The sequence below is a fragment of the Desulfosporosinus hippei DSM 8344 genome (assembly GCF_900100785.1).
In the GTDB taxonomy this organism is placed as follows: domain Bacteria; phylum Bacillota; class Desulfitobacteriia; order Desulfitobacteriales; family Desulfitobacteriaceae; genus Desulfosporosinus; species Desulfosporosinus hippei.
On record NZ_FNCP01000001.1, the window covers coordinates 346,028 to 395,168 of the forward strand.

At 44.5% G+C, this 49,141-nt stretch carries 48 protein-coding genes, 1 pseudogene and 1 other annotated feature (1 of these 50 only partly in view); of the genes and pseudogenes, 2 read left to right on the forward strand and 47 right to left on the reverse strand.

Annotated elements, in window-relative coordinates; genetic code table 11:
* The 17 genes from BLS16_RS01680 to BLS16_RS01760 all read right to left on the reverse strand — a co-directional run.
* Positions 1 to 763, reverse strand: partial view of a homocitrate synthase/isopropylmalate synthase family protein gene (locus BLS16_RS01680; RefSeq protein WP_092329042.1) — the 5' portion only. Its footprint begins 353 nt before the window's first position; 763 of the gene's 1,116 nt are visible here — the first part of the coding sequence; it begins with the start codon at positions 761 to 763; its stop codon lies off the left edge, out of view.
* A gap of 23 nt (positions 764 to 786) precedes the next feature.
* Positions 787 to 1,623, reverse strand: coding sequence for a radical SAM protein (locus tag BLS16_RS01685; RefSeq protein ID WP_092329044.1), 837 nt, complete (start codon positions 1,621 to 1,623; stop codon positions 787 to 789).
* 116 nt (positions 1,624 to 1,739) lie between these two features.
* Complete coding sequence (locus BLS16_RS01690) at positions 1,740 to 2,009, reverse strand: 4Fe-4S dicluster domain-containing protein (RefSeq protein WP_176786032.1); 270 nt, start codon at positions 2,007 to 2,009, stop codon at positions 1,740 to 1,742.
* 96 nt (positions 2,010 to 2,105) lie between these two features.
* Positions 2,106 to 2,477 carry a NifB/NifX family molybdenum-iron cluster-binding protein gene (locus BLS16_RS01695; RefSeq protein ID WP_092329159.1) on the reverse strand — a complete coding sequence of 124 codons (372 nt, stop codon included), beginning with the start codon at positions 2,475 to 2,477 and terminating at the stop codon, positions 2,106 to 2,108.
* A gap of 126 nt (positions 2,478 to 2,603) precedes the next feature.
* Positions 2,604 to 3,911 (reverse strand): nitrogenase iron-molybdenum cofactor biosynthesis protein NifN, encoded by a 1,308-nt coding sequence (gene nifN / locus BLS16_RS01700; protein WP_092329046.1) that lies wholly within the window; start codon positions 3,909 to 3,911, stop codon positions 2,604 to 2,606.
* A complete protein-coding gene (nifE, locus tag BLS16_RS01705; protein ID WP_092329048.1) occupies positions 3,889 to 5,274 on the reverse strand; it encodes a nitrogenase iron-molybdenum cofactor biosynthesis protein NifE in 1,386 nt (461 codons plus the stop codon). The genes nifN and nifE overlap by 23 nt, the downstream gene beginning before the upstream one ends.
* A gap of 17 nt (positions 5,275 to 5,291) precedes the next feature.
* Complete coding sequence (nifK, locus tag BLS16_RS01710) at positions 5,292 to 6,710, reverse strand: nitrogenase molybdenum-iron protein subunit beta (RefSeq protein ID WP_092329050.1); 1,419 nt, start codon at positions 6,708 to 6,710, stop codon at positions 5,292 to 5,294.
* A gap of 25 nt (positions 6,711 to 6,735) precedes the next feature.
* The gene (gene nifD, locus BLS16_RS01715) at positions 6,736 to 8,169 is read right to left on the reverse strand and encodes a nitrogenase molybdenum-iron protein alpha chain (RefSeq protein WP_092329052.1); all 1,434 of its coding nucleotides are present in this window, start codon (positions 8,167 to 8,169) and stop codon (positions 6,736 to 6,738) included.
* A 50-nt stretch (positions 8,170 to 8,219) separates the two neighbouring features.
* On the reverse strand, positions 8,220 to 9,047 hold the full coding sequence (gene nifH, locus BLS16_RS01720) for a nitrogenase iron protein (RefSeq protein WP_014904758.1): 828 nt from the start codon (positions 9,045 to 9,047) through the stop codon (positions 8,220 to 8,222).
* A gap of 228 nt (positions 9,048 to 9,275) precedes the next feature.
* Positions 9,276 to 9,659 (reverse strand): P-II family nitrogen regulator, encoded by a 384-nt coding sequence (locus tag BLS16_RS01725; protein WP_092329054.1) that lies wholly within the window; start codon positions 9,657 to 9,659, stop codon positions 9,276 to 9,278.
* 3 nt (positions 9,660 to 9,662) lie between these two features.
* Positions 9,663 to 9,980: a P-II family nitrogen regulator gene (locus BLS16_RS01730; protein ID WP_092329056.1), complete on the reverse strand. Its 318-nt coding sequence runs from the start codon at positions 9,978 to 9,980 to the stop codon at positions 9,663 to 9,665.
* A gap of 538 nt (positions 9,981 to 10,518) precedes the next feature.
* Positions 10,519 to 10,962, reverse strand: coding sequence for a HutP family protein (locus BLS16_RS01735; protein WP_034602005.1), 444 nt, complete (start codon positions 10,960 to 10,962; stop codon positions 10,519 to 10,521).
* Between the two features lie 274 nt (positions 10,963 to 11,236).
* Positions 11,237 to 12,811: a murein biosynthesis integral membrane protein MurJ gene (gene murJ, locus BLS16_RS01740; protein ID WP_092329058.1), complete on the reverse strand. Its 1,575-nt coding sequence runs from the start codon at positions 12,809 to 12,811 to the stop codon at positions 11,237 to 11,239.
* Between the two features lie 417 nt (positions 12,812 to 13,228).
* The gene (locus BLS16_RS01745) at positions 13,229 to 13,540 is read right to left on the reverse strand and encodes a HEPN domain-containing protein (protein WP_242876141.1); all 312 of its coding nucleotides are present in this window, start codon (positions 13,538 to 13,540) and stop codon (positions 13,229 to 13,231) included.
* Positions 13,537 to 13,863 (reverse strand): nucleotidyltransferase family protein, encoded by a 327-nt coding sequence (locus BLS16_RS01750; protein ID WP_092329060.1) that lies wholly within the window; start codon positions 13,861 to 13,863, stop codon positions 13,537 to 13,539. Before BLS16_RS01750 ends, BLS16_RS01745 begins: the two co-directional genes overlap by 4 nt.
* Positions 13,864 to 14,688: 825 nt before the next feature.
* On the reverse strand, positions 14,689 to 15,780 hold the full coding sequence (gene spoIIP, locus BLS16_RS01755; RefSeq protein ID WP_092329062.1) for a stage II sporulation protein P: 1,092 nt from the start codon (positions 15,778 to 15,780) through the stop codon (positions 14,689 to 14,691).
* Positions 15,781 to 15,877: 97 nt separating this feature from the next.
* The gene (locus BLS16_RS01760) at positions 15,878 to 16,207 is read right to left on the reverse strand and encodes a phage holin family protein (protein WP_092329064.1); all 330 of its coding nucleotides are present in this window, start codon (positions 16,205 to 16,207) and stop codon (positions 15,878 to 15,880) included.
* Between the two features lie 189 nt (positions 16,208 to 16,396).
* Between BLS16_RS01760 and rpsT the strand changes: the two genes are divergently transcribed.
* Complete coding sequence (gene rpsT, locus BLS16_RS01765; protein WP_014904765.1) at positions 16,397 to 16,669, forward strand: 30S ribosomal protein S20; 273 nt, start codon at positions 16,397 to 16,399, stop codon at positions 16,667 to 16,669.
* Positions 16,670 to 16,907: 238 nt separating this feature from the next.
* On the opposite strand, the gene holA is transcribed toward rpsT, so the two are convergent.
* The 26 genes from holA to hutU form a co-directional block, all read right to left on the reverse strand.
* Positions 16,908 to 17,918 (reverse strand): DNA polymerase III subunit delta, encoded by a 1,011-nt coding sequence (gene holA, locus BLS16_RS01770; protein ID WP_092329162.1) that lies wholly within the window; start codon positions 17,916 to 17,918, stop codon positions 16,908 to 16,910.
* A gap of 248 nt (positions 17,919 to 18,166) precedes the next feature.
* A complete protein-coding gene (locus BLS16_RS01775; RefSeq protein ID WP_092329066.1) occupies positions 18,167 to 20,638 on the reverse strand; it encodes a DNA internalization-related competence protein ComEC/Rec2 in 2,472 nt (823 codons plus the stop codon).
* Positions 20,635 to 21,273, reverse strand: a complete 639-nt coding sequence (locus BLS16_RS01780) for a ComEA family DNA-binding protein (RefSeq protein ID WP_092329068.1) — start codon at positions 21,271 to 21,273, stop codon at positions 20,635 to 20,637. Before BLS16_RS01780 ends, BLS16_RS01775 begins: the two co-directional genes overlap by 4 nt.
* 320 nt (positions 21,274 to 21,593) lie before the next feature.
* On the reverse strand, positions 21,594 to 21,857 hold the full coding sequence (locus BLS16_RS01785) for a type II toxin-antitoxin system RelE family toxin (RefSeq protein WP_092329070.1): 264 nt from the start codon (positions 21,855 to 21,857) through the stop codon (positions 21,594 to 21,596).
* On the reverse strand, positions 21,826 to 22,083 hold the full coding sequence (locus tag BLS16_RS01790; protein WP_092329072.1) for a hypothetical protein: 258 nt from the start codon (positions 22,081 to 22,083) through the stop codon (positions 21,826 to 21,828). The genes BLS16_RS01785 and BLS16_RS01790 overlap by 32 nt, the downstream gene beginning before the upstream one ends.
* Positions 22,084 to 22,285: 202 nt before the next feature.
* Positions 22,286 to 23,611 carry a PhoH family protein gene (locus tag BLS16_RS01795; protein ID WP_092329074.1) on the reverse strand — a complete coding sequence of 442 codons (1,326 nt, stop codon included), beginning with the start codon at positions 23,609 to 23,611 and terminating at the stop codon, positions 22,286 to 22,288.
* Positions 23,612 to 23,655: 44 nt separating this feature from the next.
* Entirely contained in the window at positions 23,656 to 23,853 is a 198-nt protein-coding gene (locus BLS16_RS01800) for a hypothetical protein (protein WP_092329076.1), read from the reverse strand.
* A 217-nt stretch (positions 23,854 to 24,070) separates the two neighbouring features.
* Positions 24,071 to 26,194 carry a cell wall-binding repeat-containing protein gene (locus tag BLS16_RS01805; protein ID WP_092329078.1) on the reverse strand — a complete coding sequence of 708 codons (2,124 nt, stop codon included), beginning with the start codon at positions 26,192 to 26,194 and terminating at the stop codon, positions 24,071 to 24,073.
* A gap of 131 nt (positions 26,195 to 26,325) precedes the next feature.
* Positions 26,326 to 26,451: a hypothetical protein gene (locus BLS16_RS24510; RefSeq protein ID WP_282433691.1), complete on the reverse strand. Its 126-nt coding sequence runs from the start codon at positions 26,449 to 26,451 to the stop codon at positions 26,326 to 26,328.
* A gap of 118 nt (positions 26,452 to 26,569) precedes the next feature.
* Complete coding sequence (gene leuS / locus BLS16_RS01810) at positions 26,570 to 29,074, reverse strand: leucine--tRNA ligase (protein WP_092329080.1); 2,505 nt, start codon at positions 29,072 to 29,074, stop codon at positions 26,570 to 26,572.
* Between the two features lie 120 nt (positions 29,075 to 29,194).
* Positions 29,195 to 29,393 (reverse strand) — a binding site (T-box leader).
* A 15-nt stretch (positions 29,394 to 29,408) separates the two neighbouring features.
* Positions 29,409 to 29,768 (reverse strand): ribosome silencing factor, encoded by a 360-nt coding sequence (gene rsfS / locus BLS16_RS01815; RefSeq protein WP_242876142.1) that lies wholly within the window; start codon positions 29,766 to 29,768, stop codon positions 29,409 to 29,411.
* Positions 29,743 to 30,339, reverse strand: coding sequence for a bis(5'-nucleosyl)-tetraphosphatase (symmetrical) YqeK (yqeK, locus tag BLS16_RS01820; RefSeq protein ID WP_092329082.1), 597 nt, complete (start codon positions 30,337 to 30,339; stop codon positions 29,743 to 29,745). The genes rsfS and yqeK overlap by 26 nt, the downstream gene beginning before the upstream one ends.
* A 138-nt stretch (positions 30,340 to 30,477) precedes the next feature.
* Positions 30,478 to 30,729, reverse strand: coding sequence for an RNA-binding regulator (locus tag BLS16_RS01825; RefSeq protein WP_014904776.1), 252 nt, complete (start codon positions 30,727 to 30,729; stop codon positions 30,478 to 30,480).
* Between the two features lie 164 nt (positions 30,730 to 30,893).
* Positions 30,894 to 31,526 (reverse strand): nicotinate-nucleotide adenylyltransferase, encoded by a 633-nt coding sequence (gene nadD / locus BLS16_RS01830; RefSeq protein WP_092329084.1) that lies wholly within the window; start codon positions 31,524 to 31,526, stop codon positions 30,894 to 30,896.
* Between the two features lie 249 nt (positions 31,527 to 31,775).
* Positions 31,776 to 31,859 carry a putative holin-like toxin gene (locus BLS16_RS24810; RefSeq protein WP_427846363.1) on the reverse strand — a complete coding sequence of 28 codons (84 nt, stop codon included), beginning with the start codon at positions 31,857 to 31,859 and terminating at the stop codon, positions 31,776 to 31,778.
* A gap of 121 nt (positions 31,860 to 31,980) precedes the next feature.
* The gene (locus tag BLS16_RS01835; RefSeq protein ID WP_092329086.1) at positions 31,981 to 33,537 is read right to left on the reverse strand and encodes an ABC-F family ATP-binding cassette domain-containing protein; all 1,557 of its coding nucleotides are present in this window, start codon (positions 33,535 to 33,537) and stop codon (positions 31,981 to 31,983) included.
* A gap of 88 nt (positions 33,538 to 33,625) precedes the next feature.
* Positions 33,626 to 33,781 (reverse strand): hypothetical protein, encoded by a 156-nt coding sequence (locus BLS16_RS23375; protein WP_092329088.1) that lies wholly within the window; start codon positions 33,779 to 33,781, stop codon positions 33,626 to 33,628.
* A gap of 137 nt (positions 33,782 to 33,918) precedes the next feature.
* Positions 33,919 to 35,865, reverse strand: coding sequence for an ABC-F family ATP-binding cassette domain-containing protein (locus BLS16_RS01845; protein WP_092329090.1), 1,947 nt, complete (start codon positions 35,863 to 35,865; stop codon positions 33,919 to 33,921).
* A gap of 420 nt (positions 35,866 to 36,285) precedes the next feature.
* Positions 36,286 to 36,501: a hypothetical protein gene (locus BLS16_RS23060; RefSeq protein ID WP_143015489.1), complete on the reverse strand. Its 216-nt coding sequence runs from the start codon at positions 36,499 to 36,501 to the stop codon at positions 36,286 to 36,288.
* Positions 36,502 to 36,657: 156 nt separating this feature from the next.
* On the reverse strand, positions 36,658 to 36,786 hold the full coding sequence (locus BLS16_RS24515; protein WP_282433693.1) for a hypothetical protein: 129 nt from the start codon (positions 36,784 to 36,786) through the stop codon (positions 36,658 to 36,660).
* Positions 36,787 to 37,178: 392 nt separating this feature from the next.
* Positions 37,179 to 38,477 carry an L-cysteine desulfidase family protein gene (locus tag BLS16_RS01850; protein ID WP_092329092.1) on the reverse strand — a complete coding sequence of 433 codons (1,299 nt, stop codon included), beginning with the start codon at positions 38,475 to 38,477 and terminating at the stop codon, positions 37,179 to 37,181.
* Positions 38,478 to 38,696: 219 nt separating this feature from the next.
* A complete protein-coding gene (locus tag BLS16_RS01855) occupies positions 38,697 to 38,876 on the reverse strand; it encodes an aspartyl-phosphate phosphatase Spo0E family protein (RefSeq protein ID WP_092329095.1) in 180 nt (59 codons plus the stop codon).
* 237 nt (positions 38,877 to 39,113) lie between these two features.
* Positions 39,114 to 40,370: an imidazolonepropionase gene (gene hutI / locus BLS16_RS01860; RefSeq protein ID WP_092329097.1), complete on the reverse strand. Its 1,257-nt coding sequence runs from the start codon at positions 40,368 to 40,370 to the stop codon at positions 39,114 to 39,116.
* Between the two features lie 126 nt (positions 40,371 to 40,496).
* On the reverse strand, positions 40,497 to 41,213 hold the full coding sequence (locus tag BLS16_RS01865; protein ID WP_092329099.1) for a vitamin B12 dependent methionine synthase: 717 nt from the start codon (positions 41,211 to 41,213) through the stop codon (positions 40,497 to 40,499).
* Between the two features lie 340 nt (positions 41,214 to 41,553).
* Positions 41,554 to 41,763: a hypothetical protein gene (locus BLS16_RS23385; protein WP_176786034.1), complete on the reverse strand. Its 210-nt coding sequence runs from the start codon at positions 41,761 to 41,763 to the stop codon at positions 41,554 to 41,556.
* The gene (gene hutU, locus BLS16_RS01870) at positions 41,750 to 43,771 is read right to left on the reverse strand and encodes a urocanate hydratase (protein ID WP_092329101.1); all 2,022 of its coding nucleotides are present in this window, start codon (positions 43,769 to 43,771) and stop codon (positions 41,750 to 41,752) included. The genes BLS16_RS23385 and hutU overlap by 14 nt, the downstream gene beginning before the upstream one ends.
* A 607-nt stretch (positions 43,772 to 44,378) precedes the next feature.
* Between hutU and BLS16_RS24520 the strand changes: the two genes are divergently transcribed.
* Positions 44,379 to 44,513 (forward strand): hypothetical protein, encoded by a 135-nt coding sequence (locus tag BLS16_RS24520; protein ID WP_282433694.1) that lies wholly within the window; start codon positions 44,379 to 44,381, stop codon positions 44,511 to 44,513.
* A gap of 63 nt (positions 44,514 to 44,576) precedes the next feature.
* On the opposite strand, the gene BLS16_RS01875 is transcribed toward BLS16_RS24520, so the two are convergent.
* The 4 genes and pseudogenes from BLS16_RS01875 to BLS16_RS24135 all read right to left on the reverse strand — a co-directional run.
* Positions 44,577 to 45,209, reverse strand: coding sequence for a corrinoid protein (locus BLS16_RS01875; protein ID WP_092329104.1), 633 nt, complete (start codon positions 45,207 to 45,209; stop codon positions 44,577 to 44,579).
* Positions 45,210 to 45,406: 197 nt separating this feature from the next.
* Positions 45,407 to 46,864, reverse strand: a complete 1,458-nt coding sequence (locus BLS16_RS01880; RefSeq protein ID WP_092329107.1) for a trimethylamine methyltransferase family protein — start codon at positions 46,862 to 46,864, stop codon at positions 45,407 to 45,409.
* Positions 46,865 to 46,917: 53 nt separating this feature from the next.
* Positions 46,918 to 48,402: a trimethylamine methyltransferase family protein gene (locus tag BLS16_RS01885; protein ID WP_092329109.1), complete on the reverse strand. Its 1,485-nt coding sequence runs from the start codon at positions 48,400 to 48,402 to the stop codon at positions 46,918 to 46,920.
* Positions 48,403 to 48,851: 449 nt separating this feature from the next.
* Positions 48,852 to 48,974: pseudogene (locus BLS16_RS24135) on the reverse strand (DUF5412 family protein); the annotation flags it as partial.
* Between the last annotated feature and the right edge of the window lie 167 nt (positions 48,975 to 49,141).

Here is a 49,141-nt window from a genome sequence, read left to right on the forward strand (position 1 = left end):
ACCGTTTTAGATCTAGCTTCACCTCTTGCTTGAGACTATATTTCAGGGCAACAGCAACCTCCTCAAGGGCTGAATTTCCCGCTCTCTCCCCTAATCCTCCCACTGTGACACTGACTGCTTTAAAGCCTGCCTGGACTGCGGCCAGAGAATTTGCCGTGGCCATCCCTAAATCGTTATGGGCGTGGAATTCTAAAGGAATCTTCGAGGATCTGGCTAAATCTTGCAGCTTGAAGAAAACATTCAAAGGTTCCATGACCCCCAAGGTATCTGCAAATCGAATTCGATCAACTCCTAACTTCTCAGCCTCCGAAATGATCTCTTTTAAAAAATCCAAATCTGCTCGACTGGCATCTTCCAGTCCCAGCACAATATAACCGACTTCTTTTTTAGCTTCACTGACACATTGACCCATTTGCTCAAGAAGCCAAGCCCGATCCTTTCTTAGTTTATGCTTAATTTGCTGTTCTGAGGTAGGAAGGGAAATCGCAACTCCCTCAACCCCCGTTCGATAACTGGCCAGGAGATCTGCTTGAACAACTCGATTCCAAGTAATTAAACGCACCGGCAAATTCAAAGCTACCAGCTGAGAAATTTTCTTAGCTTCTGAACTGCCCATGGCTGGAACTCCTACTTCCAACTCATCGATGCCGGCATCCGCCAAAGCCCGGGCAATCATTTCTTTCTCCGGCCCATTAAATGAAACTCCCGGAGCCTGCTCACCATCTCTTAAGGTTGTATCACATAATAATACCCGCTGCTCCATCTTAAATAACTCCTTTTTAGTTTTTAGACTAAGCCGATGGCATCTGCCCGGCATTGTTGACAATGCATCATTTGCGGGAGAATAGAAGACAGAACGCTGCGATAATTCTTAATCAATTCAATCGGGGGGGCTGCTTTGTGAGCAAGTTTTCCTTGAGGGATCAAGGGCAGTAAATTATGGATATGGGCTCCTCTCTTTTTAACATCTAAAGCCAAACTATATAATAAATGCTCATTGATACCCGGCATAACCACCGTATTAACTTTTATAGTCATTCCGGCTTTGGCTGCCAGCTCCAGTCCAAGTAATTGATTATGGATCAGCACTCTGGCCCCACTGGGTCCAATCATAGTTTTCCCTTGCCAACGGACATGGCTGTATATCTTAGACCCCACCTGCTCATCCAGTGTATTAATCGTCACAGTAACATGAGAAACCCCAATATCCACTAATTCAGCTATTTTTTCCGGTAAGAGAAGCCCATTGGAACTCAAACAAAGAATCATATCCGGGAAGTTCTCTTTCACCTTCCTCAAAGTTTTAAAGGTTTCCTCATTAGCTAAGGGTTCTCCCGGTCCGGCAATCCCTACAACCGTTAATTGCGATCCAATGGCAGAGGATTTTGCCTTAAGGACTGTTTCAATGGCTTCATCTGAATTAATAACCTTACTGGTTACTCCTGGGCGGGACTCATTAGCACAATCAAATTTACGCACACAATAATTGCAGGAAATATTACACTCCGGGGCCACTGCTAAGTGTATTCGACCGGTTTTCCCGTGCCCTGAAGGTGAGAAACAAGGATGTCCTTGATTTAAATTTGAGCCGGCCATGTTTGCATGATTGCATTCTCTATGCATATTAATCTCTCCCATCGTTCATTTATTTTGTAATCTAACTCTCTCTTCAATAGTTATTTGTTTGTCATCATGCACACCTGGCCATTTATAGGCGAACCTTTGCACGTCACTTCCAATTAAGCAGTTTTCGGTTTAAATGAGTACGCTCGGCGAACGCAAACCCTGCCGCAAGCTTGACAACCAATACATTGATCCTTGTTAACAATCTTCGCAACATAGCGCTCCGTCCCCTCATCATCTTCAAAGCTTTCTATCCCTAAGCATTCTTGCCCACAAAGTTTTACACATCGCCCACATCCTAAACAGACATCTTTGTTGATTTCTTCCACATATTGGGGTGTCCAGGGCATTTCCCCAAAGGTTCTATACGTCAAAACCTCGCTCAAATTCTGCTCATCTCCTTTTAGTAATTAGAATATTTATGCTTGTAAGGCAACCTCCAAATTTGGGAAACTCCAATCTTAAAGGGCTTGCTAAGACTCCTAACTTTGGCTGTGTCCTAATTTCTTTTGCAGCCAAGGCGGCAGTCTCTTGGATTGCAGTAATTTATTGACCTTGATTAATTCCTCTTCAATAGGAGTTCCTTCCGTCACTTTTAACGGATGAATCCCACTTTGAACCAGCCGGGCCGCTGCCGGACCACCAATCTGAGTGCAATACACGATTGCACAGCGGTTAAGCATTTTGATCCGAACGTCAACCTTATCTTCGGATTCTTCCATATCCTCAGCCTTAAGAGATGTATGGATAATTCCTTGCGGGCTGTCTGTGAATTTATACATTTCAAAGGCTGGGGATGAAGCAAAATGCGAGTCAATTGTTTTTCCGTCGCTGCTGGCAAAGGCTATTAACATACCTTGACCCTCCTCGAAAACCATATTGTCTCCTTCTACCTTCTTGATTACTGGTGTCATATCAGCAATTTGTCCTTCATTTAAATGGCTTTTCATCCTATTTATACCTTTAACCTTAGGCCCTTTCTAACTTAATGAATTTAAAGTGTCAAAAAGAAATAACTGAGTTCCCTGATATCCGATCCAACATTTTTGCGGATAACCGGCTCGATCAAAGACCGGCAGCCCTGCTCTGAGGTGAGGAATCTTAAGGGCCCCTGCCGCTTGACGACCGTTGGAATTGGCGATTATCAGATTACTCTGCCCAGCCCTTTCCTCAAGGGTTTCCAGATCCCCCACTTCAATGGGGATTGGCAGAGCCGGAGTGTTACCCGCTCCCAATGATGCCGCTAAAGCTACAGAAATTTCCGAACCCACCTCCACTAAACAGGAACCCAAACTATACAAAAGATCCATTTCTAAAGCTATGGCCACCTTTTGCCCTCCCAAGGCGTCATGATAATCTGCCAGGGTATCCAGCAAGCGGCTTCTTTGCCGGAGAAGCTTCTCCGGAATTTCCTTACCCGAAATTTCCGCCAGTGTCAGGATAAATTTATCAGTTGCTGTTAAGCCCGTTAAGGATGGGAAATTAACATGAGGAACTCCAAAGGTGTTCTTCAGAAACTCGCCGGACTTCCCCATACTTAAGCCGAAGGAAAAACAAGCCTTACATTCCGGTAAACGTTGGAACTCTTCCAGCAGCGTTCCGCCTTGAACCACCGGAGCCGCCTCCAGTTCCGCATGCCCATCCAAAGAAATCGAAAGATCCGGAACTGTAATCACCTTATACCCAAAACTGCTTACAATTTCTTTAAGTTCATCAACATCCCCTGGAGTGAGATGACAACCGGGCAAAAGTATTACTGAAGGGATTTCAGCTCCATCCGCCGTCCGAATACCCTTAAACTTACCTGGCCCATAATTGGACTGTCCCGCTAAGGTCATAAGCAAGGCTTCCACTGTTCGCTGATACCCCTCTTGCATAGACCCGATATAGTCAGGTGTCCCGGCTAAAACCACCGGCAAATCCTGCAAATCCGGTCGTTCCGTGCGCAAACTCGCCAGAGCACTTACCATGTCATCCCCATAGGTTTCAGTGAGCCCGGAACTCATAACTCCGATGATTTGGGGCTTATATTTATCAGCAGCCACAGCAATTCCCTTTTTCAGATGATCCCAACCGCCGAAGATTACCGACTCTTCCAAAAGAGCTGTTGAATTAAGAGGAATGGGTTCTTTATAGTGTCTGGAAAGCTGCAAGCGAATAAAGGAAGAGCATCCTTGAGAGCCATGCAATAAAGCAAGTAGCCCGTTGACGCCCAGGTAAGCCAAAGTGGCACCTAAAGCAGGACTGTTTTTTTGTGGGTTGCCATTATAATGTCTGAGCTTTGTCATCTTGCAGTTCACCCTCTCTTGGCGGAAAATCCCCTTTTAAATGTCCCCAAACCGGACTGAGCACTGTGCGTGTTAAGGCTTCCGCAAAGGTAATCATCCCCTGATAACCGGCATAAGAAAGTTTTCGGCCATGGTTAATATCCAGAAAAGGAGTTCTTGTCTTATGAGCCAGATATTTGGTCTTCCCTCCGGCAACGATGAGATCCGGTTTCTTCTCTGCAATGATTTTGAGAAAACCTGCCGAACTTGTGTCTTCAATGATCTGCGCCGTGGGATCCATTAATTCTTTCATCCGTTGAAAATCTTCAGGAGTTGAGTTTTGAGTCCCCCCAGCTAAAATATTAATCCCTAATTCGGCCAAAGTAGACACCATAGACCAGGTCTTAACTCCTCCCGTGAATAGAATTGCCCGTTTATTCTCAAGCAGCTTTTTATATCCGGCAATAACTTGGCGAGTTTCCTCCTCTTTCTTTTGGACATAGACTAAGGTTCTTTCCAATAAATCCGGATCATTAAGGGCCTTGGCAATACTAATCAGGGTTTGGGAGGTATCGTGGATCCCGTAAAACGACCCTTCTATAAAAGGAATACCGTAACGAATTTCCATCTTCCGCACTAGGTTGGTCAAACTTTTGGAACAGATTAAGACATTAAGACTTGCCCTATGAGCAGACCGGATATCATCAAATTTGGCATCCCCGGTAATCGCTGTTTGCAGTTTTATCCCCAAGTTTTTTAAATCCGGCAACACCCCCCAAAGATCTCCGGCGATGTTGTACTCTCCAATCAGGTTAATAGAGAGGGGAATTTTCTCTTCCGTTCCTTCCGCTGTCCCGATAACCCGATCAAATAAAACCTCCCCGGCAATGCGATTGCCTATGTTTTTATCTCCCAAAAAACCCGGACAATTCACGGAAATCACCGGCATGGTCAGTTCAGCTGCCACGTCCCGGCATACCTTGTCGACATCATCCCCAATTAAGGAGGAGACACAAGTCGCGTAGACAAAGATTGCCTTGGGATTATGCTTAGCTGCCACTTCCAGGATTGACTCTTTAAGCTTAAGCTCACCTCCATAAATTACATCGTTTTCCATAATATCTGTGGTCAGTCCCCGTCTGAACAGTTGGGAACCGGAGGAGCGGGCTCCTCGGTTATCCCAAGAGTTTCCGGCACAAGCAATCGGTCCATGAACTAGATGAGCTACATCCGTGATGGGCATGAGCACAACTCGCGCCCCGTCATAAGCGCAGCTTCTCTCTGCGCCTTCGCCGGGTAGGGCCTTCATGCATAGCTTCGGGGAGCCGGCATCTGACATGCATTGCTTATCTTTGAGATCCAATTTAGTAAGATTGGTAAACACAAAGACCCCTCCGTTCCTTAACGCATTAATTCAAAGTAAGTGTCTGTTGAAGCCCTGTCTTTTTCCTCCAAAAAGGTATTGGCGATCATAGTTATCATATTGATAACTCCGGAATACCCTACGATGGGATAACGATGGAGATTCACTCGATCCGTAATCGGGAAGCCAATTCTGACCAGGGGGATGTCGGCATCACGAGCAGCATATTTGCCGTGAGCATCACCGATTAACATGTCAACAGGTTCGGTTACCAGCAGGGAGCGGAGATGCCAGAGGTCTTTGCCTGCATAAAGGGTGGCTTCTTTACCGTAAGGGCTTGAGGTCAGCAGTTTTTCCATGGCCTTTTTAAATAAGGGGGTAGAATTTGTACAAACGATGTGAACGGGCATTCCCCCCATTTCCAGCAGGAAGCTGACAAGTCCGATGAGGATATCAGGATCACCAAATAAGGCAAACCTCTTACCATGAATATATTGATGAGCATCCGTCATGGCATCAATGGCGCGGCCCCGTTCATTGGTAATTTCTTCAGGCACCTCTTTGCCTGTAAATTTAGCCACGGATTCGATGAATTTGTCTGTTCCGGCGATTCCCATGGGCATAGCCAGGGTTTCCACAGGCACTCCCTGACCGGCCAGGTATTTACCGGTTGTTGGGGTAGTATAAGTCTGTAGGAATAAGAAACCTGCTGCATTTAGAGCCTCATTCATTTCTGAAATAGGTGTCCCCCCGGGGTACAATTCATAGGTGCCCAAATTCGGTGTATCCACTACATCACTGGAGTCCGGTAAAAGAGTATAGGGTGCGTCCATGGTCTTGAGAAGCCGTTTGTATTCACGGAGATTGGCGGGGTAAGTGTCAAAACCGGGAACCACATAAAGTCTGTCGTTGATGGTTTCTTCTTGTCTGGGCTTGGCCAGACATTCAATCAGACCCTTGAGCATTGTGTCATAGCCGGTAATATGGGATCCCTTAAAGCTGGGAGTATTGGCTAAAGCCACCGGCAACTCTTGAGGAATCGCTCCTTGATCCTTAGCGTTACCCAAATAAGACTTGATATCGTCTCCAATAACTTCTGCCATACAACTGGTGAAGACGGCGATGACGTTAGGTTTATAAACTGTATAAGCATTCTTTAAACCTTCAATCATGTTTCCCTGTCCGCCGAAGACCGCAGAATCCTCAGTCATCGAATCAGAGACTGCAGCGACAGGCTCTCGGAAGTGACGGGATAAGGTGCTGCGAAAATAGGCTGTGCAGCCTTGGGAACCATGGGTAAAAGGCAGGCATCCTTCAATTCCTAAGGCACAAAGCAAGGCGCCCAGGGGCTGGCAGGCTTTGGCTGGATTAATAACTAACTTTTCACGGGCAAAGTTCTTTTCTCGGTATTCTACAGAATTCAGCCAACTTTTTGTTGCCTTAGTACAAGCTTCCATTGTCTAACATCCTTTCTGCCCTGTTTTATTTAGCCCAGGGAGCTTTAATAGATTTCCAAGTAGGGCTGTTAATTGCCATATCCATATCCCGAGCAAAAATCGGGAAGCCTTCATAACCATGATAAGGACCGGAATAATCCCAGGAATGCATTTGACGGAAAGGCAGCCCCATTTTCTCAAAAACATATTTTTCTTTAATTCCCGATCCGACCAAATCAGGCTTTAACTTCATGACAAACTCTTCAAGTTCGAAAGCCGTCACATCGTCATAAATTAGGGTGCCCTCTTTTAAAGCCGGCAGGGTCTTCTCGTAATCTTCACTATGAGCAAACTCGTAGCCCGTTCCCGTAACCTCCATACCTAAATCTTCGTAGGCCCCCACTATGTGTCGTGGGCGGAGTCCGCCTACATAGAGCATCACGCTTTTGCCATCCAGATTCGGGCGGTAGGTCTCTATGACTTTTTGCATCTGAGGTTCATATTTTGCTAAGACTTGCTGAGCTTTTTCCATAATATAATCATCAAACTGAGCGGCAATTTTCAGGATGGATTCTCGGATTTTAGTGGGACCAAAGAAGTTGAATTCCATCCAAGGAGTGCCATAGGTGTCTTCCATATGTCTGGCGATATAATTCATACTTCTGTAGCAGTGAATCAGGTTCAGCTTGACCAGATGGCCGTTCTGCAGCATTTCCAGGGTAGAATCCCCAGTCCAGATATTAACAACATTCAGGCCCATTTCTTCCAAAATCTTTTTACTGGCCCAGGCATCTCCGCCGATATTATAGTCCCCGATAATCCCAACATCGTATTTGCCGACTTCTCGAGCAGGCCCTTTACCCAAAAGATGATCGCGAATAGCGTCATTGGCAATATGGTGGCCTAAGGATTGACTGATCCCTCTAAATCCTTCACAACGAACAGGAATTACCGGCAATTTAAGTTTTTCACTCATACGGCGGGAGACACTTTCAATATCGTCCCCGATCAGTCCGACAGGGCACTCAGACAGAATTGACACTCCATTGGCATTGGGGAAAAGATCTACAGCTTCTTGAATAATCGTCTCCAGCTTTTTGTCCCCGCCATAAATGATATCGCTTTCCTGAAAGTCCGAGGTGAAGAGAAAGGGTACAAAATTATCAACCCCGATTTCTCCCTCCGCTAAGTTCCGGCGATTACCCCAGGAATAATAACCACACCCGACAGGTCCATGGGAGATATGCACCACATCTTTCACCGGACCCCAGACAACCCCTTTAGCTCCTGCATAGGCACAGCCTCGGGCGGTCATCAGTCCCGGCACTGTTTTGGAATTGGATTTGACTGCGCAGCTGGCGCACCCTTCATCCTTAACGGCAATGTGTTGTCTTCGATTCTTTCTTGCTTTCTCCGGATAAACCTCCAGCACATCTTCCACGACTTGCTTTCTAAATTCCGTGGTCTCTTTTATGCTCATTACGCTGTCCTCCCTCGTTTCTGATTCTCTCACCCTTGTTTAGAAAAAGATTACATTTCCATGATTCCAAACTCCATCATTAAGGCCTCTAACTCATCCATCGAAAGTGGGGTTGGGATGGTCATTTTAGTGTTGTTTTCAATTTTACTGGCTAAGGCTCTGTACTCATCCGCTTGTTTGTGAGTTGAGTTATATTCGATAACCGTCTGTTTACGCACCTCAGCACGCTGTACTTCATTATCCCGAGGCATAAAGTGGATCATTTGGGTGTTGAGGGATTTAGCTAAAGCCTCAATCAATTCGCTTTCTCTATCCGTCTGCCGACTGTTACAGATCAAGCCTCCCAGGCGAACTGTGCCGGTTTGAGCGTATTTCAAGATCCCTCTTGAGATATTGTTGGCTGCATACATAGCCATCATTTCACCCGAAGTTACAATGTAAATCTCCTTAGCTTTATTTTCCCGAATCGGCATTGCAAATCCGCCGCACACAACGTCTCCCAGAACATCATAGAAAACATAGTCTGTATCCGCTGTATAAGCACCGTTTTCTTCTAAAAAGTTAATAGCGGTAATAACTCCCCGGCCTGCGCAGCCTACCCCCGGTTCCGGACCGCCGGATTCAGCACAGCGTACGCCCAAATATCCTTCAACCAAGACATCCTCCAACTCTAAGTCCTCTACAGTCCCTCTTTCACGGGCTAAGTCCATAACCGTGGTTTGGGCTTTGCTATGCAAAATCAAGCGGGTAGAATCAGCTTTCGGATCACAACCCACAATCGTAACTTTTCTGCCCATTTCAGCCAATGCAACCACCGTATTTTGGGTTGTCGTTGATTTTCCGATACCGCCTTTGCCGTAAATTGCAATTTGTCTCATATCAATACATCTCCTTACCTTAACACCTCATAAAATTTTTGCGTTTGCAAGCTACGTTTATCGAACCTTCTAGATTTGAAGAACACATTCCATTCAAAATTCATTAAGCTCAACTATTCTACTCTCATCCTCCTGCTGCTTTAGTGCTCAACTCTTAACTCTTAACTCTTAACTCTTAACTCTTGTACTAGTTCCTTAATGGTTTTGGCATATAGGTTTCAAACACTTCTAAACGACTGCTTCTTTACCAACTTCGCCGGTTCGAACCCGGACTACCTCTTTCAGCGGACAAACGAAGATTTTACCATCCCCCATATGTCCCGTCTGATTAGCTTTGATAATCACATCCACAACTTCATCTACTTGATCATCCTGAACCACGATGGTTAACAGCCGTTTGGGGATCCAGTGAAATGCTGACTCATCTTTATACCCGTTGCCCATGACAGAGTTTAATTCCGGATCAACCTCCGCAGCCCAACCACCTATACCCCCCTGCTTGCCCCGACCCTCAACGCTTTGAATCGTCAAAGCCGGAAAGCCGGCATCCTCAAAAGCCTTTTTTGTTGCGGGTACTTGATGACGTCGAATCATCATCATAATTTCTTTCATCGCTTACAACCCCTTTGTTCCTTTACTTACGGTATAAGCTTCTTCCACTTCAGTAACAAAGACTTTACCATCCCCCATGGTACCTGTTTTGGCACTCTCAAGGATGACATTGATGGCTGCGTCCAGCTTTTCATCTTCAACCACCATCAACAGCATGGTTTTAGGAAATTCATCATAAACAACATCACCGATGCGAATACCTTTTGTTCTGCCTCGGCCAAAGACATGCATTTTTGTCAGAGAGGGCATTCCGGCATTTGCTAAAGCCTCAGCTACAGCCTCAGTTTTATCGGGTCTTACGATGGCTCTAATCATCTTCATATAAGTTCATCCTCCTCAAATTTAAACTCTTGTCGGTTCTTGGGATTAGATAGATCGAAAATTAACAATTCAGTGCATCACCTCCTTTAATAATTTTTCATTTAATTACGAAAAACTTGTATTCATCAAAACAGATCATTTGTCGTAAAAGTTAGTTTGATAAAAAGACAAAGAGAGCCCTTAATTGCAATAATTAAGGGCTCTCTTAAACACTCTTCCGCTCCAAATCCTCACCTGATTTGGTGCCCGGTTATGAAATTGTACTACAGGTAATTTTATATCCTAGTCTGTTAAAGACTTCACTCAATCACTTAGTTTGACTCTCACTTAATCACTAAAATCTAACCTATAATCTAAGTTTGACCAACTTTTCCCTCTCTGGGTACTCACTAATCTCTGCTCTCTATTCACTACGTGTCTCTCTACTTCAAAAATACTCTGCGACCTCTAGAAGTCAATTACACTAATCGTCTAAATTTGCCACTATTTGGTTCAGATCTTGCCCGCTTATTAAATACAACTTGTGGCCTTCCCTACATTAAAGATGCATAACCCCTAATCCAACTCTGGCATGTTCCAGAAGAGGGTGTAAGGAAGAGCGGCCATAGATCGCCACCGCAATCCATTCTGTATCTGTTGTTAACCCAATCTTTAAGGCAAAGCTGGCATTACTATTGGTATGAATAAATATGCTGTTGCTGGCTTCTAAGGTGGCATGGATAAGAGCGTGAATTTTACGATCTTCTTTGGGAATAACTCCGGTATTAAACGCTGTAGCCATCACTGAATTGGTAAGCTTTCCGGTATGTTGAAGATTGGCAACAGTTCCTCCGAGTTCCGTCACACCACAACGCAGATTAAATGATTCAAATAATGACCTCTTTAGTTTCTCCTCTTCTTCCCTCGTCTGAGTCATAGCTAACAGCAAAGCCGATCGCTCTAAAGAAGGTTTAGATTTTTCTGTAGGTACTGTTGCTTTCAAAGTCTCTCCCCCCTAAAAACCAAGTTAGAACAATTTCATTGAATCAATGCGATTCTCAAAACCACCGGGGAGTCTGACTTAAAACAGAAAAAGCCGTCAGATATTATTAATATCATGACGGCTCCATTGCCGAATCTCTATAAACTATATTCAATATAGTACTTGAAATGCTCCTCATTGTCACTAAGTAAAAAATACCATATTTGTTCTAATACCAGTAAATATTTCGCTTTTCAACTCTATATCAGGCTATTACGCCGTTTTGCTAAATAATTTAAATTCTTTTGCTTCCAATCTTCCGTTGTACGAGCCCCATGACCTGCGTGAATTCACTCATTTTCAAAAGCTTTGCCATTCCTGCAAATACTATCATTCCCACTGCCGTTCCGGTGATTAATATTAGCAGAGAGCCAAATGTACTGACTCCCGTCAGGGGAGTAAACCATTCACTCCACCCCCAGATTACCGTAGCCATAATAAGCGAAGCCACTAATGCTTTCACACACGTTCCAAAAATTACCCAACCATCCATTTTCCCTAACCTCTTGCGCAGCAGATAAAACAACAGCAGCATATTCACGAAGGCAGCAATTGTTGTGGCAAAAGCTAAACCTCCATGGGCCAGCGGGCCAATCAATAAATACATGGCTAAAATGTTAACCGCCATAGAAATAATGCCCAGAACAACCGGAGTCCAAGTATCTTGCAGAGCATAAAAAGCCCGCGGCAAAATCTGAATGACCGCCTGTGAAGATATCCCTATGGAAAAATAAAACAGGGGAATTGCCATGGTCAATGTGTCATCTGCAGTGAACTGTCCATGCTGAAACAGAACTCGAATCAACGGAAATCGCAATACAATCATGCCTACAGAAATCGGCAGGGTTATAAAGATAACCATGCGAATTGCATTGGAAAGCGTCATCCGAAAATCATCCCAACGCTTCAGAGCCGCTTGCTCTGTCATCGTCGGAAAGGTGGCCACGGCAATCGCTAAAGCAAAGATACCTACAGGCAGCTGGAAAAGCCGGTAAGAATACCAGACTGAGGTAATGCTTCCGGGGAACAACATGGACCCGAAGTTGTTGTTAACTACCACCTGAATTTGGTTTAGAGAATAACTCAGAATAATCGGCACAGCTAAAGCTCCAATCAAGCGAACACCTGAATGACTCAAATCAATCACAGGATAATAGCGCACCCCAACCCGACGTAAAGCAGGAATCTGAACTGCAAAGCTTACTAAAGCACCAAAAACTACTCCAAATGCAAATCCCGAAACACTCTCTGGTTTATCTGGATTCGCCAAAATCGTCCCAAAAAAAATGACAGAGGCATTATAGAGTACCGTCCCCAATGCCGACGGCCAAAAGATTTTATAAGAATTTAAAACCCCCATCGTCAAACCACTTAAAGCCATAAATAAAGGCTGTATTAACAGAATTCGAGTTAATTTAATGGCTAAAGCCATATTCTCCGGTGCAAACCCCGGTACCACTAGACGAATAAACTGAGGCGTAAAGAATAATCCGAGTAGAACAAGCACTCCCAAAGTAAGGAAGATTATATTGATTACCGAGCTAACTACCCGCCATCCCTCATCCTCATTACCCTTGGCAATATATTCAGAAAAGACAGGAATAAAGGCGGCGCTTAAAACCCCGCCCACTAAAAGCCAATATAATAAATCCGGAAGAACAAAAGCAGTATTATAAGCGTCCGTGACCCCACTCTGACCAAAAAAACCCGCCATCAAGGATTCTCGCAAAAAACCTAAAATACGCGAAACCAATTGAGCAGCCATCAAAAACCCAGCTGCTTTCATAACTGTCCTGTTAGTCGATGACATACAAAATTAACCTCTTCTTCCCATCACTACTTGCCATCCGAATTATAGCATTTTTCTTCCTGCTAAAAAAGGTGGGGAGCAAGAATAGTCCGTTATTCCATGCAAGTGAAAAAACTTCCTCACTTGCCCCAAATTACAGCAAAGCCGCAAACACTCCCACTTGATCCACGCCTTTGCATCAACGATGCAAACAGCCTCCCCACCGCGTCCTCCCACCTTCTCCTCGAAACCCGAGGAAGGTTCGTAACATCCTTAAGACAAATGATTGTTTGTATTCAACAACATTACGTTTATAACTACGAAACCGTCTGCAAATTAATGCAAACGGATTTATCAACTACTACATTTCTTTAATTCAGGATAGCTCTTATTTCTAAGATGATCTCTCTAGCTTGTTTTTTAGCTATAGTGCAATCTTCATAGGTAAAAAGTTCTGAAGTCATCATAGTCAGCATTAGATCGCAGTCGAAATAAATCGGATAAAGCCTTACTCGCAGATTTAGTTACCAAACCAGCCTTCACGAACTCTTTGTTAAAAAATGAAATCACTCCTGAATGCTTAGGCGAATCAAATCCCTTAATAGCTAATAAAGCTCGGACAGCATGAAATGCTGCATAGTAGTAACGATTTATTGCACTATGATAAGAACCCAGCTTTTCTAATTCTTCACCATCACGAAACGTTTCCTCAGCTTTTTCAAGTCTCCAATCACTTAATTCTTTACTCATATCGAAACCCCTTCCTGAGCAAGAGCTTGGAAAAATCCAGTCTCTCTAAACAGGGGGTTAGAGTAGTATGAGTCTGTCATAATTATAGGAGAAATGACAACATCGTAATCGAGATTAATATCCACGGTCACATCCATAATGATATCAACGATTTTTCTATCGTCATTTTCCACTAAAACCAAAATATCAATATCTGATTCAGCAGTATCTGTACCCTTAACAACAGATCCAAATAGTCGCACATCTTTTACTTTAGTTGATAGTTTGTCCTTTACACTTTGGCTAAATTGCTCAATAGCTTCTTGCCATTCGGGATTAGCCATAAGAAAAAGCCCCTTTCAACCATACTTTAATCACTTTGCATAAGTCCACTTGGACGCACCAATCATATACCAATATTTTACACAAATTATAATCTGTTATCAATCTTGATTTAACTTTACATCATTAGTGGATATTACTCAATCTTATTCCGTGACTAAATAGAAGGAGCACTTTAGTGCAGTAGTACCAATGAGTGCAATCGATAAGGCCTGAAGAAATGCATCAGGCTTTTTATGAGCCAAATTCGTTTACTGCGCGCCTTTGCATCACCGATGCAAACAGACTACCTCAAACCTCGTTCCCACCCCCGTCCACCCCTAAGCCAGGAGGAAGCTTCTTAGCTGAGGGAGCACTTTAGTGGAATCGCGTCAATGAGCGCAGTCGATACGGCGTGAAGAAAGCTAACCTCAATTCACTTATTACCGCACCTTTGCATCACCGATGCAAACAGCCTACCTCAACCTCGTTCCAACTCCCCGTCGACCCCTAAGCCAGGAGGAAGCTTCTTAGCTGAGGGAGCACTTTAGTGGAATCGCGTCAATGAGCGCAGTCGATACGGCGTGAAGAAAGCTAACCCCAATTCACTTATTACCGCGCCTTTGCATCAACGATGCAAACAGCCTCCCCCAACCTCGTTCCCATCCCCCGTCGACCCCTAAGCCAGGAGGAAGCTTCTTAGCTGAGGGAGCACTTTAGTGGAATCGCGTCAATGAGCGCAGGCGATAAGGCGTGAAGAAACGCAACGGTTCACATGCAGAAAGCCCAGTGGTTTTGCGTTTTAGCCTTATCGACAAGGGAATAGCGATGAAACGTGTGCGACTGGGCTAAGACGCTTCCTCCCCTATCCACTGAGCCAAAACCTCAGCAAAGGCCTCGGCCGCCCTATTCGATTCATCTAAAGTATTATATTGATCCCCAAATTCCAGCAACAACCCGCCCTCCGAGAGATGTTGGTTGTACCTGGCATCTGCCGCATAACTAATCTTGGAAACAAAAAGCCCGGGATGTTTTTTCTCGGCAATTGCCATTAATTCCTTTGCCAAAGCCTCATTCTTTTGCCAGTGGGGATTTTTCTTTCCGATAACAACCAAAATCTTGCTAGCTTCTTTCCCATTGACTTTGACCGTTGATTTTTTGAAACCCGGTGGTAAGCCATCTCGGTGAATATCGAGTAGTACTTTTATTGAAGGATGATCCTTAAGTAATTGAGTAGCTGTTTTTACAGACTCACTATAGGCTTTCATAAAGTCCACCGCATCATGAATCGTTAGATCATGAACGGCACCAACTCCCTTTTTCTCAAGGGCATTTTTTAAGGTTTCTCCAACAGTGACAATATCTCCGTTTTTCCCAGGTAAGCGATCGGGACCGCCATTCCCCCCATAGCTTTCACTATTATGTGTATTATAAATACCGACAACGACTCCGGACTCCCCAGGTTTAACAGGCAAAGACGGGGCGGGCAGCCCATTCTGATTAGGAGTCAGGCTTTCTATTGGTTCTAATATCGGACCCTCAAACTCAGGGTCATCAGGGTTATAGGCCCATCCCAGCCAAACAGGCCCTTGCGGAGGATGAGAGAAAAATCCTAAAAAAAATGTCCGCGGATCTGAAATATTTACACCAGTTAATAAAAACATACTTACTGCCAAACCCTGCTGTCTCGCTAAATTCACTCGAGCACGTTCGGGTTGAGAATACCCCGGAGCACCTTCTAGCAGAATAGCTTCAAAGGGAAAGGACTGTTGAGTGAGAAACTGAACAAATTGATAGGAACCCCCGCTCCGAAGGGCATAGGCGAGCCCTAAAACAATTACTAAACTAACAACTCCCAAAAAGAACCCGCGCACCCATTCTTTAAAAGACCAAATCTTAAAGTTTTTTTTCTGACGGTGGTAAAAATCTTCCCGTAGCAAAGGACTTGTCCTCCTTCCTCTTATAGAAGAAGTATGAAGAACAAGTCCAATCTAGAACTAAAAACTTATTTTGTTAAATTTAATGCTCTTCTATGTTTTAACGAAGCGTTGTAGGAACAAAGCTGTCTACTATTCCAATAACTAAAGAAGCAAGTAACGCTCCAATAATTGATACTGAAATATAGCCTGGAACGAGAAACTGGCTGAAGTAAATAACCACAGCGGCTGTAAGAAATCCAATAGAGCCCCGTCCGACGCGAGAAATTCTATCACCGAATAATTTTTCAGCTGCATAGCCAAGTATAGCAATTACTGCAGCAGCAACGAGCGCGCCCGTAAATCCATTTACGCGAAGTCCGGGAACAATCCAACTTACCAACATCAGAACCAAAGCCGATACAATAAACCTTACGATCATTCCTATCATTACAGACCCTCCTTTAATTACTAACAATTTTGTGTCGATCTAATACAAGGTTTAGTTTAAACAAAACAAACACTTTTTATTTATGATCTATTAATTTCCTGTTTTTCCTTGATAAATTTACAACCTAATGTTAGAATATAGTTTGTGCAACAAAACGAAGAATACCATAACCAAAGGGGGTGACTATAAGTGCCAAACATTAAATCCGCAATCAAAAGAGTTGAGTTGGAAAAAGCTCGCACGATTAAAAATGCTGCTGCAAAATCTACATTACGGACAACAATTCGCCGTTTTGAAGAAGCAATCAGCACGGATTCCGAGACTGCAGCACTCGCTTTGAAAAGGGCTGCTCGTGCTTTGGATAAAGCCTCCTCCAAGGGTTTGATTCATAAAAACTTAGCTGCTCGCAAGAAGTCCCGTCTCACGAGAAGATTCAGCAAGCATTTTGCTCAAGTAGGCTAAACAAGCCCATGACTAAGAGGGTATCGCAAACTATTTTAAAAAGTAGTTTGCGATACCCTCTAGTTTGTTTTCTACGATTAACGATTAAAACTCAAGCAAAAGTGCGTTGAGTTTCTTTTTTTATATTTAAAAGGATAAATCTTAACTATACTCATAAACATTATGATTATCTCATGCCGCAGTAAATATAGGCGAGAAAATGTAGCCCTTTACCCGTTTTGCGAAGAGAAGACTGCATTCAAGCTAATTCTCCCTCACAAAACCTAATGATCATCATTTCCAACAACAACCCCGGATCACCGCCTCCAGTTTTCAGGGCTACATCCGTATTCAAACACTCAACTAAACTTTGGGACAACTGCTTGGTTGATAGTTTTAAAGATTGTTGCCATATTTTTTGAGCTTCATAGGGTTTAATCCCTAACATAGCAGGAACCTCGTTGACGTTCCCTCCTCGCTTACGAAGTGCGTCACAGCCAAGCAGAAGCCTAACCTGTCTAACCATTAAGGTCAGAACTTTTAAAGGATGTTCTTCCCGCAACACATCCCGCAAGGTCTTAATAGCCTTTTCAGAGGATCGCGCCGCTATTGCATCCAAAAGACTGAAAATGCTCGCTTCAATCGTTCGAGTGGAAATAGCTTGCACATCTTCCATCGATATTTTGGTACGATCTCCCACGAAAACTACCAGCTTATCTAACTCTTGACTTAAAACTCCCGTGTGATGCCCTACCCATTCAATGAATCCCGATAAAACTTGAGTATCCATTGCTTTTCCCCGGACCTTTAACTCGGACTGAACCCAGGCCATCCATTCCTGAGGACGTTTTGGCGCACAGAATTCCAAGACTTCACCAACACGATCTAAAGCTTTATAAAATTTTCTTCCTCTATGAACACTTTCAGCAATAAAAAGCAGACAGGTCGAAGGATTTGGATCTGAAAAGTACTCCATAAACGGCTCTAGATCTGCTGTTTGTCCATCTTGAAAGTAGGTTGCCTCTTCAACCACAACTAACCGCCCTGCAAAAAAAGACATCGTATTAGCACGCTCAACAATTTCCGCCGGAGACAATACTTTAGGGTCTAAGACCTCAATCCCGCCACCGGAAGGATCCATCGTTAAATAGAACGACTTAAGGACTTGAAACCCTTCCTGAATTAAAAACCGATCCTCACCATACCAAAGATAAATTGACGGAACCCGCCCCGTCTTTATGCTTTCCTTAATTTGTTCTATCTCACGCAATTCATCCACCTCTACTCCTATTATAAGTGGTACGTATCCAAGAGTCCAAGGCAGAATCTTCTTCCGCTATAATTGTGCGTAAGAATTTGTATACGGCAAGTTCAGATTTGGGATAGTACAAAAAAAGTCCTCCACGGTAGTGGAGGAGCAAAAGAAAGAGGAGGAGAAAAGAGATGTTCCTTACTATTGTTACCCTGTATTACCTTTTTATACATTAAATACTAAAATATAAAAGAATTTATTTAGAGTTAGCTTCCCAGATATCGGCCAGGCAGGATTTCAACTCCCTGCTCCCCTATCAATACCCGGATTGTCCCATGCTCATCTGTTCGAAAGACCGGAACATGACGCTCCTCCCAATATTTCAATACGTCTTTCGCAGGATGTCCGAAAGTATTTTTGCCAACAGAGATTAAAGCAGCTTCGGGATCCATGCTTTCTAACCAGGGAGTATATAAAGAGAAACGACTTCCATGATGGGGTACTTTAAAAATATCTGTTTCCAAATTTGCGCCTGACTCAAAAATGTCCTGCATTTCCTCTTCTTCCATATCGGCTGTTAGCATAAAGCTTTGCTCTAGGTAATTAAGCTTAAGCACCAACGAGTTATTATTGGGATCTGAATTAGTTCCCTCCAGAAGTCGATAGGGGCCCAAAACATCCAACCATGCCCCAGACCCTAAATTAATTTGATCCCCGGCTTGCAGCACACGCAGCTTCTCTGACTGTCGGGTTAGTCCCATGGGAAGACCTTCTTGCCATTCTTTATTTTCCAGGCGCTCACCCACAGCAGGCACCCCAACCCAACCAGTTGGAATATTAGCAAGCACTGCACGTGCTCCGCCAATATGATCTGCATCTTCATGAGTTATTAAGAAGGCATCCAAAGCTCCTATCCCTCTATGCAGTAAATAGGGAAGAACTATTCGTTCACCGGCATCGAAGGTCTCACTTCGAGGTCCGGCATCTAACAAAATGGCATGACCCTCCGGACTAAGAATTAACAGAGCATCTCCTTGACCAACATCAATCATGGCCACTTCCAACTCTTGTTGGGCATTCCAAGGGCTCCACAACAATAATAAGATCAACAGAGTTCCGCCCCAACTAACCATCCACCGCTTTACATGCATAGGACTAAAGGACAGACTGACCAGCCTCCGTTGTACCTCTAAGCAAAATTCCCAAGGACATCTCTGGACCAGTTTGCCTGAAATAGATCTCAATCCTCTTCTGTGGTAAACCCATCTGGCCTGTAGAGTAAAAAACGCACGCTCTTTTCCCCACAATAGAATTCCAATCCCACCATACCAAACAATCCAAAAAAGAGGGCCCGGGTTCAAAACCCAAACATCAGCATACGGTAATTCTGCCAGCTTTTCTAAAATTGTATTCGTTCCTTTTAACAACCATAAACTGGCCTGGAATAAAGGAGCAGATAACTCTGCAGAAAAAGATAGGATCACGCCAATCAGCCCTAATTCTAAGACACTGCCTAAGATAAAAAGAATAAAGACATTTACAACAAACCCAACTAAGGATAACCGATGAAAGGCTGCAATCAAGAGCGGAAGCGTTGCCACTTGCGCCGCTAAAGTACCGGCCAAAGCAAGTCTAACTAAAGCAGGTATCTTTGCCAAAAACTTAATCTCCAGAATACGTGGCGTTAACACCACAATTCCCCAAGCTGCAGCAAAGGATAGTTGAAAACCTAGATCCTGAATAATCAAGGGATTATTTATAAATAGACCGACAGCAGCAAAAAACAACCATCTTAGGGTAGCTACTTTTCCTTGCCCCAAGCGACCAAGGATCAGAGCTATTCCTAAAATAGTTGCCCTAACAATCGGAGCGTTTCCTCCACAAAGGGCGGCATACAGCAAAAGCACCAAAACCGTTCCAACAATCCTAAATCTCTTGGGCAAGAACCAAAACAACAGCCAAGAAAACCCCAAGACAAAAGCCACATTGGAGCCTGAGGCAGCAAAAACATGAAGCACACCCGTTACCTTATACCGTTCTATGATATCATCGGGTATTTGGCTGGAATCTCCAAACAGAATCCCTTCCAAAACTCCCGTCTCTGCTGATTCCCAGGCTAAAAGCCGATCCCGAACCTGTTGACGAATCTGCCAAGTCATACTCGGCTTCCCCGCAGTAAGAAGTGTCGTATCCCCCTGAGCATACATCCTTCCGCTCAAGCCTCTAACCCCATAATAAAGGCGCTGATCAAACCCACTAGGTGTACCAAGAGACTTAGGTCTTTCCAGATGGCCCTTAAAGCTAACCAGATCCCCGGGCCGGATCCTTCTCCACTCGCCTGGAACCTGCCCTGAGCCGTCCGGATAAACAGCTAACTGATAAGTCTCCCCCTTAACCTCCCCTTCCTCAACTCTAATTAATCCAACAGCCTTATCCTTAGAAACATTCCAATCCTTTATAAATCCAATAATTTCCACACGATCTAGAATAAGCGGCTCCGGCAAAGTACGCTCAGCAAAAGCCCCATAGAGAAAGCCCAGCATAAGACTCACTGCCAATAAAGGAATCTCAGGACGAAACAATCGTCCAAAAAAGTCACGAGGGCACCACAATATAAAGCGTCCCCCGATCAGAATAAGAATCCCTAAAATCCAAAATCGCCCTTGAACCGGAACATAAGCTCCACAAATTCCTCCCATCAAGAGAGCGACAGCACGAATAATCCAAGGGTCCCTCATGGCCCAACCGTCACTTGAGCAGCCATCTTCTCAAAGGTTTTGGGACCGATACCAGAAACATTCTGCAAGTCTTCTGCCCTGGCAAAGAGTCCATTCTCAGTCCGATATTGAATAATTCGTTCCGCTAAAGCCGGCCCGATACCGGACAGCTTATCCAACTCCGCCGCTCCGGCAGTGTTAATATTAATTTTGCCGTCCACCGACACAGAAGTCCCAGTAGCTGGTGCTGGTGCAGCAGCGGCGGTAGCCGCGGCAGTCGCGGCAGCGGATGGAGAACCAACACCTCCCATTCCACTTGAATTCCCAGTTGCCGGATCAAGTGGAGCAACCACAGCCTTAAAGGGAACCGTAACCTTCTGCCCATCCTTAAGCTTTTCAGCCGGATTCATGTTCTCTAAATTCGCCTCCGGTAACAGTTGAACCTGCTTAAGAGCATCATCTAATCTGGCGTCAGGTGCTAAATGAACAAGACCCGGGCTTTCAACTGCCCCTGCCACATAAACCACAATCTCACGACTGGAATCCGACTTTTGAACATAGGCGTAAGTACCATGAGGAAGAAAGAGCTTCCAAATCGCTATAATAACCAAGGCAACCAGCACAAACCACCATACATAGCGAAGCTTCCGTTCCATAAATCCTTCCCCCTGCACGATTAATTGAATCCATTAGTTTGCTTCAATTCCTCTTTATTCCTTCTTTTTCCTGCCGCGAAGAATCATTTATCCTGTCGAACTCTAGCGTGTTGGGGGGACGGTCCCCCCAACACGCCAACAGGCAACACTATCTAGATGGTCAAACAAAAAGAGCTGTCCAAGAAAATTAAGATCTTGGACAACTCCATATTTGTAGTTATATTCGATGGGGCAGCCAGAAGTCACCATATTCTCTGGTCTGTGGTACAGTAAATGATGAAGGGAAAAAGCTGTTTTCTTTCACTAAGGATCTTCTTCGGTTATTTGTATATTCCTCCACGAGAATCTATTGCCTGAACGTACACAATCTTTTCAGAATGATTGACTTCAAAAAGTATGCGGAAAGCACCAATACGAAGACGATATAAGCTCTGTTGACCCTTTATATGTTTTATGTCACCAGTCGGGGGAATTGAAATAAGTCCCGCCAGCCCTTTGGCAATACGTATTTGGATAGAGACTTCTTGCTTGGCCAGAAATTTGACCGCATCCTTACGGTAGATCAACTCGTAATCCGAATTCACGCCTTGCATCCTCCCCCGTAACATAACCGACATCACTATTGAGTTGCCTAAGTTCTTCTTCGGTTAAGGGTTCATCATCCGGATCAGCTTTATCGATTTTGTCCCAACCTTCTGGCTTTTTTGCTGAACGGTTTAAGAGATACTGCATGAAGTCAAAAACTGTTTTTTGATCATCTTCAGGAAGACGCTCAACTAAATCATGAATATCTTCTTTCCGAATAACCATGAGGCACAACCTCCTAAAATTCAAAATGACCATTAATATAAGATTATCATGTCTATTAAGGAAAAACCAGTTTAGACTGTAAAAAACTACAACTTCAGCCCCCTAGTCTCTCGGTCTTTCCCCTCACCCCAGGGGGACGACCCTTTTAACACACACAATGTGTGTTAAAAGGACCGTCCCCCCAACACGCTTCAAGCAACCGCTATAACAACCTCGCTGCCCGAGTCGCCAGCTCACTCCGCTCTCCACGAATCAAGCGAACTTGCCCATAAAAAGATTGTCCCGCTAACCGAGCGGCTAGATGGGCCAATCCATTACTCTCTTTGTCTAAATAAGGATGATCAATTTGATCAGGATCACCACAGAGAACAATCTTCGTTCCCTCACCCGCACGAGTTATAATCGTCTTCACCTCATGAGCAGAAAGATTCTGAGCTTCATCAATCACGATAAATTGATTAGGAATACTCCGCCCGCGAATATAAGTGAGAACTTCAATTTCTAACTGCCTCTTCTTAATGAGCAGATCAATAGCACTCTCAATCACGGCTTCGCTGCCCTTTTCGCGCTCCTTATCCCGTCGAGCCCGCAGTAAGAATTCAAGATTATCATAAATCGGCTGCATATACGGCCGCACTTTCTGATCCTTTTCCCCCGGCAGAAACCCAATATCTTTACCAAAGGGAACAATCGGGCGAGCACAAAGCATTCTAATATAGGTTTCAGAATGAATCGTTTGCTCCAGACCACTTGCTAAAGCCAGCAACGTCTTACCGGTACCAGCCGGCCCCATTAAGTTAACCAATCTAATCTCAGGATTGTTCAGCATTTCTAAGGCCCAGGATTGTTCTAAATTTCTTGGTCTAACATCCCAGGGAGCAAAACCTTTCCCCATTTGATAGACTAGCCTTTCTCCATTAGGAGTAGATACAAGGGGCAGAACACTGTCGTCACTTAGAATTGCCTTTACACATCGGTTTGGAGATAAGGGCGTCTTTAATTGGATGAACTTATTTTGATAAAGTCCTGCAACCTCATTATCGTCCAGCGGCAAAGTTAAAATCTCCTCCGTAAGAGCCGGCAATACTACTTTGTCATTATGATAATCATCCGTCAGAATCCCTAAGGCATCAGCTTTAACCCGCATGGCAATATCTTTGGTAACTAAGATTACCGGGCGCGCTTCTTCGCGGGTTAAACTGAGTGACACAGCTAAGATCCGATTATCCGCCAATCCTAAATCCGAGTTCAGAGGTAAAATATCATTAGAATAATGATTCAACTCAATTCGCACCTTACATCCATTAGGTAAGAGCACACCTTGAGAAAGTTGACCCTTGGCTCTCAAACTGTCTAAAAAACGGATAGCTTCCCGAGCAGCCCGACCGATATTTTCCAAGATTCGTTTCTTGCTTTCTATTTCCTCCAGAACTACATAGGGAATAATCACTTCATTGTCTTGAAATCGGACGATTGCGTTAGGGTCATGCAGTAACACACTTGAATCGAGTACATATACTTTTTGCAACCTATACACCCCTTTTTGCATCCTCAACTAGCATCTCTCTGTTATTATATTCCAGTAGTTTCGAAATTCCTTACCTCCTCATTAGGAATCCAAGTCTCTCTACTACTATATTCCCAACCTTGCCAAGCATTCGCAATATTCATCAAGTACTCCAATTCCAAGTGAACTCGTTCAGCTAAAAGCTGACCATCGGCTCTCAGACAGGGGATTTTTCTCACTGAAGTAAAATAAGAAACACTCACTTATAGAGCTCCGATTTGATAAATTCTAACATTGATTTGTAAAGTTCAACTTATCCACCATGTTAAACAAGTGTTAAATATATTTACCACCCCCTAACTTCCCAGAGATTTTTTCTGCGAATACGAAAATAAGCGGCCTCCTCCACTTCAACAGTGAAAAGAGACCGCTTACAAAATTAACATAAACACTTTAAATTTTTAGAACTAAAACAAAATCTTACATCCCGTTAAGAACCCTTTCAGCCTGCTTGATCAAACTATCAGGGACAACGACGGCTCCGCCTAAAGCACGAACCGCAGGATGGATCCCTGACGCAGATAGTTTCTTAAGGTATGCTTCAGCTGCGGTTGGGAGGGTTCCCAGTTTGGGGTCAATAAGTAGAATAGGATCACCGGTCTTGGCAGCTAGGGCACTTCCGGCAACTGCATCTACATAATCAAATCCGTTTGCCAAATAAACTGTCTTTGGATTCACTGCAAACTCGTTAACCACAACACCCGTTGTATCGAAACGGTCATTTCCCGCCAGTCGTTTAATAACGGCAGTGGGTACCAATTCTTTAATTTGAGCTTCTACCTCCGGAGAGATAATACCCACTCCCCCTACAATATAGACTGTAGCAGGCTTATTACCAGCCAGGAATTCTTTAGTTTTAGCTGACAGAGTGCTATAAGAAGTGAGGAGCGCCGGGTACTGGTTAGCCCCTACAAAGCTGGCAGCGCTAAGTGCATCAGGAAAACTTTCGCCTGAAACAACGACCACCGGAGTTCCCGCTTGAACATTAGCTTTATTCACTACCGCCATACCTGTATCATAGCGGTCGTATCCACTTAATCGTTCAATATTTCCATGTCCACCCTTTACAAGTTCTGTTTCGATGGATGAACCGATTGCTGCCGTACCACCAATAATCAGTATTTTAGTAGCTGAGTTGGAATGTTTATTAATGTAGTCAAAGGCTTCAGAGGATTCCTCAACGGTAGAGCCTACCAATAATATTGGAGCCTCAAACTTTTTGGATAAGAGACTGGCCGATAAGGCATCTGTGAAGTTATGACCGGAGACTAAAATTATGCTGCTGCATTCTCCGCTGTTGTACGCTTCAGCAATTATGCGGGCGGTTTTGAAACCATCCTGACCCGCCAATCGTGTTTCTTTCGGAATAAAAGATGTCATCAAATCCATATAGTCAAAGGAGTTACTCCCATTGACTTCCGGAATTTGAATTTCAACCGGTTTATTAATGTCTGAAGTAAGGGTATTAAAGGTGATCTTTAAACTCAAATTACCCTTTACCTCTTCATCGGAGCTTTCTTGAGAACTCAAAGTATTCATTAATCCGTTGATCCCAGCCAGATCAACTTTCAGATCAATGATCCCACTCTTCTTGACAACATATCCGTCGGCAATAGCGTATTGCAACTCGATCCCTTGATCACCTAAAATAGGAACCTTTTTCAATTCATCCATGACTTTATTAAATTGAGTTAAGAATTCTGGTTTATTGGCATCAAATTCCTCGAAGGCTTGATTGAACTCACGAATAGTTTCTTCGCCTTCGGGAAGCTGACTAAGTCCCAAAACAGATCCCATAAAATCCTTAACAAAAAGCATAGCCTCTTTGTCTTGTGTAAAATTGTTGACAGTATAACGGATAAACTCCTTTAATTGGGCATCATTTAGCTTTACCTCATAAAGCTTTGCCGATATACGTCCATCCTTTGTTTGCACATATTGGCTTCCCTTAGCAACGACATTCACATCCGGGTTAAAACGTTTAGAATAACTGGTTAGAAATTCTACTTGCTGGGATTGAAAATTCTTCGTAAACTCTGCAAGCTGTGTTAAGTTCATAGTTGGTTGAGCAGCACCCATGTTATAGGGGTTAAGCACCATATATTCCTTCGTTGCAAATTGAGGAGGCAAGGAGGCAGTTGCTATTTGGGGGAGTTTAAATATCTCGATGACTTTTGGCTGAGCACCCGTCAGATCCGAATCTATCCAGACTGGCACAGTTATGTTCATCCCTTGTAAACCCAGACCTATAGTCGCTTGAGACTTTGCCACGGTTTTCTCTTCATTGGTGATTGCTTTAACATCAAAATCCAGTTTGGCATTATTCATAAATGCAGCAGCCGTATTAATTTGTTGTTGGACAGACGGATCAAAATCTGAGCCACTTAAATTAAAGGTCATGGTTGTCTGCTGCTGCAAGGAGGTAACATTTTGCATTTTCATGGCAGCGTCAAAAAGAACCTGCTGATTCTGGCTGCACCCCGTTACAATAAGCAGCAGCGTTAGTAGTGTTCCCACCCAAGTGAATTTTTTCATTAACCTCATTTTTTTCCTCCTTCTCCAGAATAGATCATATACCCATAATACTTTCTACAAAAAAGCATGAATCCCTTCTCACTAACAGGAAATTAATTAGGGCTTGCTAACCAAATCCCTCTCGGCTTGTACCAAGAATCTTACGCGCGTAAGATTCTTGGTACAAGCTCGAGTCTGAGATTAACCATTTTGGTTTCCGCTGTAGCTGCATCTTTTTCAACTCCATGCACACGGTTTTTGACGACAAAGGCTGTTTTCCCATGCACAGTGTTAGAGCTTTCCCTCATCCAGGCAAAGCAGATTATTTTTAGGATTTTAGCAGCACAATGGCCGTAAAGTTAAAGGACAAGTTCACCCCAAGTAAACTTGCCCTTTAAAAATAGTCTATTTTACAACAATATTAACCAGCTTGCCCGGAACCGTAATCACTTTAACAATGGTTTTCCCATCAGTCCACTCGGTAACCTTGGGCTGAGCAAGGACTAGCTTTTCCAATTCAGGGGCTGATATATCAGCCGCTACTTGAATCCGCTCCCGCACCTTACCATTCACCTGCAGAATAACAGTCACTTCATCTTGAACCAAGGCTGCTTCATCTACTTCAGGCCAGGATTGCAAATGAATGCTCACGGTATGACCCAGCTCCCTCCATAACTCCTCCGTGATATGAGGAGCAATTGGAGCTAAGAGAATAAGAATTCTCTCCAAGGCCTCTCGACCGACTTCAGGATTGGCCGTCGGCTGTTCCTTGTAAATATACAAAGCATTAACCCATTCCATAATAGTACTAATTGCTGTATTGAAATTATACCGCTTCCCAATGTCAGTGGTTACCCTCTGAATAGCCAAATGAGTTTGGCGGCGCATTTCTTTGCCGGCGGCATCTAAATCAGCCCATTGGCCCGTTGATTCAGAGGATTCGGATCCCGCACCGGAAGTTTTCCTTAAAAGAGGTTCGTATTGAGCAACCAGCCGCCAAATTCGATTCAGGAATCGATAACAACCTTCAACCCCTTGGTCACTCCACTCCAGATCTCTTTCAGGGGGTGCAGCGAACAGGATAAATAGTCGAGCAGTGTCTGCCCCGTATTTCCCGATGATCGCCCCCGGGCTAACCACATTGCCCTTGGACTTAGACATTTTGGAGCCATTCATACAGACCATACCTTGTGTCAACAAGTTTTGGAAAGGTTCATCCGCTTCCAAATAACCAAAATCCCGTAAGCCCTTTGTAAAGAAGCGTGCGTAGAGAAGATGCAGAATGGCATGTTCTACCCCGCCCACATATTGATCCACATTCATCCACTGATTAACGGCACCTTTAGAGAAAACTTCCTCATCATTACGGGGATCAGTATAGCGCAGGAAATACCAGGAGGAACAGGCGAAGGTATCCATCGTATCCGTTTCACGCCGAGCAGCACCGCCACACTTAGGGCAAGTAGTCTCTATAAAGGAAGAAGAGGTAGCCAAGGGATTTTCTCCTGATTTGAAGACCACATCCGGTGGCAGCATGACGGGCAGCTGTTCATCAGGAACCGGTACAATTCCACAGGAATCACAATAAATCATCGGAATCGGTGCACCCCAGTAACGTTGCCGTGAAATCAGCCAATCCCGCAGCCGGAAATTAACCTTCCGCTGACCAATACCCTGACGTTCTGCCTCATCGGCGATCTTTTCCAAAGCCTCTTCGCTGCCCAGGCCATCGAAGGCATCGGAATTCACCATAACCCCTTCCCCTGAATAAACAGCTTCAGGAGCTTGATCCTTCTCTTCCGGTGAACTTCCCGGTGCCGAAATAACCGTTTTAATCTCCAGCTTATACTTGGTGGCAAATTCGAAGTCCCTTTCATCATGGGCCGGTACGCCCATGACTGCACCGGTTCCATATTCAAGGAGTACATAATTAGCAATCCAAATTGGGACTTTTTTACCGCTTAGAGGATTTAAGCAATAGGCTCCGGTAAATAGTCCTTCCTTTTCTGCATCGGTTGAGGTTCGGGCAATCTCATTGAGACCTTTCATTTTCTCAATAAAGGCCACAGTATCAGCTTCATACTCTGTCCCCTTCACCAACTCCAGAACCAGGGGATGTTCAGGGGCTAAGACCACATAGCTAACCCCATATATAGTATCAATCCGGGTGGTATAGACTGAGATCTTTTCCGGTCGCTCTTCTAAAGGAAATTTTAACTCTACGCCTTCAGACCGACCAATCCAGTTGCGTTGCATAGTTTTAACCTTTTCAGGCCAACCAGGCAACTTATCTAGATCTTGAAGCAAAACCTCTGCATAATCCGTAATTTTGAAAAACCACTGTTCCAGACTCTTTTTAGTGACCAGACTGTCACACCGCTCACATCCTCCATCCACAACTTGTTCATTAGCAAGCACTGTGGCACAGGAAGGACACCAGTTAACATCGGCCTTCTTCTTATAGACCAAGCCATGTTTATAGAATTCTAAAAACAGCCACTGTGTCCATTTATAATAGCCCGGATGGCAAGTGGCTACTTCCCGATCCCAATCGTAGGAAATCCCCATTTCTTGAAGCTGGCGCCGCATATTGGCTATGTTCTTCCAGGTCCAATCAGCAGGAGGAGTCTGGTTCTTAATGGCAGCATTTTCTGCCGGCAAACCAAAGGCATCCCAGCCGATAGGATGAAGAACATTATGTCCCGTCATTCTTTTATAGCGAGCAATTACATCTGCGATAGAATAATTGCGTACATGCCCCATGTGTAAATCTCCCGAAGGATAAGGAAACATAGCCAAAGCATAGTATTTTGGTTTTGTAGAATTTTCCTCAGTTCGATAGGCTTTGCTTTCCACCCATTCTTTCTGCCACTTCGATTCAATCTCCGGAAACGAATACCTCTCTTGCATAAAACTTTCCCCCTTAGAAAAATAAGTTCCCATATATTCTCTCTTAATTATGTACTATTAAAACAAAGACTCTAAAAATCAACCAAGTCTTCATGAAAACGGTAAAAAATCTCCCGTCCCTCAAGGGACGAGAGATCTACTCCCGTGGTACCACCCAATTTTAAATAGTCCTCGAAAGATTATAACGGCTCACACCGGTGTTCATTGCAACCTGAACACAGCTCCAGGGCGAGTTCCCAAAGTCACCAACAACGGCTTGCACCTTCCACCGCTTCTCTAAAGAGGATCCTAAAGTACTACTCCCTATCCCAGCAATTCTTTGTATCATTTTAACTTAATGCTCCATCGGAGTTCCCGACAAAACTTCCGCATCTTTCCAGAGACGCTCAAGCTTATAAAATTCCCTTTGATCCGGAGTCATAACGTGAATCACTAAATCCCCGCCACAATCCATTAGCACCCAATTAGCCATAGGCAATCCCTCCAGATGGATAACCGGGATTCCTATCTCTGGCAGCTTCTCATCCAAATGTTCAGTGATTGCTTTAACCTGAGTAGTCGTATTCCCAGTCACAATCAAGCAATAATCGGTAACCATTGAAATTCCCTTAAGGTTTAAAAGGGTAATATCTCCACCTTTTTTATCTTCAACGATACCGACCACCTTATTAAGCATTGTTTGATCCAGTTCCAATATTTTGCCTCCTTCGTAAATCTTCAAATGTTAGTTGGGTTAAGGGATGAATGGGGCGTTTGCCCTCTCTCAAATATATTAACGTGTGCTCAACACAGGCCAACGTACCCTTTTCTAAATCATCATACAAGGATTGGCGCAAAAAGTCCACTTTTGGGAAATCTCGCTCCGGTTCTGTCAAATCAGCACTGTAAATAAGCATTTCCAACTTACCCATTCCTGGTCTGCCTAAGGTATGATTGGCGACAGCAGCCAGGATTTCCGGATCATCGAGGCCATAATGGTGCTCTAGCCAATAAGCAGCCACGGGTCCATGTAAAACATACGGGCTCAGCTCATCTTCCGGATAGTGTAAAAGGTTCCAGCGCCGGGCATACCTTAACTGATTGTTCAAAGAGACTTCTTTTGCTAAATCATGCACTAACCCTGCACAACGAGCCTTAAGCGGATCTAAGCCATGATGTTGGGCCAGTCTTTCAGCCCAATCTGCTACCCCTAAGGTGTGCTTTAAGCGTTCCTCTGAAAGAACACGGGCCGCTAGATCTCTCAGTACTTCAACCTGCAATTTCACGTACTCCCGCTCCCCTTTTATCTCTCACATTCTCTTTAATAATCTATTTTATCAAGGAAATGGCTGGGATGCAAAAAAAAGTGAGAGACCCCCTACAAAGCATGTGAGAAGGTCTCTCTCTTGACAGTCCTAGGGGTATTACATTTGTTTTGGTTTGGCTTCGTTAACGGTTAATGGCCTGCCGCCAAAATCTTTGCCATTTAACTCTTCCGCCATACGTGCCGCGTCCATATCCTCGACTTCGATAAATCCAAAGCCTCTGGATCGGCCGGTTTCACGATCTGTAATGATCCGACTGCTTTCAACTTGGCCATACTCACTGAAGAATTGTCCGAGTTCTTCAGCAGTAGTATTCCACGGAAGATTTCCGACATATAATGTTGTTGCCATGATAACTGTCACCTCTTGTCAAGTATTAATCACTTAAGCACTGATCGTTTTTAGTATGAACAAATCTCGACAGAGTATGCGAAATAATCCCGAGGAATAATTGCTAAAATAAAATAATTTTAATAAAGGTTCCCAAAATATCTATCACATCTGAATCCTAAAAATCAGGTTTCAAGATAAAGACCTTGCTTTTCAAGATAAAGTCGTACAGGTTCAGGTAAAAGGTAACGGATAGGTTCTCCGCGCTGAACCCTGGCCCGGATATCTGTAGAAGAAATTGCTAAGGCCGGAACTTCCAAATAATGAATCTTCCCCTGAGATTCCGGATGCTCATGTTGAACTTTAAGTAAGAAGTCTTTGGCATCGAATCCCGGACGAGCAGCACCAATAAATTCAATCATAGAAAGAATTTCCTCGGACTCTCGCCAGGAAAAAATCTCCAAAAGGGCATCTGAGCCAGTGATAAAATAAAGCTCATGCTCCGGATAAGTACGGCGCAGAACCCGCAAAGTTTCAACCGTGTAAGACGGACCCTCTCTCTCGATTTCCAGAGAAGAAACCCCAAAGGCCAAATTATCTTCGGTGGCTAGCTTCACCATCTCATAGCGTAACTTGGCATCTGAGACGTCTCTTCGATCTTTATGGGGAGGCTTACCCGTAGGTATAAACAATACTTTGCTCAACTTAAACTCCGCCCGGGCCATCTCAGCAGCAACCAGATGTCCATAATGAATAGGATCGAAGGTTCCGCCCATAATACCCAACCTATTTAATTTTTTGTTTGCATCACTATTCATTATTTTTCTCCAATTGAATTTTCATTATTACACTTAAATATCATGAACCCAATTGATATTTGTTAAGTACACCAGGATTAACACGTTAAACAATTACTACACTTGCTCATTTTTTTAAGAAGATATATAATTAATACAAAAGAACTTGCATAAAATAAAGCTAAGATGCTGATAACATCCTAGCTGCACAACTACCGCAGAATGAGCGGCATAGGGTCACGAAAAAGTAGCTTCCGTGTGAAGGGTGGGCTACTTTTTCTTTGCCTCTTTTAGTATTAAAACGACTAACGTCGCAAACGCAATCATGAGTGAAAGTGTTTGATACACGCTCATAGGCCTCACCCCCTTGCGGGAGATTTTGGCCGCCCACCCTGCCCTATAGAATTGTGCAACTAATTATATCATTTGCAATCTAATTTACTATTACTTCATAGATCACCCATGTGAAGCAGCCTTAAACGATCTTAGTCGTCCACTCCTCAAGATTCCACACATCAGTTACCCAATCTTCGTAGAATTCCGGTTCATGGGATACAACAATTACTGTCCCTTTAAACTCCATAATAGCTTTTTTCAGCTCAGCCTTGGCATCCACATCTAAATGATTGGTAGGCTCATCAAGCACCAGCCAATTTATATCTTTGAGCATTAATTTACATAACCGAACCTTGGCATTCTCGCCCCCGCTTAAGACCATCATCTTACTGGAGATGTGTTCACTGGTCAAACCGCATCTGGCTAAGGCTCCCCGAACTTCAGAATTTGTCAGCCCCGGGTATTCGCCCCATACTTCCTCTAAGGCAGTCTGCGAATTCTTGCGGCTGGATTCTTGCTCGAAATAGCCCGGATAGAGATAGTCACCTAACTCAACTTCACCCGACACGGGAGAAATATATCCTAACAAGGTTTTAAGCAAGGTTGATTTTCCCAAACCGTTAACCCCGCGGATGGCAATCTTCTGCCCCCGTTCTAGAGCTAAATCCAAAGGACGAGTTAAAGGCTCATCATAGCCCAGCACGATTCCCTTGGCTTCAAAAATCAGCTTTCCGGGAGATCGAGCCTCCTTAAACCTGAACTTGGGCTGGATCTTTTCTCTGGGACGTTCGATTAAATCCATCTTTTCCAGTTGCTTTTGCCGACTCTTAGCTCGTCCGGTGGTTGAAATTCGGGCTTTGTTGCGGGCAATAAAATCCTCCAGGCGATCCACTTCTTTTTGCTGTTTATCATAAGCCTTAATCTCTTGAATCTTTTTCGTTTCCAAGAGGGCCATAAACTGCTCATAGTTTCCCGTATAGCGGGTCAAGCTGGCATTTTCAACATGATAAATAACATTAATAACACTGTTTAAGAATGGCACATCGTGAGAAACAAGGATAAAGGCATTTTCATACTGAATGAGATAACGCTTCAGCCACTCAATGTGCTCAACATCCAAAAAGTTGGTGGGCTCGTCTAGAATCAAGATAGTCGGATTTTGCAGCAAGAGTTTTGTCAGTAATACCTTTGTTCTCTGCCCTCCACTCAAATCCGCCACATCTTTCTCCAGGCCAATTTCTCCCAGCCCTAAACCATTGGCAATTTCCTCGATTTTTGTGTCGATCATATAAAATCCGTTGTGCTCCAGAATACTCTGGATTTCTCCGACTTCTTCTAAGAGCTTATCCATCTCGTTTTCGGAGACATTGCCCATCCGGTTATAAATCTCCAACGTCTCTGCTTCTAAATCATACATTCCCTGAAAGGCTTCTTTGAGAACATCTCGGATGGTCTTTCCTTTAGTTAAAACCGTATGCTGATCCAAGTATCCTACAGTAACCCGATTTGACCATTCAACTTTGCCTTTATCAGGCATCAGCTTGCCTGTAATAATATCAAGAAAAGTCGATTTACCTTCCCCATTGGCTCCCACTAAGCCAACATGCTCTCCCTTTAATAAGCGAAAGCTAACCTCTTCAAAAATCTTGCGTCCGCCAAATCCATGGCTGACATTTTCGACATTTAAAACACTCATCTTACCTTAACTTCTCTCCCTTTTTTCTGTTAACTAATTTAATTAAGCATTAACTCCAGCATCATTTCCGGTAAAGTTCTAAGATTGACTACTTATCGAACATTCCACCGACTTTGCGCCGTTTGGTACCCTTGCGCTTCTCGCCGATTTTCTGGGTTGCTTTAGTTGGGCCCCCTTGTTGAGAACTCTTCAGCTTTTTTTCCTCAACTAATTTCTTCATCTTATCTATAAGTTTCTCATCCATTTTTTTATCCTCCAATTATCATTCCAAACTACGAGTATCCCTGATGACTCTTAACAACGCAGGTTAAACTTATTATTCGATACCCAGATTCCCACTTCTTCTACTTGAACAAGATCACCATCTCTTAGGTCACGATGTTATCCCTTGCTCTCAGCAATTCTCTCCGCTAACTCTGTTAAATAGGTCCAGCGTTCCAGCAAATCATCAAGCTTTTGTTCAAGAGTTTGCTGAAGTGCGGCTAACTCAGTTAGCTTTCCAAAATCACTGCCTGCTTCATTCATTTCTTGACTATTTTTCTTTAAGAGTCCTTCAACCTCGGCAATCTGCTCATCAATTTGAGCATACTCCTGTTGTTCTTTATAGGTCATTTTAAGTGGACGATCCTTTTTACGCTCAGGCTTTTCCTCATGAGCCTGAGCGTCTATTCCTCGAAAGGTTTTGGCTAAGGCAGCCAATTTAACTGACTGTTCAGCCTCTTGCTCAGTCCTATAGACCTGCTCCCGATAGTCGGAATAATTTCCCACAAAGGATTGGATTTCCCCTGCCCCTTTAAAGAGGAAAATCTTATCTGTAACCCGGTCCAGAAAATAACGATCATGGGATACAGCAATAACTGCACCGGGAAAATCCTCCAAATAGTTCTCTAAAATCGTCAGAGTCTGGATATCCAAATCATTCGTCGGCTCATCCAATAAGAGCACATTTGGGGCTCCCATCAAAATCCGCAAAAGATATAACCTGCGTTTCTCTCCCCCGGAAAGCTTCCCGATTTGAGTCCACTGAGCAGCCGGGGGAAACAAAAACCGCTCTAACATTTGGGAAGCCGATATTGAACCACCATCCGCAGTGGGGATCACTTCTGCAATTGACTTGATCTCATCAATAACGCGTTTATTGGGATCCAATTCGGTGTTTTCTTGGGAAAAGTATCCTATATTAACTGTGGAACCCAGATCTATACTCCCACTATCCGGTATCAAATTCCCGGTAATCAGATTCAACAAAGTTGATTTACCACTGCCATTAGGCCCGATGATCCCAATCCGATCATCTCGCAAAAGAACATAATTAAAATCTTTAATTAGTAACCCACGCTCAGGAAACCCTTTACGAACTTCCCGGCATTCGAGAATTTTCTTGCCCAGACGGGAGGACCCGGTGGGCATTTCAATCCGCTCGACAGAATCTAGGGGCTTATCCTCCTGGAGCTTTTCAAAACGCTCAATCCTGGCTTTCTGTTTTGTCGTACGGGCTTTAGCACCTCTGCGCATCCAAGCAAGTTCATTGCGATATAGATTTTGGCGTTTCCGCTCTGTGGCTTCAGCCTGCTCTTCCCGTTCTGCTTTTAATTCCAGGAAGCGACTGTAATTACCGGGGTAAGGATAGAGATTACCTCTGTCCAATTCAAAGATTCGGCCAACCACTCGATCCAGAAAATAGCGATCGTGAGTAATCATCACCAAAGCACCCTTGCGTTTATTCAGGTATTGCTCCAGCCAATCCACTGTATCATTATCGATGTGATTGGTTGGCTCATCAAGCAGCAGAATATCCGTAGGATTAATCAGAGCACTGGCTAAAGCCACTCTTTTTCGCTGCCCGCCTGAAAGGGTTCCTACTATTGTATCAAACTTAGATATTCCCAGCTTATTCAAGATGGTCTTAGCCTCATTTTCCAGCTGCCAAGCATCCAGTTCATCCATCTGCTGACCTAAGCCAATTAAAGTTTGCTGAAGCATGGAGTCCTCTGGCTTCTCCGCCAGCTTTTCCAAGACCAATTCATACTCCCGCAAAAGCTTCATAACAGGGGAATTACCTTTGAAAACCTGTTGTAAAACTGTTGCAGTTTCTTCAAAATCAGGATTCTGAGGCAGATATTCTAAGCGGATACTATTACCCTTCGTAACCTTACCCTGTTCTGGCCATTCCAAACCGGCTAATATTTTAAGCAATGTAGACTTACCCGTCCCATTAACTCCAATTATTCCGATCTTTTCACCTTCGTCAATACCAAAAGAAATATCCTGGAAAAGAACCTTTTCCCCATAGCCCTTTGATAAATTCTCAGCAGTTAAGACATTCATAACGATCCTCTTCTCCTTAGCAAAAGCTGTAGAACGCCTTATTATATCACAGTCCGGGCCACAATGCCCAGAGAGTCTGGTTTCGCTGGGGCAAGAATGTAGGTTCCGCTAAATCAAAGGTCAAAAAAAGAAGTCCCTTAACTTCAATTATCTCTGCGAAGTTAGGGGACTTCTATTCACGAGAGAAGGGGACGTTCTTTCTGTCTGGCTCTGGGGCGGAGCGCTTTTCCGCTTGTTAACCCGTGCGAAGACAGTGTCTTCGTTAAGCACGCGTCTGCGAGTTCCGCCGCTGGCTCGCTGGACGGTTCGCGAGCGCGTCCGAACCTCTGGGCTTTTCTGCATGTGAACCTGCGGCGCGCTACGGGGACGCAAACCGTCGAACCTCGCCTTAGCGCGGCTTCACTGACGCATCCGCTTTGCCTAAAAGCGCTCCTCCAGCCAGTTTGTCGGGAGTGTAAGCAGAACTTTGGGGCTATGGTAAGGCTTCGCAGAAATCTTCAGCGTGTTAGGAAGACAGTCCTTTAGTTTTTTATCCTCTGATGGTGCCGCCTTAGTAGCTGCATGAATGGCTACTCTGAAAATCCCCAAAAACGTCTTACGATAATAGACCCGAAGGACAGGGCGGATTCGATCCACAGAAGTGAACCCATTGCATTGAGAGGCGGTAAAGCCCACAAAGCTGACCTGGGAAGTGAAGCCACGGGTTCACCTCAGGGTATTACCCAGAGGTTTGGCACGAAAGTGTCCGGTACGATAGTCTCCAGCGGAGAGTATCGCCGAAGCCGTGATCCCTTAAGGAATCCCTACCGGCGTAGGATACATTTTCGCTGAAGCGGCTATCCCCAAAGAATACTTATCCGCTGAAGATCGCTCCCAGGTCAGCGCGTGGGCCAGCTCGGAGTGTTGAGTTGCCGAAGACACTGCTGCAAGAAGGTTTAACCCGTGCGAAGACAGTGTCTTCGTCGCACGAGTTAGCTGGTCTTGCAGGATGTGGGAGAAGCTCCCGCCCTGACCCCAGCGACCCCTTTTACCCCCAGCTTATTCTAAAGTAGCGGCATGAACGGCTTCCCTGAAAAAGGCAGCTTCTCCCAACAGGAGTGAACGAATTGCATGAAGAGGCGGTAAGGCCTACAAAGTTTGGGCGGGAAGTGAAGCCACGGGTTCACTCCAGGTATTACCCAGAGGTTTGGCGAAGCTCCCGCCCAAACGAGTAGGTGAGCCTCGGAATGCTGAGTTACCGAAGACACTGTCTTCGCACGAATTAGCTAGTCTTGCAGGATGTGGGAGAAGCTGCCCGCCCCAGCGACCCCAATTTACCCAACCTTCTTTTGCACCATGATATCCAGAATAACTCTATCCACCGCCGTACTCCCCTGATTGGCAAGGCGTCCCAAGTTTTCGAGGGTTTGTTCAGCACTTTCCTCAATAATCCCATTTGTCGACTGGATAGTTTTACCCTGAACAGCCATGATTGCCGATTGAACTGCGGCACTGGTACAGGTTGACAACTTCATAGCACACCCGGCCTTAGCCCCATCACAGAACATTCCGGTGGTATTCCCCTGCATATTCTGAATAGCCGACAATACTTCAGCTTTTCCACCTCCCAGCAGATAAGCAATACCACAGCTGGCACCGGTGGCAGACGCTGTAGCTCCACATAAGGCGGATAATCGTCCGATCTTTGTCTTAATATAGATTGCAATAAGATTACTTAAGGTTACTGCTCGAATGAGCTGCTCCCTTGAAGCCTGAGATTTTTCTCCTACGGCCACTACCGGCAAAGTCGCCGAGATTCCTTGATTACCGCTTCCCGAGTTGCTCATAACCGGCATAGTACACCCTGACATCCTGGCATCTGAGGCACCTGCTGTAAGAGCCATAGCGTTAGTTATCAAATCATCGGAAAGCATTCCTTGGCTGATACCTTCTTTGATGGTCTTTCCTACTTCTAAGCCATAAGCCTTCGATAACCCCTCTAACCCTACACTGGTATTCAGCTCGATAGTCTTATCAATTATTGAAAGGTCGCTGACCTTAACTCGCTCAACAAATTCCCATATACTATCAATTGTCATGAAGGAGTCTGCACTATTCTCAGTATCCCCGGTTCCATCTGAACCACTCTCATTTTCTAAAGCATCTACTAATACTTTCCCATCTACTTCAATAAAAACAACCTTAGTATGCTCGTCGGCAACAACTACCTTTGCAGTGGATTGAGGGGTATTAACAATGACTTCAATGTACAACTTTTTGGCAGTCTCTGCTACCTCTACTTTGACCTTTTTCTGATCAATCATTCGTTTAGCATTTTCTACATCCTGAGTAGTTAATCCGCTCAAAACTTCCAGACCTTTAGTAAAATCTCCCGCCAGTACACCTAAAGCAGCCGCTAGATCAACTCCACTGCCCTGAGCACCCGGAATACTTACCGCCATGGCGTTTTTAAGAACATTAGTGCTGGCCAGAATTCTTATTGACGTAATCAGTTCTCCCTTTACGTGCTTTTTGGCTAAGGCAGCAGCAAAGGCAATAGCCATGGGTTCTGTACATCCTAGTGTTACAACAAGCTCTTTCTCTAAACGTTCTAAAAATTTCTTATAGCTCATTTTATCTATTTCCCCCTGGTTCAAATAATCTTGTAAAAAAGGTAGGCAGCCTAGCATTTTCTTTGATTATAACCTATTTCAGTACTTAATGCTTTCATAAAACAAGTCTTGTGCTAAAGGGCAAAAAGGCCGCCTCGGGCATCCCATAGTTGGAGCCGAGAACAGCCTGGTCAGTATGTACAAAATTGAACAGATTGATTGACACATTGAAGCTATAAATTAAGATGTTTTGTATTCCGAGTTTGCCTTTAATCTGTCTCTCAAATAAAATTCATTGATTAAAAGATCTAATTTACAGCTTATACTGACAACCCTCTGGTCAGTAAGCTTTTTGTCTGAGGCAACTTCGTGCATTTGTAATCTCAATTCTTCAATTTTTTTATCAATCAAATCATTCACTTGCCAATCCTCATTTCAACAAATAATGGAATCCTGGAACATTCTAATATATTTTACTGTTAACATCAACAATATATAAGCTAATCTTTTGTCGTAATATGGTAAATACTTGCAATTGATCAAAAAATCTCCTTCAAAAGCGTTTCCACGTTGCTAAGGGACGAATTTTGCATTATTAATGTAATATATTTCCAGACGAAAACACAATTCTCCACGAAATTTCGGTTAATGGGTTGACTAACCCCAGACAACCTTTCCTTTTTTGATAACAGTCTCCACCGGGTTATTTCCGAAATGATAGGGCAAATAGTTAAGATTAGGAATATCCAGAATAAGCACATCCCCTTGTTTTCCAACCTCTAAGCTACCTACCTGCTTTGCTCTGCCGATTGCATGGGCGGCATTGATTGTAGCTCCGGCTAAGACCTCTTCCGGAGTAAGCCTAAGGTAAAGGCAGGCAATGGTTAAAACAAGAGGCATGGATTCCGTCGGAGATGATCCGGGATTTGAATCTGTTGCCAGGGCCACGGGAACACGGGCACGAATCATATCTCTGGCTCTGGCGTAGGAGTTCTTAGCAAGATTAAAGGAAGTTGCCGGCAGCAACACAGCAATTACCCCCTGTCTGGCCAGGGCTTCAATACCCTGATCTGAAGCTTGCAATAAATGGTCTGCGCTGACAACTCCCAGTCTGGCAGCTAACTCTGCCCCCCCCGCCGAGGCTAATTCATCCGCATGCATTTTTAACTTTAGATTTAATTGTTGGGCTTTCAGTAAAATCCGCTCGCTGGATTCGAGACTAAACACACCGGGTTCACAAAAAACATCGCAGAATTCCGCCAGGTTTTCAGCTGCAATAACCGGCAGCATTTCATCCACAATATAATTTGTAAACTCCGCTTCACTATACCCGGTCGGTACTGCATGGGCTCCCATGAAAGTTGGTACTAAATCAATAACCTGAGTATCGTTTAATTCCCGAATAAGACGTAAAGCCCTCAACTCATCCTCGACCATTAATCCATATCCGCTCTTTACTTCGGCAGTTGTTGTTCCCAAGCTAAGCATGGTCTGAAGCCGCCGCCTGGTTTGAGCCTTTATCTCTTCGTCTGAAGCCTGCCTGGTTGAGCGAACGGTTGAAAGGATTCCTCCACCCTGTTTAAGAATCTCCAAATAGGGAACCCCTTTCAACTTCAGCGAAAGTTCATTCTCCCGGGAACCTGCATAAAGAACGTGGGTATGTGGATCGACAAATCCCGGAGTTACAACCTTGCCCCGCGCACTGATTTCCTGGGTATCAGGCCCTGACCACCCAGCAGCTCGAATTTCTGCCGTTGTCCCAACCGCGACAATCATTCCCTCTCGGATAGCAACAGCGCCATCTTCTACTATACCAACCTCAGACATCTCTTCCCCACAGGCAGGATTGTCAGAAAACCCCTTCATTGTCACCATCATTTGAGCAGAATGGATCAAAAGATCCGCATAATGCATAGGATCATCTCCCTTAAAATCAATTGGGAAGCACTAGAAGCTTGAATAAGATTCTTCTCGCGCTTCCCTGTTCTTTTAATAAGATACGGCAATAACGCTGGGAAACTTTTTGTCTATCCCTCGCCTTTAGTTTTCGCTGCGTACCTTGGACTTGCCAAACTTCAAGCGGCTGTGAGCACAGTTTTGTTGTTCCACACACATCTCACAAGTAATGGCGCAGGACAGGTTGGGTTTCTTAAGCTTTTCTCCCACCGGGATAACAAGGGTGTGCGATTTTACCGGAGACATTAACAAGGTTTCACTTAAGGTTATGCCCAGTTCCCCTCCATCTAAAAGGGTAAATAAAATTTTCTGAGCCTCTAAGGGAATTTGATAACCACCCGGGCACAGGTTGTGACCGGTCTGTAACCCTCGCTCTGAGACTTCCTTAACCACCATACCTCTTAACAATTCCAAAGCTTCATCCAGAGCTACGGTTCCACAGCCGTCTAAAACCATTCCCTCAAGCATCTCTCCTTGTTCAAATAATCGGGCAGATTCTTCTTCCAGGCGAAAGCCAATAGTTTGAATCGCTAATAACACCTGATCAGCGCCCTCAAAAAACGAAGTAGCAGCTTTAATAGCGTACTTATTAGCCAGTAAAATTTCCTCCGGGCCGGAAACCTCCACAGGTACATAAGCATAGATACACCGGGCATCAACCAGACCTAAGGCTTTAAGCCGCATCTCTTCAATGGTCGGCTTAAAATTCTGACTCCGCTTCGAATCGGCATCCGGCATACCAATCCGCCGATAAATTTCCGAAGTATCTAACGTTAAATTATCCCACTTAATAAACTCCATCTCTAATCCTCCCAATCGTGCTGCGTAGCTCGCATGAGATTCTAATCTAAAGCAGAAAAGCGCTCCTCCAGTAGCTTGCTAGGAATGCAAGCAGAAATTTGGTGAATTCAAGCAGGTCTCTGAAAAGTTCCTCAAAAACATGCTAAAGAATAATAGACCCCTAAGACAGGGTGGCTTCGATCCACAGGAGTGAACTCATTGCATGGAGAGGCGGTAAAGCCTACAAAGCTTGGGTGGGAAGCGGAGCCAGTGGTTCACATCAGGTACTACCCAGAGGTTTGGCACGAAAGTGTCCGGTACGATAGTCTCCAGCGGAGAGTATCGCCGAAGCCGTGATTCCTTAAGGAATTCCTACCGGCGTAGGATACATTTTCGCTGAAGCGGCTATCTCCAAAGAATACTTATCCGCTGAAGATCGCTCCCGCCCAAGCAAGTAGGCGAGTCTCGGAATGCTGAGGGCCGAAGACACTGTCTTCGCACGAATTAGTAGGTCTTGCAGGATGTGGACGAATCCGCCTGACCCCAGCGACCCAATTTCAGCTAATCCCATCCACTAACCGGTCAATCAACTCATCCTTCGGAATAAACGGCATAGTCATATGCCCCATTCCTTTATACCGCTCATTAAACTCGATGCCGGTTTCAATGGAATTCTGATTTCGCGCCCAAGCTCGTCTCGCCACTCCACCGACCACATCCCATAACAGGGCGGATTTTATGACGTTATCCACGCGTTCACTTCCATCAAGCACTAAACCAAACCCGCCATTGATAGCCTTGCCGATGCCTACGCCCCCTCCATTATGAAGGGAGACCATACTCATCCCCCGGGCGGCATCTCCGGCAAAACTTTGTACAGCCATATCCGCCATAACATTACTTCCATCTTTAATATTCGCTGTCTCTCTAAAAGGAGAATCCGTCCCGCTCACATCATGGTGATCCCTGCCCAGCATGACCGGCCCAATCTCACCTTGGCGAATCATCTCATTGAATTTCAGAGCAATTCTAATCCGACCTTCCGCATCCTGATAAAGAATTCGGGCTTGTGTCCCCACAACCAGCTTATTCTTCTCTGCATCCTTAATCCAAATATAGTTGTCCCGGTCTTGTCCCCTGCGATTTGGATCAATGCAAGCCATAGCCGCTTCATCCGTCTTCCGCAAATCTTCCTTTTTCCCACTTAGACAAACCCATCTGAAAGGCCCATACCCATAATCAAACAGCTCCGGTCCCATAATATCCTCTACATAGGACGGAAAAATAAAACCATCCTTCTCATCAATACCATTCTTAGAAATTTCAGTGGCTCCGGCATCATAAACTGCCTTCATAAAGGAATTACCATAATCAAAGAAATAGGTGCCTCGGGCAACCAAGGTTTTAATCAATTCAAATTGACGCACCAAGCTCTGATCGACAAGCTTTTTAAATTCTGCCCGATTGGTAGCCAGTAATTTCGTCCGCTCCTCAAAGCTGATCCCTTGGGGGCAATACCCACCCTCATAAGCCACATGACAAGAGGTTTGATCACTGAGCAAATCCACCTTAATCTGATGATTAACCGCATACTCTAATAAATCTACCACATTACCCTGATAAGCAATGGACATAGGTTCTTTCTTCTCCACATACTCTGCAGCGATCTTAAAGACTTCCTCTAAATCTGCAGACACTCTGCTGACCCAGCCCTGCTCATGTCGAGTCTTAATTCTCGATTCATCCACCTCGGCAATAATCCCCACACCACGGGCAATCTCTACGGATTTTCCTTGAGCCCCGCTCATTCCCCCCAGACCGGAGGTGAGGAACAAACTCCCTCTGAGATCTCCATCATGGGGAATCCCTAACTTCATCCGTCCGGCATTAAGTAACGTATTAAAAGTTCCATGGACAATCCCCTGGGGCCCGATATACATCCAGCCACCCGCCGTCATCTGACCATAATTAGCGACGCCCATCTGTTCCGCAATTTCCCAATCCTTCTGATTGTCAAACATCCCTACCATCAAGGCGTTGGTAATAATCACTCGCGGTGCCTCCGGCCGAGAAGGGAATAATCCCACGGGGTGGCCGGATTCCATGACCAGGGTTTGCTGATCCGTCATGACTTCGAGATATTTTTTAATCAAACGATATTGCAGCCAGTTTTGACAGACACTGCCCGTTTCACCATAAGTAACCAGTTCATAGGGATAAAGAGCAACCTCAAAATCCAAGTTATTATCAATCATTACTTGAAAAGCCTTGCCCTCAATACAGTTTCCTTTATATTCATCAATCGGTTTTCCCGAGAGCTTACCTGCAGGCCGATAGCGATAGGCATAGACTCTGCCCCTTGTCCGCAGTTCCTCTAAAAACTCAGGTGCCAACTCTTCATGCAAATCTTCCGGAACATAACGCAAGGCATTTTTGAGAGCGATTTTTGTCTGACTGGGAGTCAAGCTAAAACCCCGATCCGGAGCCCTTCTTATTCCCTCTACAAATTCCTGCTTTACCGGTAATTCAGGATCCAATTTAATAGTCATGGCTTGGGAGATGTCATAGTTACTAATCATCCAGATCACTCCTCACTATATTTTAGACACTTGACCAATAATATTAGGTTACAAAGCTGAAAAGTCTACATGGCTCATATTTCAGAAATAGGTACAGTTGTCCCTGAGGACCGCTGTACCTTATCTCAATAACTATTATGGTCTAATCTACCTGAAAAAAGCTCCCTGGTGACAGGGGGACGGTTTTTCTGTTGGTCTCTGAGGCGGAGAGCTTATCTGCACGCGTCTGCGAGTTCCGCCGCTGGCTCGCTGGACGGTTCGCGAGCGCGTCCAAACCTCTGGGTATTTCTGCATGTGAACCTGCGGCGCGCTACGGGGACGCGAACCGTCGGCCCTCGCCTTGACCCGGCTCCACTGACGCATCCGCTTAGCAGACAAGCTCTCCTTCAGCAGTTTGTTCGGTGTGGAAGTAAAACTTTTGGGTGGCTATGAGGAGCTTCGTGGAATCTTTTTTCATCATCTGATGGTGCCGCGGTAGCGACATGTCAGGCTACCCTGAAAAAAGCCCCAAAACATTCTTAAGAATAATAGACCCTTAAGACAGGCGGCTTCGCTCCACAGAAGTGAACTCATTGCATGGAGAGGCGGTAGAGCCTACAAAGCTTGGGTGGGAAGCGGAGCCACGGGTTCACTGGTATTACCCGGAGGTTTGGCACGAAAGTGTCCGGTGGACATTTTCGCTGAAGCGGCTATCCACAAAGAATACTTATCCGCTGAAGATCGCTCCCACGCAAGCGAGTAGGAGAGCCACGGAGTGCTGAGTTAACGGATGTGGACGAAGCCGCCTGACCCAAGGCCGCCTATTCTAAGCAATCAAATTGCGGCACAGTTCAGTCGCTGTCCCGGCATCCGAAGCATAGCCGTCGGCACCGATCTCGTCTGCGAAACTCTGGGAAATAGGGGCTCCACCAATAATAACCTTCACCTTATCCCGAAGTCCCTCTTCCTTTAGGGCCTCAATGGTATCTTTCATGGATAACATAGTGGTGGTTAAAAGTGCGGATAAACCAATAACTTGCGGCGAATGCTCTTTAACAGCATTTACAAAAGCATCAGGATCTATGTCTACACCTAAATCAACAACATCAAACCCGGCACTTTCTAACATCATGACCACAAGTTTTTTTCCGATATCATGGAGATCACCTTTTACCGTGCCAATCAGGACTTTGCCGGCAGAAGGCATATCACTATCAGCAATCAAAGGCTTTAAGAGCTCAATCCCGGTACTCATGGCTCTAGCGGACATCATAACCTCTGGGACAAACATATCCCCGGCTTTGAAACGAACTCCAACTACATCCATACCAGCCATTAATCCCTGATTGATAATCTCAATAGGGTCAGCTCCACTATCAATCAATTTTTGGGTAAGGTCCTTTGCACCGTTATAATTCCCGTTAATCACCAGTTCAGCCAAGCTGCTAAAATCACTCATGCTAAGACTCCTCCTTAAATTATGAAAAATTATTACGTCTCAACTATTATAGCCTTTAAAACATTATTTTTCCTGTTAATTTATCCTAAAAGTCTATTTTTCTTGAAACTTCATACAATACATAATCCTCTTGTTATATTGCACCGGAACTTGCCTAAGACCCACCCACTTAAGGATGTTGCATCCTCAGAACTAAATTAAAACTTCCCGCCAAATTTCTCCTGAGCTTTGCGCAGAATTTCTTCGATTTGAGCTTTTACCTCTTCGGAGACAGGCTTAGGCTGATGAGTTTCTAAGATAAGTTTAATTCGATCTCTGGCACGATCAATCATTGTCTTGCTGCCATCGGCCGTCCAATTTTCATAATTATTAAAATCAGAAAGATCCGGAAACCAATTATCCCTAAAATGCTTGGCAGTATGATCATCCCCCAAGAAGTTGCCTCCCGGTCCAACCCGCTTGATGGCTTCTACACCTAAAGACTCTTTATCCGTATCGATCCCCTTCAGTAAACGCCGAGTCCGACCGATCACTTCATTAGAAATAACCAGCAGTTCTAAGGAACCGGTAATTCCAAATTCCATATAGAAAACATCATGCATAATATTGCACCCTTGAAGGGCTCCCATTAAGGTAAACATTGTCGACTCCGCAATAGCCTGTTCATCGCAGACCTTGGAATTGCTGCATCCGGCATAGCCCCAAGAGGGAAGTTGATAGTAATGAGCCAGATCTACAGCTCCTCCTTGAAAGAGCACAGCTTCCGGAGTCCCGTAAACCGCCTGCATAGAGCGCATATCCAACGGAGAATTTCCATACCCGTAAACAAAGGGCGCTCCCGGAGCTTTTAACTGGTGAATTACTAAACCGCTCAAAGCTTCCGCATTGGCCTGAACTAACGCCCCGGCAACCGTGGTCGGCACGGAAGCCCCGGCTACCCCCCCGCAGGCAAAATTCGAGGGAACTCCATTTTCCGCAGCAATCAATAACTTTTCAATAGACTCCTTCGGATGTTGAAGGGGCGAAGTTGGTTCGGTATAAATCATAAACAAGGGCTTGTGCCGCAATTGCTCTTTTCCACCCACAGCGCAGGCGGCCATCTCAATAATATCTTGCAGAGTTGCTCCATCTTCAGCAATAACCACTTGGGGTTTCTCAGTATTTTGAACCATAATGGCATATTGTTCCCGATTAATCATCCGGGGGTCAGCATCAGACAGCAGGCCCATGGACATGACAAAATCTATATTTGGCAATTTATCGCAAATTCTAATGGCATTAGCCACGTCTGCCTTTGTCCAGCTTCTCCGCTCAAAGGTGAAGGGATCCAGATAGTTCAGGGTATCCGACCCGGTACCGAAGTAGACATTAGACCCTTCCAAATGCAGAGCAGCTTCTCCTTTACGGTTATATAAGGTCACCCGGGAAGGGGCAGTCTGTAGTGCTTTCTTCACAAGGGAGCTGGGAAAATAAACTCTATTCCCCTTTTCCACATGTGCTCCGGCCTGCCTAAGCAATTCCACAGCCTCTTCATGGTGAATCACCATACCAGTATCTTCGAGAATCTGGCAACTTGCCAGATGAATCTCCTCTGCTTGTTTTTCAGTAAGTGTCCTGAAGAACAGTCCGTTCCCATGTGAACTTCCAACTCCCATACCCGTGTAACCCCTTTCATTTTGCCTTAAAATGATTTACCCTCTTATACCTTTTACGCTTCTTTATTTTTTCGTCTTGTAGACGCTTTTTTTTGATCCGTTTCCGCAATGATTTCATTTAACCCTTGCTGAATGGTGTCATCTAAGAGTTCAGAATTATGTGTGGCCACAATATGCTTAGCTAATTCCTCAGCCCGAGCTTCCATTGATTTAGACCCCTGCTCTTCCCAGACCTCCCAGAAAGAAGTGTTAAACTGCTTGGATGTCCAAATTTCTTCTCGGAAATTCTTATAAGTATGTTCATGGCTGACATAATTTCCACCCGGGCCCACTTCATCAATCACATCAACCGCCATGGTTTCTTCATCAATACGAGTGCCTCTCCCCATATAGCGGGCATTATCAATATAATCATTGCACATGGTGAGGAAGGTTAAGGAACCGGTTTTGCCGCCTTCTAAATAACCCACATCATGGACTAAATTAGCCCCCATTAACTGAGCCATTAAAATCCCATTTCCTGCTTCCATCCCTGCTTGAGCATCCGGGATAGGAGCATTGACACAACCTGCCTCCGTAAAGTTCGGAATTCCATAAAACTGGGATAATTGAGTCATGATAGCGTAATTCATCATCGTTTCAGGGGATCCGTACAAAGTCGCAGTCGTCCTCATATCCATAGGAGTAGCTCCGCCCCCAATAATAATCGGAGCTCCTTTTTGTTTTAATTGGGCCATGACCACACCCGCCAGAGCCTCGGCGTTCATTAAGACAATAGTACCTGCTTTGGTAACCGGGGTGGTAGCCCCGGATAAGATTCCCGGAGTATAAACTACCGGCACACCATACTCGAAGCAAGCGAACATCTTGCCAACTCCATCATTGGTATGGGTTAAGGGTGAAATCGGCTCTGAGTAAAGAATCATAAAGGGATTTTTGCGAAGTTCCTCTCTCCCGCCGGCTACTAAGGCCGCCATTTCTAATTGGGCGCGCATATTAATCTCATCATGAGCAGTGACAATCATGGGCTTGACTGTATTGGTAACCATAGCCTCTAATTGATGAAGATCGCTGACTTTGGAACTGGTATCTGAAGCAATGGCATAACTCATTACGAAATCATAATTAGGTAAGTAATCCATAACTCTGCAGGCAAGTTCCACATCCCGCTTAGTTGAGCGTCTCCGCTTGCCGGTTTCTAAATCTACTGTAAAGGGCAGGTCTGAACCGGTTCCAAAGTATGTCCGATTCTTTTCCAAAGGCATAACTCGTTGACCTTTGCGATTGGCAACGACAATTTTGCGCGGCGCTAAACGCAGGCATTCCTCTACTAACCAACTGGGAATCCGGACCCGATGTTCATTGACAATACAGCCTGCATCTTTTAATAACTGTAAAGCTTCAGGATGATCTACAACAACTCCGGTTCGTTCGAGAACTTCCAAAGTTGCAAAATGGATTTCCTCAATCTGACCCTCACTCACCCAACGCAGAAATGGGGTTGTTTGTTCTATACTATTGGAACGAATCTTTCTCATTTATGTTACCCGGTTAATAAAACTTGGACAAAACCTAACCTTATCCTTTCGTAATTCTTGATGTATGCTTTACGAACCTCTCCAAGTTTTGAGTACAATTTGTCAATCTTAGTGTATCTCCGGAGTTATCTCCAATACCCACAAAATATAATTGCAAGATTTATGCCATCCTTCATACCAGGATGGATCTCTCTTTTAAGCAAGACTTACCATTAATATATCAGTACACTAAAGGGTTTTCCTAGTTCTTAGAATAAAGGGTTCAACCCCTCTGTAAAGGGCAAAAATCAAAGCGCTAAAATATTTTGCGCTTCAATCTCCTGCTTACTCCCCCTTGACTGGCACTCATGCAAGTGCATAAAAAATTAGCCATGCCAATTTTTATTGCAGGTTTTTATAGTGATTTGACATTTTATTTTCCACTTTATTTTAGCTTTATTGGATCGAAGTTACTTCTTCAGCTTTTCTTTATCATGCCTGTAATGATATTTCTCATTGGGCATATGAAGTTCAACATTATTAATGATCACAGTGCTATCATCTTGCCAACGTATAGAAGCAGCACTCTCTTTCTTACGAAAATACTCTCACTTTGGGTTCTGAGGCCAAGATCGAGTATCTCAGCGTAAAGTCTCAACTACAATAGGATGCCCGAGAGCCATTTCGGATCTCTTGATATCACCTAATTTATAGCTGCCTAGCACACTTTCAGAACTTGATATCCTTTCAATTGAAGCTG

What these genes read in the sequence shown, in the direction of transcription:
- BLS16_RS23385 (WP_176786034.1), bottom strand. Translation starts at nt 41,763, where the DNA reads ATGGGATTAGCTGAAATTGGGTCGCTGGGGTCAGGCGGATTCGTCCAC.
- nifK (WP_092329050.1), bottom strand. Translation starts at nt 6,710, where the DNA reads ATGGAAGCTTGTACTAAGGCAACAAAAAGTTGGCTGAATTCTGTAGAA.
- nifN (WP_092329046.1), bottom strand. Translation starts at nt 3,911, where the DNA reads ATGACAAAGCTCAGACATTATAATGGCAACCCACAAAAAAACAGTCCT.
- nadD (WP_092329084.1), bottom strand. Translation starts at nt 31,526, where the DNA reads ATGAATAGTGATGCAAACAAAAAATTAAATAGGTTGGGTATTATGGGC.
- BLS16_RS23375 (WP_092329088.1), bottom strand. Translation starts at nt 33,781, where the DNA reads ATGGATGAGAAACTTATAGATAAGATGAAGAAATTAGTTGAGGAAAAA.
- BLS16_RS01745 (WP_242876141.1), bottom strand. Translation starts at nt 13,540, where the DNA reads ATGAGTAAAGAATTAAGTGATTGGAGACTTGAAAAAGCTGAGGAAACG.
- BLS16_RS01845 (WP_092329090.1), bottom strand. Translation starts at nt 35,865, where the DNA reads ATGAATGTCTTAACTGCTGAGAATTTATCAAAGGGCTATGGGGAAAAG.
- BLS16_RS24810 (WP_427846363.1), bottom strand. Translation starts at nt 31,859, where the DNA reads ATGAGCGTGTATCAAACACTTTCACTCATGATTGCGTTTGCGACGTTA.
- BLS16_RS01825 (WP_014904776.1), bottom strand. Translation starts at nt 30,729, where the DNA reads ATGGCAACAACATTATATGTCGGAAATCTTCCGTGGAATACTACTGCT.
- nifD (WP_092329052.1), bottom strand. Translation starts at nt 8,169, where the DNA reads ATGAGCATAAAAGAGACCACGGAATTTAGAAAGCAAGTCGTGGAAGAT.
- BLS16_RS01865 (WP_092329099.1), bottom strand. Translation starts at nt 41,213, where the DNA reads ATGGAGTTTATTAAGTGGGATAATTTAACGTTAGATACTTCGGAAATT.
- hutI (WP_092329097.1), bottom strand. Translation starts at nt 40,370, where the DNA reads ATGCATTATGCGGATCTTTTGATCCATTCTGCTCAAATGATGGTGACA.
- leuS (WP_092329080.1), bottom strand. Translation starts at nt 29,074, where the DNA reads ATGCAAGAGAGGTATTCGTTTCCGGAGATTGAATCGAAGTGGCAGAAA.
- BLS16_RS01730 (WP_092329056.1), bottom strand. Translation starts at nt 9,980, where the DNA reads ATGAAGATGATTAGAGCCATCGTAAGACCCGATAAAACTGAGGCTGTA.
- BLS16_RS01780 (WP_092329068.1), bottom strand. Translation starts at nt 21,273, where the DNA reads ATGGAACGGAAGCTTCGCTATGTATGGTGGTTTGTGCTGGTTGCCTTG.
- hutU (WP_092329101.1), bottom strand. Translation starts at nt 43,771, where the DNA reads ATGATTAGTAACTATGACATCTCCCAAGCCATGACTATTAAATTGGAT.
- BLS16_RS01760 (WP_092329064.1), bottom strand. Translation starts at nt 16,207, where the DNA reads ATGATAGGAATGATCGTAAGGTTTATTGTATCGGCTTTGGTTCTGATG.
- BLS16_RS01875 (WP_092329104.1), bottom strand. Translation starts at nt 45,209, where the DNA reads ATGAGTGATTTTAGCAGCTTGGCTGAACTGGTGATTAACGGGAATTAT.
- BLS16_RS01685 (WP_092329044.1), bottom strand. Translation starts at nt 1,623, where the DNA reads ATGCATAGAGAATGCAATCATGCAAACATGGCCGGCTCAAATTTAAAT.
- BLS16_RS01805 (WP_092329078.1), bottom strand. Translation starts at nt 26,194, where the DNA reads ATGAGGTTAATGAAAAAATTCACTTGGGTGGGAACACTACTAACGCTG.
- BLS16_RS01750 (WP_092329060.1), bottom strand. Translation starts at nt 13,863, where the DNA reads ATGGCTAATCCCGAATGGCAAGAAGCTATTGAGCAATTTAGCCAAAGT.
- BLS16_RS01725 (WP_092329054.1), bottom strand. Translation starts at nt 9,659, where the DNA reads ATGAAAGAAATTATGATGATGATTCGACGTCATCAAGTACCCGCAACA.
- BLS16_RS01885 (WP_092329109.1), bottom strand. Translation starts at nt 48,402, where the DNA reads ATGAGAAAGATTCGTTCCAATAGTATAGAACAAACAACCCCATTTCTG.
- BLS16_RS01775 (WP_092329066.1), bottom strand. Translation starts at nt 20,638, where the DNA reads ATGAGGGACCCTTGGATTATTCGTGCTGTCGCTCTCTTGATGGGAGGA.
- BLS16_RS01880 (WP_092329107.1), bottom strand. Translation starts at nt 46,864, where the DNA reads ATGGGAGTTGGAAGTTCACATGGGAACGGACTGTTCTTCAGGACACTT.
- nifH (WP_014904758.1), bottom strand. Translation starts at nt 9,047, where the DNA reads ATGAGACAAATTGCAATTTACGGCAAAGGCGGTATCGGAAAATCAACG.
- BLS16_RS01835 (WP_092329086.1), bottom strand. Translation starts at nt 33,537, where the DNA reads ATGAGTGTTTTAAATGTCGAAAATGTCAGCCATGGATTTGGCGGACGC.
- BLS16_RS01850 (WP_092329092.1), bottom strand. Translation starts at nt 38,477, where the DNA reads ATGAGCTATAAGAAATTTTTAGAACGTTTAGAGAAAGAGCTTGTTGTA.
- murJ (WP_092329058.1), bottom strand. Translation starts at nt 12,811, where the DNA reads ATGTCATCGACTAACAGGACAGTTATGAAAGCAGCTGGGTTTTTGATG.
- BLS16_RS01790 (WP_092329072.1), bottom strand. Translation starts at nt 22,083, where the DNA reads ATGGTTATTCGGAAAGAAGATATTCATGATTTAGTTGAGCGTCTTCCT.
- BLS16_RS01695 (WP_092329159.1), bottom strand. Translation starts at nt 2,477, where the DNA reads ATGTTAATAGCCTTTGCCAGCAGCGACGGAAAAACAATTGACTCGCAT.